Origin of the sequence: Rhizobium sp. N621, assembly GCF_001664325.1 — a bacterium.
GTDB lineage: Bacteria > Pseudomonadota > Alphaproteobacteria > Rhizobiales > Rhizobiaceae > Rhizobium > Rhizobium esperanzae.
Genome location: NZ_CP013499.1, coordinates 1 through 56,042, shown reverse-complemented (window position 1 = coordinate 56,042; position 56,042 = coordinate 1). Strand labels below are relative to the sequence as shown.

Here is a 56,042-nt window from a genome sequence, read left to right as displayed (position 1 = left end):
GGAATATGCGGATAGTTGACGGGCGTGCGCCGGCAGCGATGTAACGGGGCGACGTCTTGGCGCCCGCTACCGAAAAGAGAATGCTCAGTCCGTCGTCATTCAACTGAACCGCCACCGTCGCGTCGGGATGTTCGAACGCGAGATGGAAGGCATTGCCCGCTTCCTTGAGCGTGAGGAGGATCTCGACAGAGCCGTTGGCAAGATCGACCGGATGGCCGTCCAGAAGGCCCTGAGCATCCAATGAGCGCTGCCGCAGACTTTCGACATCGGCGATCGGTGGCGTGGTCAGCGCGCCGCCGCGCAATGCCAGCCGCCGCGGCAGTGTCATCGCCGTCGGCATGTCGACTTCCTTTGAAACATCCGTCCAGTTCGCGAGCCATGCGATGCCAACCGGGCCGGTCTCGTCGACGAAGGCCTGGAACGCGTAGGCATCGGTGCCGAAGTCCAGCTCCTGCTCGAACTCCACAGAGAAGCTGTGACCATCGAAGCGGCCGATGGTGGCAAGAGTGATATTGCGCCGGCCCGTTGCCGGGTCGCGGCTGGTGAGAAGACCGAAGATCAGGGCCCATCGCGTCGACGGATCGTTCGCGGGATCATCGAGAGGCACCAGGCAAGGGCACTCCGCCGCCGTCATCCCGAAGCGGTTCTCGCGGTGAAGCATGCCGAGGAAGGTCCATCCCGTCGCCGCGCCCGGATCGTCCGTTTCGTAAAGCAGGATGATGCCGCCCTCGCGGTCCCGCGTGCCGAGCAGCATCTTCCATTTGTCGTCGGGGCCCATAAAGACATAGGGATCGCGGAAGTCAGTCGTCAGGCCGAGCCCCTCAGGACGCGCGGGCAGGATCAGGTTTGGCGGTTCGACGTTGACGAGATCGCCACTGGTGGCGGTGAACTGAATTTGCTCCTCCGGCTGCCGGTCCTTCATATGCTCGGTGAAAAAGATGCGAATTCCGGCGCAATCGAGGGGGATCGCCGAGCCGGAAAATGCGCCACCGCGCCCATCGGCCCGCGCGGCGAGGGCATCCGAAGGCGGAAGAAAGATCGGAAGATGCGTCCAGCGGAGGTAATCGTCCGAGACCGCATGCCCCCAATGCATGTTGTTCCACCGAAGCTCATGCGGATAGTGCTGATAGAACAGGTGCACCCTGCCGCCGAATCTTCCAAACCCGTTGGGATCGTTCATCCAGCCGAAAGGCGGGCGGAAATGATAGCCGCCGGGAATCTCGGGCACGGCATTGGACGGCCTGACATGCAGCAGCCGGACGCCCTCTTCGAGAACGCAGGGCTGACGGAAGGCATAGAGGACCGAGACGTCGGTCGTAGCGGGATCGTAGGAGAAGGCGGTTTCTCCGCCGCGCTCCAGCGTCAGCAGGCGAAACTCGAATTCATGTGGATTTGATGTTTCGACGGCACCGGCCTGATCGCCGTCGACATGTGCGGTCAGCCTTCCCGGGGCGGCGGCGCCATGCGAAGCCTTTATCCAGGCATGGATCGTGCTCCCTGCCGGCAGGACGGCGCTGATCGTCTCCAGCCCGCCTTCATCGGACGGAGACATCGCTTGGCTTGTCATCAATTCAACCTTTCACGGCAGAGCCGATAAAGGAACTCACGAACCAGCGCTGGAAAACGAGGTAGAGCCCCAGGATCGGGATCATCATCAAAACGGAGGCGGCCATTGCGCGATCCCAATAGATGCTGTCCTGCCCGAAGAAAGTGGCAATGGCGACGGCGATCGGCCGGGCATAATCCGTCTGCGTCACCAGGATCGGCCAGAGATACTGGTTCCAGGTCTCGATGCCCATCAGGATCGATACGGTGGCAAGGGCGGGTAGGCTGAGCGGCAGGAAAATGGAGCGGTAGGCCCGACAAAAGGAAGCGCCGTCCATCTCGGCGGCTTCCAGCAGTTCCTTCGGCAGCTGCGTGAAGAACTGGTAGAACAGGAAGATGTAGAGAGGGCTCGCGACCCAAGGCACGATTTGCACCGCGAAGGTGTCGGACATTCCCGCCCTGGAAACCATGATCACGAGGGGCATGATGATGCTTTCCTGCGGGATCACATAGAGCGCGATCACCACCGACAGGATGACCGCCCGGCCCCGGAGCGATCCCCAGGCCAGGACGAAGCCGGCCATCGAATTGACGATCAGGCCGGAGCAGACCGTGGTGACCAAAATGATCAGCGAGTTGACGAGGTAACGGCCGAAGGCGAGTTCGCCCGAGAGGTGGCCGACCTCCGCATAGTTGGAGAGCGTCGGGTTCGAAACCCAGAAGGCCCGGAAGCTGCCCATGTCGGCAAGGATCTGGAACCGGTCGTCCTTGAGGCTCGCCACGACCAGAAGCAGCAACGGGGAGACGATCACCAGGGCAATGATGAAGATGGAAACCGTCTGAACGACGCGTAAAACCCTTGCGGCGGAACGAGGCCGCGCCGCGCGGACTTTTGGGATCGAGAGAGCGATATCAGACATCGAAGCGCCTCAGGAGCTGGCGCTGGATCAGCGCGATGATGAGAACGATGACGAACAGGATGACGGACACGGCCGAGGCATAACCCATCTTCTGTTCCTCGAAGCCGGCGCGGACCATGTAATGCACAACCGTCTCGGTGCTGCTTTTCGGCCCGCCCTGCGTGAGGATGGCGACCTGGGTATAGAGCTTGAACGCCTGGATGGTGGTGATCACCAGGACGAAGACATGCGTCGGCCGAAGGCCCGGCATTGTCACATGCCAGAAGCGCCGGAAAGCATTCGCGCCGTCGATCTTGGCGGCATCGTAGAGTTCGTCGGGAATGCCCTGCAGACCCGCGAGATAGACGATCATCTGGAAACCATAGGCCTGCCAGGCCGAGAGCACGACGAGCGAGAACATCGCCCATTCGGGATCGCCGAGCCAATCGATCGGCTGGATCGCGCCACCGGAAATGAAGCCGAGGATCTGGTTGAACGGTCCCGTCGGATATTGGAACAGGGTGCCCCAGATGACGCAGACCACGACCATCGACGTGATCGCCGGTAGGAAGAACATGCCGCGCAGCAGATTGCGGAACGGCAGCTTCTGATGCAGCAGCAGGGCCGTTGCGAAAGCCAGGCCACACTGGGCTGGAATGATCCAGAAGGTGAAGCGCGAGACGTTCCAGAGGGCAGTCCAGAAAAGATCGTCCTGGAAGATGCGGATGAAATTGTTGAACCAGACGAACCGGACGGGCGTCGGCCGCGGCACCAGAGGCTGGTTGGTCATCGCCGTCCAGAAGGACAGGAAGAACGGCACGATCAGAAAGACAGTCAAAAGAATCACGGCCGGCGCGAGCATCGCCGCTTCCTGCATCAGTCGTCCCGTGTCATGCCGGCGCGCCGGAGACTTTCGCACTATTGTCGACGGCAATGTCGATTGTTGCATGACCATCGCATTCCTCCTCTCCAGGCCTCAAGTGCCGGTCCCGCCTTGCAACATGGCGACACGTCGCAAGGCTTCGACCGACCGGCGCCGTTGGCTGTTATTCCTGATCACCGAACGGCGGATATCCGTCGTTGTCCTCGATATCCTGGTCGATCTTCTTGGCGGCTGTTGTGAGCGCCTCCTTGGGATCGCCCCCATTGAAGGCCTCGTCGATAGCCTGCATGAAGGCCGACGTGATGGTGGGATAGGCTGGATGCGGCGGGCGGGCAACGGCCGTCTTCGACGCCTGCTCGAAGGCGATCGCCATAGGGCCGCCGTTTGCATAGAGCGGAGATTCGGCCGCGAAGCTCTTCAAGCCGGGATAGCCGGACTGGCTTGCGACATAGGCCCGATACTCCTTGTTCTTCAGCAGGAAGCTGATGAACTTGGCCGCGATATCGGGATGCTTTGAGGTCTTGGTGATCGCCCAGATCCAGGTGCCGTTCGGGCTCGCGCCCTTTGCGCCGAACTTGGGAAGCGGCAGGACGACGATGTTGTCCTTCATGGTGGCCGCAGCCTCCGCATAGACCCAGTGTCCGCCGAGCGCCAGTGCGGCCGGATTGCCTTCGGCGAAGAACTGGTTGGTGCCGGCCGACTGCGGCACGACCCAGCCGTTCTTGACCCATTTCTGCATCATGGCGAGGGCATCGACGCAGGCGTCGCTGTCGAGCGTTCCCTCGGATTTCCAGACTTTGCGGTCGATCAGGTCGCAGCCTGCCGATTGGAGGATCGGGCCATAGGCATAGGTGATCCATTCGGTCTTGATGCCGTAGCCGCGAAAGGTGTCGATCGGCCACTTCACGCCGTCGAGCTTCGAAAGCTTCTCGAGGTAGCTTTCGAACTCCTCTCGCGTCCAGGCATCGTCGACGGATTTCGGGATGCGGGCGCCGATCGCTTCGAGATATTTCTTGTTGCCGTAAAGAACGACGGAAGAGTCCGTCAGGCCGATCGCATAGAGATCCTTGTCGATCGGGTATGTGCCTTGAGCGATGTTGGACTCCGTCATGTCGTCGAGGAGATCTTTGTCGATCAGCGGCTTGATCGGCTGCAGATAACCCGACCAGACATAATTGGCGAGGAACGGCGCATCGAGCTCCATGACGTCGGGCAGTTGCTTGGCCATGACGGCCGCGCTGAACTTCTCGTTATAGGCATCGTGCGGCGCATAGATGAACTGGACATCGACATCGGGATTGGCGGCCTCGAAGCGCTCGGCCACCTTGCCATAGGCGGCGACAAAACCGGGATCGCCCTGATGCATGACCTGAATGGCAGTCTTTTCGGCTGCATCAGCCCATGTGGCGGCCAGTGCCGACGACAAAACAAAAGACCAAAGTAAACGTTTACCCATTAGAATTCCTCCTCAATTGAATGGGCCTTCCTCAATTTACACGGATGCCCGCTCCACCAACCGGAACGGCAGTTTCTGCACCCCGGCTGGGGATCGGTGGTCGGCAAGCAGGATTTGCGCGGCCTGGCGGCCCATGGCGCGGTGCGGCAGTGCCATGGTTGTCAGCGGCGGATCGAGGCGGGAGGCGATCTCGATCTGATTGTCGAAGCTCGCGACCGCGACGTCATCGGGAATGGTCGCCCCGCATCGGCGCAGCGCGGCGTAGACTTCCATGGCCACACGATCGTTGCCGCACAGAATGGCATCGGGACGCCGCGGGCTGTTGATGAGATCATGTATATGTGTGGGCACGAGGCTATGCGCCCGATCGCTATAGATCGCCTTGCTGACAGCGGGAAGTACGACAGCCCCTGCCCCGTCAATGCCGGCGTGATCGAGCGCCTGCCGGAAACCCAGTTCACGCAGTTCGCCGGCGAGCAGTCCCGACAGGTTGATGAATGCGATATTGCGGCGCCCTGCGTCGAGCAGGTAGCTGGTAATCTCGATCGCCGCACCGATTTCATCCGGCACGAGAGACGTCACTCGATCATTGGCGTCCCGGCAGTTGATCATCACCCCGACGGTATCGGCAAACTCGGGCGGCAGGTCGACGCTCTTATGATACATGGCAGCATAGGCGATCGCGCGCGGGCGAAAGCGTCGCATCTCATCGAGGATCGATCCCACGCTGCGATGGCCGCCGAGCGTCATGGCGAAGACGGCCATGTCGGAAGCACGCACGGCCCCGTCGAGCCCCCTGATGATCTCCGTCGCGAAAGGCGAGGTGATCAGGTCATCGGCGACGAGGCCGACAAGCGGCATCCAGCCCTGCCGCATGCTGCGAGCCGCAAAGTTGGTGACATAGCCGAGTTCCTCGGCGATCTCCTTGATCCGCCGGCGCGTTTCCTCAGACATGCGCGCCGAACCGCCATGCAGAGCGCCTGACACGGTCTTGACGGAAACGCCTGCACGGGCGGCTATGTCGTTAAGTGAAGCAGTCACGGGTTCGCTTTGGGTTATCGATTACCCACATCGGTATCAATCCCTTTCCGATGAGTCAAGCGATGACAGTTCCCTGCCCCGCTCAATCGATCTCTTCAGGGATGAAGCCGCCGGTCTGGCGCCTCCAGAGCCGGGCAAACAGCCCATCCCGTTCGACCAGTTCTTCCGGCCGGCCTTCTTCCACGATGCGTCCGTGATCGAGCACGACGATCCTGTCCATCTTGGCGATCGTCGAGAGGCGGTGGGCGATGGCGATCACCGTCTTTCCCTCCATGACGAGGTTCAGCCTTTCCTGGATGGCGGCTTCGGATTCGCTGTCGAGCGCGGAGGTCGCCTCGTCGAGGACCAGGATCGGCGCGTCCTTCAACAGCACGCGGGCGATCGCGACACGCTGGCGCTGGCCGCCTGACAGTTTGATGCCGCGATCGCCGACGAAGGCCGCGTAACCCTTTCGACCTTCGCTGTCTGTGAGATCGGCGATGAAGGCATCGGCGCTTGCCATCTTCGTCACCTTTTCGATCTCTTCCTGCGTCGCCACCGGCCGGCCGTAGCGGATATTGTCGCCGACCGAACGGTGCAGCAGCGCGACATCCTGGGCGATGACGCCGATCGCGCGGCGAAGGCTTGCCTGCGTCACCGCGCGGATATCCTGCCCGTCGATCAGGATTGCGCCCTCCTTGATGTCGTAGAAGCGCAGGAGCAGGTTTGCGAGCGTCGTCTTGCCGGCGCCGGAGAGGCCGACCAGACCTACCTTCTCGCCGGGCTGCACCGTCAGCGACAGGTTGTCGATGATTGCTTTGCCGGACTTGTAGGCGAAACGCACCTTTTCGAAACGGATCTCGCCCTGTTGCACCGTGAGTTCGGCCGCATCCGGCCGGTCGGTGATGGTGGGCGGCGTCGTCATGACGGGCATGGCGTCCTTGATCGTGCCGATCGCCTGGAAGATCTGCTGGCCCATTTGCATGAAGACGAAGATCTGCGTCGACAGCCGATTGAGGATATAGACTGCGCCGACGAATTCTCCGACCGTGAGGAAGCCTTTGACGAGGCCGGAAAATCCGATCGCCAGCATGGTCAGCCACAACAGCGTATTGAGGATGACGACGGTCACTTCCGACGAGCGGTAGATGCGCTGCTCGGCGTGCTGCGTCTGCACGGCCTTTCCGATGATGCGGCGGATCGCGCCTGCTTCGCTGTCTTCAGCCGCGAACTGCTTGATCATCTGCATGTTGGTGTAGAGATCGGTGATGGCGCCGGCGACCAGGCTGCGCTGCTTGGCGGTGCGGCGCGAGCGCTCGACGAAGATCGGCACGATCCTCGCGGTGAAGGCGACGTTGAGCACGATCCAGACGACGACGGGCAAAGCAAGCTGCCAGGCGAGTGCGCTGAGCAAAATCACCGAGCCCATCAGTTGCATCAGGAAGCGCGGAATGGACTGGAAGCCGGCGAGAATTTGCTGCTGGACGGCGGAGGAGACCTGCTGCAGCCGCGAGGAAACCTGGCCGGCATAGAGATCATGGAAAAAGGCAAGATCCTGCCGCTCCACCGCCTTGTGCCCCTGCCACTGAATGGCGGCCGGCATGGCGATGCCCAATGTATGCGAGTTCAGCGTATTGAGCACGAAGGATACGATCGGCATCACCGGAAAGATAAGAAAGCCGAGAACGCTCAGCAGCAGCCATTCGCTGCGCAGGAAGACGGCAGCACCCTGCTGCGTCACGCCGTCGACGATGACCGAAAGCCCCCAGACGATCGTCAGGTTGATCACCTCGAACACCATGGAGCAAAGCGCCAGTGCAATCAGCACGCCGCGAAACATCGAGATGAAATGCAACAGCACCGTCACCGGCCCCTTCGACGGCAGCGGCCGATAAGGAATGTCGAGCGGCCGGATCAGGGTCTCGAAGGGACGATAGATCGCATCTGAAATCGACATGGGCCGCTCGGTCAAATGTTGGAATAAGGGCGAGGGACTCAAGGCTACGCAGGCGGAGGATAGGATCATCTTGCGGCTGCAATCTCAACTAGAATTTTGGTGAATGTTTGGGAGCGGGAGGCTGTATAAAGGTGGGGCTGAAATCGAGGGTGCCCGAACCCCCTGGGAAAAAGGTCGGCTCCTTACATCATCCTAAACGCCGATGCGGCAGAGGCTCCTTCCGGGCACCTCAGCAACCGTGTTGTTGGGGTTCGCTCCATGGGGTTCGTCTTTTGATAATCGTGTTGATCATGACGATGAATTTCCGCATGGCAGCGACGAGGGCGACCTTGGGTGGTTTGCCGGCATCGCGCAGTCTTTTGTGGAAGGCCTTGATGGTCGGGCTGCAACGGATGGCCGAGAGCGTTGCCATGTAGAGAGCGCATCGGACGGTGGCGCGGCCGCCGGCGATGTGGCGCTGGCCACGCCAGGTGCCGCTGTCGTGGGCGACCGGGGCGACGCCGACGAGGGCTGCGAGCTTCTTGTCGTCGATGGCGCCGAGTTCGGGCAGCTCGGCGATGAGCACGGCGGCGCCGACCTCGCCGATGCCTGGCACGGTCAGCAGCAGGTCGCGGCGTGCGGCCATGTCGGGCTCGGCCTCGATGGCAAGCGCGATGGCGGCATCGACGCGGGCGAGCTGGCTCTTGAGGGCGGCGAGGGTCTCGCCAATCAGCGCGGCGACGGCTTGCGGGGCATGTTCGAGGCGGTTCTTCTCGGCGACCGCCATGTCGATGAGCTGCCGGCGGCGGGCGACGAGGGCAGCAAGCGCGATGCGGCCGTCGTCGATATGGGGGATCTGTGCCGGCCGCATCGCTCTGGCGAAGTGGAGAATGACGCGGGCGTCGACCTGATCGGTCTTGGCCAGCCGCCCGCTGGCCCTGGCGAAATCGCGCACCTGGCGGGGATTGACGACGGCGATGGGAATACCGGCGGCCATCAGCGCCCTGACGATCGCCATCTCGTAACCGCCGGTGGCCTCGACGACGACCAGCTCGGCGCCGGCTATCGCCGTCGCCAGCGCGGTCCGGCCCGGCGCGTCGTTGTCAAAGCGGCCAACGGCGCTTTTGCCCTCGACGGCCACGTCGAAATGGGCTTTCGAGACATCGATGCCGACCATGAAAGCTTGCGGGATACGCATGGGTGCTCCTCCTTGCAACGCGGGCTCAAGGCCCAATCAACCGTTCGAGCGAAGACATGGCGACGGAGATGCTCGCTGAGGCACGAGTTCAAAACCCAGGGATGACACGCATCCCCGTCGCGCAACCCCACTATACAGCAACGGCAACGTACAAGGATGAGGCTCTCCCGAAGCCGAACCCCGCCGAAGCGGGGTTCCTGGTGCGTGGCAAGCCGGTCAGTTGTTATGCGCTGCGCAGGCTTCGTCCATCGGCGTGGCGTTGCTCGTGCCGCCCTGCGTCTGGAGATTGGCGGAGTTATTGACCGGATTCGGGCACTTGGTCTTGTCCATCTTCATCGTACCGCTGGTGGTTGAGCCGGTCGTGGTGGTATCAGTGGCCATCGGCTTCTTGGCTTTCATGTCGCCGCTCGCACCGCCGCCCTGATCGGCCTGGTTCTTGTCGATCGTGGCGCCGGCCGGGGCCGGGTTGGACTGGGCGAAAGCGGATGTCGCCATGCCGAGCGCGAAGAGCGAAGCTGCTACGAGTTTCATACGCATCCTGAGATCCTCCTTGGGATGTTGCGTGATTAGCTCATCCACAACCTCGTCAGGACATCATTGTTCCGCAGCTGCTGACGACAAATTACGCCGCTGATCACCGTCTGGTGCGGGCTACTTGGTATAAAGCGCCCGCGACCTTTCGAGATGCTTCAGGAGCGCCATCTCCGAGCCGTCGACATCGTTGGCCTCGAGGCGGTCGACGATTTCGTCGTGTTCGGCAAGCGTGAACTTTTCTTTGCCGGTCCAGATCAGCATTTCGGTGTGATATTCCTTCAGCCAGGCGAGCATCGCCTCGCTGACGGCGACATAGATCGGGTTGCCTGAAATCTGGGCGATGCGGGTGTGGAATTCCATATCGGCGTCGATGAACTCTTCGGCCCGCCCGAGCGAGGCGCGCTGGCGCTCGATGATATCCCTGAGGTCGCTGATGTCGGTTGCCGACGCGCGCTGAGCGGCCTCGCGGGCCATGCCGCGCTCGAAGAAGATGCGGGCGCTCTTCAGATGTTCGAGCGAGTCGGCCGATTGCGACAGCATGATCTTGGCGGTGAGATCGACCTGGCGGAAGATCGATTTTGCCGTCAGCCGCAGCACCTTCGCGCGCTCGCCGTGCGAGATGCTGACGAGACCCTTGTTGGCGAGCGATTGCATCGCTTCTCGGATCGCCGGCCGGCCGACGCCGAAGCGCTCCATCAGCACCCGCTCGGAGGGCATCTCATCGCCGGGCTGAAGCTCGCCTGAGGTGATCATCCGCTCGAGTCGATCAAACACTTCGTCGGAGAGTTTCCGGCGGACGATTTGTTCGATGGGTTGGGTCATGAGATCTCGCTGGCTCAAAATGCTTCCTCCTAACAGTTTTCCGCGCCGAGAACAAAGCTCGCGGCTGAAAATTCGCGCCGCCGAAGATTCCGCTTTTCAACAGTTGGAATACTCATTATACCAGATCACGAGTTGACGCCATGACAATCTCCATGGCGAGAGGAGCAGCCGGCCGTTTCATGATGATAACCCTGACCTACCGCATCGAAACGCCCGGCAGCGTCGAGACGATGGCGGACAAGATCGCCAGCGACCAGTCGACCGGAACCTTCGTGCCGGTTCCCGGCGAGACGGAAGAGCTGAAATCACGCGTCGCCGCCCGGGTTTTGGCGATCCGCCCGCTCGAGGATGCGCGCCATCCGACCTGGCCCGAGGCCGCGCCCGGCACGCTGCTTCACCGCGCCGATGTCGACATCGCCTTCCCGCTGGAGGCGATCGGCACCGATCTCTCCGCCCTGATGACCATCGCGATCGGCGGCGTCTATTCGATCAAGGGCATGACCGGCATCCGCATCGTCGACATGAAGCTGCCCGAAGCTTTCCGGAGCGCCCATCCCGGGCCGCAGTTCGGCATAGCGGGCAGCCGCCGCCTCACCGGCGTCGAAGGCCGACCGATCATCGGCACGATCGTCAAGCCGGCGCTGGGGCTGAGGCCGCACGAGACGGCGGAACTCGTCGGCGAACTGATCGAGTCGGGCGTCGACTTCATCAAGGACGACGAGAAGCTGATGAGCCCGGCCTATTCTCCGCTCAAGGAGCGCGTCGCCGCGATCATGCCGCGCATTCTCGATCACGAGCAGAAGACCGGCAAGAAGGTCATGTATGCCTTCGGCATCTCGCATGCCGATCCTGACGAGATGATGCGCAACCACGATATCGTCGCTGCGGCCGGCGGCAATTGCGCCGTCGTCAACATCAATTCGATCGGCTTTGGCGGCATGAGCTTCCTGCGCAAGCGCTCCAGCCTGGTGCTGCATGCGCATCGCAACGGCTGGGATGTGCTGACGCGCGATCCGGGCGCCGGCATGGATTTTAAGGTTTATCAGCAGTTCTGGCGGCTGCTCGGCGTCGACCAGTTCCAGATCAACGGCATCCGGGTCAAATATTGGGAGCCGGACGAGAGCTTCGTCTCTTCCTTCAAGGCCGTGAGCACGCCGCTCTTCGATGCCGCCGATTGCCCGCTTCCAGTCGCGGGCTCCGGCCAGTGGGGCGGGCAGGCGCCGGAGACCTACGAGCGCACCGGCCGCACCGTCGATCTTCTCTATCTCTGCGGCGGCGGCATCGTCAGCCATCCCGGCGCACCTGCGGCCGGCGTGCGCGCCGTGCAGCAGGCCTGGCAGGCGGCGGTTGCCGACATTCCGCTGGAGGTCTATGCCAAGGATCATCCGGAGCTTGCCGCCTCGATTGCCAAATTCGGCGACGGCAAGGGCGCGTGACGGCGATGGATGGAGTTCTCGTCAGCTATTACGGGGATGATTTCACCGGCTCCACCGATGTCATGGAGGCGCTCGCCTCGAACGGCGTCGAGACCGTGCTGTTCCTCGACATTCCCAGGCCGGAGCTGCTTGCCCGTTTCAGCCATTGCCGCGCGATCGGCATTGCCGGAACCAGCCGCAGCGAGACGCCGGCATGGATGGAGGAGCACCTGGCGCCGGCTTTCGACTGGCTGAAATCGCTCGGCGCCGCCATCTGTCATTACAAGGTCTGCTCGACCTTCGATTCCAGCCCCGGCATCGGCAATATCGGCAAGGCGATCGAGATCGGCCGCACGCGTTTCGGGCAATCCATCGTGCCCGTCATCGTCGGCGCGCCGCAATTGAAGCGCTACACGGCTTTCGGCAATCTCTTCGCCGCCTATCAGGGCCGCGTCTTCCGCATCGACCGCCATCCGGTGATGAGCCGCCATCCCGTCACGCCGATGGATGAGGCGGATCTTGCGCTGCACCTGTCGAAGCAGACCTCGCTTCCCGTGCTGCTTGCCGATCTCGTCGCGATCACCGCGGCCGATGCCGACCGGCGGATCGACGAGCTGGCGTCGCATCCGGACGGCATTCTGCTTCTCGACGTCGATTCCGAGGCGACACAGGCGGCAGCCGGCCGCCAGATGCTGCGTGTCGCCAACCGCTCGGGAAGCTTCGTCGCAGGGTCTTCGGGCGTGGAATATGCCCTGCTCAGTGCCTGGCGGCAGGCCGGCGTAATTGGTCAAAGCAGCGCCGAATTCTCCGATATCGGCCCCGTCGAGCGCCTCGCGGTCGTCTCCGGCAGCGTCTCGCCGACGACCAAGCGCCAGATCCGCACGGCCGTCGAAAACGGTTTCGAGAGCATCGCGCTCGATCCGCTCGCGCTGGTCTCGAATGGCGAGGCTGCAGCAGATGCGGCGGTGCAGGCCGGCATCCGGACGCTCAAGCAAGGCCGGAGCGTCATCCTCTACACGGCGCTCGGCCCATCCGCTGACCGCGGCGCCGATATCGACCGGCTTCCCGGCGCCCGCCACCGGTTGGGCGGCGCCCTCGGCACGATCCTGCGCCGGCTGATCGAGCAGGAAGCACTGCCGCGCGCGGTCGTCGCCGGCGGCGATACGTCGAGTCACGCGCTGCGGCAATTGAAGATCGACGCGCTGACGACACTGCTGCCGCTGCCCCAGACGCCGGGCTCGCCGCTCTGCCTCGCGCATGGCGACTATGCGCCGACCAACGGCCTGCAGATCGCGCTGAAAGGTGGGCAAGTCGGCACGGACGGCTATTTCGCGCAGATCCGTGACGGAAGGAAGAACTGAGATGGTCGTCTGGGTCGGCACCAGCTTCAAGATGAACAAGACGCTTGAGGAAGCGCTCGCCTTCGCGCGCCGCCTCGCCGATGCGGATCTTGAACGCGATCCCCGCGTACAGCGCTTCCTCATCCCCTCCTTCACGGCGGTGCGCGAGGTCAAGCGCGTGCTTTCCGAGACCTCGGTGAAGGTCGGCGCCCAGAACATGCATTGGGAGGATGCCGGCGCCTGGACCGGCGAAGTTTCGCCCCTGATGCTGAAGGATTGCCGGCTCGATCTCGTCGAGCTCGGCCACTCCGAACGGCGCGAACATTTCGGCGAGACCGACGAGACCGTCGGCCTCAAGGTTGCCGCCGCGATCCGCCACGGCCTGACGCCGCTGGTCTGCATCGGTGAGACCCTGCAGGAGCGTAACGAAGGCCGGGCCGATGCCGTGTTGCGGCGGCAGGTCGAGGCTGCCCTGAGGGGCGTCGACACCGAGGCCGGCGAGGCTCCGATCCTGCTTGCCTACGAGCCGGTCTGGGCGATCGGCGTCAACGGCATTCCGGCGACGGCCGATTATGCCTCCGAGCGGCACGGCAAGATCGCCGAGGTGGCGAAATCCATTCTCGGCCGCCCGGTGCCTGTTCTCTACGGCGGCAGCGTCAATCCCGGCAATTGCGAGGAGCTGATCGGCGAGCCCCATATCGACGGCCTGTTCATCGGCCGCTCCGCCTGGTCCGTCGAAGGCTATCTCGACATTCTCGCCCGCGTCAGCGCGGCGATCGACCGCTCATCTCCACGCCAGACGGCGAGTGAAAGGAAACTGCCATGAAGATCGCAATTGGCGCCGACAGCGCCGGCAAACCGCTCCTGGATGTCATTGCCGCCCATCTCGCCGGCAAGGCGGATCTCGAAGTGCACGATCTCAGCCAATCCGGCTTCTATGCCGATCTCTCCCAGCGCCTGGCGCAGACGATCGTCGACGGCGAGCATGAGCGCGGCATCCTGTTCTGCGGCACCGGCATCGGCGTGTGCATCTCCGCCAACAAGGTGCCGGGCATTCGCGCCGCCCTCACCCACGACACCTATTCGGCCGAACGCGCGGTGAAATCGAACAACGCCCAAATCATCACCATGGGCGCGCGCGTCATCGGGCCGGAACTGGCGAAATCGATCGTCGACGTCTGGCTCGCCTCCGAATTCGATCCCGATGGCCCGTCGGCCGGCAACGTGCAGGCGATCGACCGGCTCGATGCGGAAAAACATGGGGCCTAAGCGCCTAAGTAATGATATGGTGATTGACTCATCATACCAGTATATGATCCTATCCAGAACTGAAAAGGTGAGGAAAACATGACCAAGATTGCTCTCTTCGGCGCCGGCGGCAAAATGGGATACCGGCTTGCCAAAAATCTCAAAGGCTCGCGCTTCGAAGTGCGCCATGTCGAGGTGAGCGATGCCGGCAAGGCCCGCCTGAAGAACGATCTTGGCCTCGATTGCGTGCCTATCGATGCCGCGCTCGACGGCGCCGACGTCGTCATCCTCGCCGTGCCGGATACGGCGATCGGCAAGGTCGCGGCCGGCATCGTCGACAAGCTCGCGCCCGGCACCATGGTGGTGGCGCTCGATGCTGCGGCGCCCTTCGCCGGCCATCTGCCGAAGCGCGACGACCTCACCTATTTTGTCACCCATCCCTGCCATCCGCCGATCTTCAACGACGAGACGGATATGCAGGCCAAGAAGGACCATTTCGGCGGCCTTTTCGCCAAACAGCACATCGTCTCGGCGCTGATGCAGGGTCCCGAAAGCGCCTATGCACTCGGCGAGGAAATCGCCAAGGTCATCTGGGCGCCGGTCATGCGTTCGCACCGGGTCACGGTCGATCAGCTCGCCATGCTCGAACCCGGCCTTTCCGAAACCGTCTGCGCCTCGCTGCTCGTCATCATGCGCCAGGCCATGGACGAATGCGTCGCCCGCGGTGTGCCGGCCGAAGCGGCCCGCGATTTCCTGCTCGGCCATATGAACGTGCTCGGCGCGGTCATCTTCAAGGAAGTCGACGGCGTCTTCTCGGATGCCTGCAACAAGGCGATCGAGTTCGGCATCCCGGCGCTGATGCGCGACGACTGGAAGAAAGTTTTCGAACCGCAGGAGATCGCCGAAAGCATCCGGCGCATCACCTGAACCGGCCCGGGGGAGGCAAGCCCTCCCCCTGCTACCGCTCCGGGGAGACGGAGCACCGCTCCGAACGGGGCGTCATTCACAACAGGGAGGAAAGAATGAAACTGACACGTAGACTGACACTCGCAGCCTTCGCCAGCGCGCTGGCGCTCGGAACGGCCATGCCGGCCTTCGCGGCCGATCTCATCGCCATCATCACCCCGGCGCATGACAATCCGTTCTTCAAGGCCGAAGCCGTCGGCGCCGAAGCCAAGGCGAAGGAGCTCGGCTATGAGACGCTCGTCATGACCCATGACGACGACGCCAACAAGCAGTCGGAAATGATCGATACGGCGATCGGGCGCGGCGCCAAGGCGATCATCCTCGACAATGCGGGCGCGGACGCTTCCGTCGCCGCCGTCAAGAAGGCCAAGGATGCCGGCATCCCGTCCTTCCTGATCGACCGCGAAATCAACGCCACCGGCGTCGCCGTCGCCCAGATCGTCTCGAACAACTATCAGGGCGCGCAGCTCGGGGCGCAGGAATTCGTCAAGCTGATGGGCGAGAAGGGCAACTATGTCGAGCTGGTCGGCAAGGAATCCGATACCAATGCTGGCATCCGCTCGCAGGGCTATCACGACGTCATCGACGATTATCCCGAGCTGAAGTCGGTCGCCAAGCAATCGGCCAACTGGAGCCAGACGGAGGCCTATTCGAAGATGGAGACCATCCTTCAGGCCAATCCCGATATCAAGGGCGTCATTTCCGGTAATGACACGATGGCGATGGGCGCGATCGCAGCGCTGCAGGCCGCCGGCCGCAAGGATGTGATCGTCGTCGGCTTCGACGGTTCCAACGACGTGCGCGACTCCATCAAGTCGGGCGGCATCAAGGCGACCGTGCTGCAGCCCGCCTATGCGCAGGCGCAGCTCGCGGTGGAGCAGGCCGACGCCTACATCAAGAACAAGACGACGCCGAAGGAAGAGAAGCAGCTGATGGACTGCGTTCTCATCAATGCCGACAATGCCGGCAAGCTCGAAACCTTCGCCCTGACGAACTGATCAGCCCCAATTGCGGAGGGTGCGATGTTGCGCCCTCGGCAATGCATTTTGCGAGACCCCGAGGTTCACCCGCATGTTGAGAATGAAGGGCGCATTGCTGGCTGCCGTCGTGGCGGCGGCCTTGCCCGGTTGCAAGATCATCAAGACGCCGACCGCGGAGGAGAAGGCGGCGGCAGCGGCCAAGACCGCTTTCGATCCGAATGCCAAGGTCGAGGCGATCTGGCAGCCTCAGGTCGTGCCCTATTTCGAAAAGCGCGCCGGCGAGCTGAAGGACGTCATGCAACTCGTTTCCACGAGCCCGGATGCCGCGGGCGAAAAATACGGCAATCCGCGCAAGCAGAGCAGCTCGCCCTGGACCTATGCGGTGAAGATCACCGGCACGGTCGTCGCGGCCGACACCGCCTCGCGCGCGGCGACGCTCGACGTCGATGCCGATGGCGACGGCAAGGCCGATGCGAAGGTGCAGATCGGCCCGGCGCTGCGCGGCACCGCGCTGCGCGACACGCTCGATTTCGTCAATTTCAACGAGTTCAAGAACCAGATCGAATGGGCCCAGTTCGGCAAGGCGTTCAACGAGAAGGCCAATGCCGCCTTCCTCTCCGCCGTCCCGCGCGATGGTCTCACCGGCAAGACCGTGACGGTGATCGGCGCCTTCCCGCTGCCGAGAAGCGGCGAGCTGCCGCTCGTCACACCTTCGGAACTGAAGGTGGGATCATGACGGCGACAGACGCACATCAGGACGATATCATCCTCCGTCTCGACGACGTGTCGAAGGTCTATTCCGGGATCGTCGCCGTCAAGCGCGCCGATCTGGAGCTGCGCCGCGGCGCGGTGAATGTTCTCGTCGGCGAAAACGGCGCCGGCAAATCGACGCTGATGAAGATCATCGCCGGCGTCGAGCGCCCGACGCTCGGCCGCATCATCCTGGACGGTAAGCCCGTCTCCTTCGACAGTCCGGCCGACGCGCAGGCGAACGGCATCGGCATGATCTTCCAGGAGCTCAATCTCTTCGCCAACATGTCGGTTGCCGAAAACATCTTCACCCGGCGCGAGATCACCCGCGGCCTGCTCGGCATCGACCACAAGGCGCAGGTCGAGAAGGCCAATGAATTCCTGCGGCGCCTCGATGCCGGCATCGAGGCCGACACGATGGTCGAGGATCTGCCGATCGGCCAGCAGCAGCTGGTCGAGATCGCCAAGGCGATGTCGCTTAATGCCCGCATCCTGATCATGGACGAGCCGACCTCGGCGCTGTCGGCGCCCGAGGTCGAGATCCTGTTCAAGGTGATCGCCGAGCTGAAGGCGCAGGGCGTGGCGATCGTCTATATCTCGCACCGGCTGGAAGAGCTGATGCGGATCGGCGATTACATCACCGTGCTGCGCGACGGCCAGATCACCGGCCATGCCATGGTGCGCGACATCGACACGCGCTGGATCGTGCGCTCGATGATCGGCTCGGACGCCAAGGATTTCGCCAAATCCGTCACCCATTCGGTCGGCGAGGAAGTCTTCCGCGCCGAAAACATCAGCCTTCCCCGGCCGACCGGCGGGCTTGCGGTCAACGACGTTTCCCTGTCGGTCAAGGCAGGTGAGATCCTCGGCATTTACGGCCTGATGGGCGCTGGGCGCAGCGAATTCTTCGAATGCGTGATCGGGCGCCACACGCATTCGACCGGCAAGATCTTCATCGACGGCAGGCAAGTGCGCGCCCGCGACACCACGCGGCGCATCCGCCGCGGCCTGGCGCTGATCCCGGAAGACCGGCAGCGCGAGGGGCTGGTGCAGGTGCTCTCCATCGCCTCCAATCTGACGCTCGCAAGCCTTTCCCGCTTCACCCGGCTTTTTCATATCGACAGCGGCGCGGAGAAGAACGCCATTCAGGAGGCGATCCGCGATCTCTCCATCAAGGCGCCGAACCCGGATTTCGAGGTCACCTCCATGTCCGGCGGCAACCAGCAGAAGGTCGTCATCGGTAAGGCGCTGATGACCAATCCGAAGGTGCTGCTGATGGACGAGCCGAGCCGCGGCATCGATGTCGGCGCCAAGGCCGACGTCTTCCGCACCATGCGGCGGCTGGCGGCAAACGGGCTCGCCATTCTGTTTTCGACCTCCGACCTCGAAGAGGTCATGGCGCTATCCGATCGCATCGCGGTCTTGAGCAACGGCCAGCTCGTCGCCGTCTTCGACAGGGACGAAGCGACGGAAGACGCCATTATCGCGGCTTCGGCCAAGGGACACGGACATCAAGGGAAACTCGCGTCATGATGGCGGCTACCTCAACTCTTGCGCCGAAGGGCGCCAACGGCTCTGCGCTTCTGACGCTGATGAAGCTCAGGACGTTCATCGCGCTTTTCGCCGTCATCATCTTCTTTGCGATCTTCGCGCCGAACTTCACCTCGACGGCGAACATGATCCTGATGTCGAAGCATGTGGCGCTGAACGCATTCCTGGCGATGGGCATGACCTTCGTCATCATCACCGGCGGTATCGACCTTTCGGTCGGCTCGATCGTCGGGCTCTGCGGCATGGTCGCCGGCGGGCTGATCCTCTACGGCATCGAGCTGCCGATCGGCTACACGATCTACTTCAACCTTTTCGAGATCGTGCTGATGACGCTGTCGATCGGCCTTGTCATCGGCCTCATCAACGGTCTGCTGATCACCAAGCTCAACGTCGCGCCCTTCATCGCCACGCTCGGCACGCTCTACATCGCCCGCGGCCTGGCGCTGCTGTCGTCTGATGGGCAGACCTTTCCAAACCTCGTCGGCCGGCCGGAATATGCCACCACCGGCTTCGACTTCTTCGGCGCGGGCCGCATTCTCGGCCTGCCGGTGTCGATCTGGATCCTGATCGTGCTGGCGCTCGCGGCTGCCTATGTCGCGCGTTCGACGCCGATCGGCCGCCACATCTTCGCCGTCGGCGGCAATGAGCGGGCGGCGCGCATGTCCGGCATCCGCGTCGATGTCGTGAAAATCTTCGTCTACATGTTCTCCGGGCTTTGTGCGGCGATCGTCGGCGTCGTCATCTCCTCCGAGCTGATGGCCGCCCATCCGGCGACCGGCGAAAGCTTCGAGCTCAATGCGATCGCCGCAGCGGTGCTCGGCGGCACCTCGATGTCGGGCGGGCGCGGCACGATCGGCGGCACGATCATCGGCGCCTTCGTCATCGGCATCCTTTCCGACGGGCTTGTCATGATGGGCGTTTCCTCCTTCTGGCAGATGGTCATCAAGGGCCTCGTCATCATCATCGCCGTGGTCGTCGACCAGGCGCAGCGCCGCCTGCAGCAGCGCGTCACCCTGATGCAGATGGCGAAGGCAGGTTGACATGACCGGATTGAAAGGCGCGTTGATCGGCTGCGGCTTCTTTGCGATCAACCAGATGCATGGCTGGAACGATGTCGAAGGTGCGGAGATCGTCGCCATCTGCGACCGTGATCCCGAGCGGCTGAAGCTCGTCGGTGATCAGTTCGGCATCGAGCGGCGCTACAGCAATGCCGAGGCGATGTTTGCCGATGGCGGCTTCGATTTCGTCGATATTGCCACGACGGTTCAGAGCCACCGTGCGCTGGTAGAAATGGCGGCCCGAAACAAGGTGCCGGCCATTTGCCAGAAGCCTTTCGCTAAGACGCTTTCGGATGCCAAGGCGATGGTCGAGGCCTGCCGGGCCGCCGGCGTAGCGCTGATGGTGCATGAGAATTTCCGTTGGCAGACGCCGATCCAGGCGGTGCGCAAGGCGCTCGATGCCGGCGCCATCGGCACGCCCTTCTGGGGCCGCTTCTCCTTCCGCTCGGGCTACGACGTCTTTTCCGGCCAGCCCTATCTCGCCGAAGGCGAGCGCTTCATCATCGAAGATCTCGGCATCCATACGCTCGATATCGCCCGCTATATCCTTGGCGACGTCAGCTCGCTGACGGCCCGCACGAAGCGGGTCAACCCCAGGATCAAGGGTGAGGATGTCGCGACCATCCTGCTCGATCATGAGAACGGCGCGACATCCGTCGTCGACGTCAGCTACGCCACGAAGCTGTCGAAGGAGCCCTTCCCCGAGACACTGATCGAGCTCGACGGCTCCGAAGGCACGATCCGGCTGACCCAGGGCTACGGCCTCGAGATCACCAACGGCAAGGGCACGACCGTCATGGATGTCTCGCCGAAGCTGCTGTCCTGGGCCTCGCGGCCCTGGCACAACATCCAGGAGAGCGTCTTTGCGATAGAGCAGCATTGGGTCGAGCAGCTCAAGCGCGGCGCGGAGCACTCGACCTCGGGCGCCGACAATCTGAAGACCTTCGCCCTTGTCGAGGCCGCCTATGACAGCGCCGCGCGCGGCCAGACGATCGATGTCCGGGCTCTGCTGCGATGACCGCCGATGCGTTCCAGCTTTACGGCACCCGCACTGCGGAAAGGCCGCCGGTCCGCCTGACGGCGGGAAAGCTGACGGCCGATCTCGCCGACGGCAATCTCCGCACGATCCGTTACGACGGTGTCGAGGTGCTGCGGGCGATTTCCTACCTCGTCCGCGACCGGGACTGGGGCACCTACAGCCCTGACATCACCGACCTCAGGATCGAGCAAGGCGAGCATCGTTTCGAGGTCGCCTATCTCGCCCGCTGCGAGGGGCCGGATGCGACGACGCTCTCCATAGAGGTCCGCATCACCGGATATCGCGACCGGCTCGATTTCGAGGCCGAAGCCATCTCGGGGACCGGCTTCGAAACCAATCGCTGCGGCTTCTGCATCCTGCATCCGATCGTCGGCGTGGCCGGTTCGCCGGCGGCGGTCGAGCATGTCGACGGCCAGATCGCGGCGACGCGTTTTCCCAATGTCATCGAGCCGTGGCAACCCTTCAAGGATATGCGCGCCATCACCCATCAGATCATGCCAGGCGTTACCGCGGAATGCCGGATGGAGGGCGACACGTTCGAGATGGAGGATCAGCGGAACTGGTCGGACGCCTCCTACAAGACATATGTCAGGCCGCTCGCTTTGCCCTGGCCTTACCAGATACCGGCGAACCAGCCTGTCCGGCAGAAGACGTCGCTGATCATCCGGGATATCAGCCGCTCCGTTGCGTCGTCAGCCGCGACGCAGAGCAGCGTCATAAGGCTCGAGCTCGGTACGCGAACCGGCACCATGCCCGATATCGGCGTGATCGTGACCCCCGATGAGGCCGAGGCGACACTGGCGGCCGGATCCCCCCTGGCGGAGATCGCGCCTCGCGAGCTGCTCTTCCATTTCGATCCCGACGCCGGGCATGGCCCCGACGCATTGAAAAACTTCGCCGCGATCGCGGCTCTCCATCACGGCCGCTCGACGCTGGAGATCGCGCTTCCCTGCAAATCGTCGCCGGCAGGCGAGGCGGCCGAGATCGCGCGGCAGATGCAGATCGCAGGCCTTCGTCCGGATGCGATCCTGATCTCGCCTTCCGTCGACCGGCAATCGACGCCACCCGGCAGCAAATGGCCGGACTGCCCTCCCCTCGAAGAGGTCTATGCCGCGGCCCGCGCCGCCTTCCCCGGCATTCGCATCGGCGGCGGCATGCTGAGCTATTTCACCGAGCTCAATCGCAAGCCCGTGCCGGCAGGCGAGATTGATTTCGTCAGCCATTGCACCAACCCGATCGTGCATGCGGCCGACGATCTCAGCGTCATGCAGACATTGGAGGCGCTGCCCTTCATCACGCGCTCCGTGCGCGCGATCTACGGCGACAAGCCGTATCGCATCGGCCCGTCGACGATCCCGATGCGGCAGAACCCCTATGGCAGCCGCACGATGGACAATCCGGCCGGCGGGCGCATTCCGATGGCCAACCGCGACCCCCGCCACAATGGCCGCTTCGCCGAGGCCTTCGCGCTCGGCTATGCGATCCGGGTGCTGGAGGCCGGTCTCGAATGCCTGACGCTTTCGGCGCTGACCGGTCCTTTCGGCCTGATCGCCGGTCCCGATGAACCGGCCGAGCAAGGCGGAAGGCGGCCACTCTTCAACACGGTGCGGACCTTGTCGGCCTTGGCGGGTGCGTCCTGGCAGGAATGCCTCTCGTCTTCGCCCTCCGAAGTGCTGTCTTTCCTGGCGCGGGACGCCGCTGGCGCCAGGCTCTACGTGGTCAATCTCACAGGCGAAGAGCAAAGGGTGGATGGCGGCGCACTGGCTAAAGAGCTGCGGCTCGCGCCCTTCGCGACGGCCGCCTTGCCGCTGGCGGATTGACCTCTGGCCCGCCCGCCGCATCTATGCAGTCGGAGCTCGTTCTGGGAGGATCGGCGTGAAGACGAAGAAGCTTATCAATGCAGGCGCGGATGCCGTCGATGAGATGCTGCAAGGGGTTCTCGCGGCGCATCCTGAGCACCTCTACGCCGTGGACAGCATGCCGCGCGCCATCATTGCCAGAAACGGCCCGCGCAAGGGCAAGGTCGGGCTGGTGATCGGCGGCGGCTCCGGGCACGAGCCGACCTTCCTCGGCTATGTCGGCAAGGGGCTTGCCGATGCCGCCGCGATCGGCAATGTCTTCGCCTCGCCGCCGCCCGATCCGATTATGGCCTGCGCCATGGCCGTCGACGGCGGCGTCGGCGTGCTCTTCATGTACGGCAATTATGCCGGCGACGTCATGAACTTCGATATGGCCGCAGAAATGCTGGCGCTCGACAACATCGCGGTGCGCACCGTTCTGACCACTGACGATGTCGCCTCCGCCCCAGCCGACCAGAGGGAGAAGCGGCGCGGCGTGGCCGGCAATGTCTTCATCTTCAAGGCCGCCGGCGCTGCCTGCGATCTTCTCTATTCCTTCGATGAGGCCGAGCGCGCCGCCCGCCATGCCAATGCGCGCACCTATACGATGGGCGTGGCGCTCTCGCCCTGCTCGCTGCCCCAGACCTTGAAGCCGAACTTCCAGATCGGCGAGGAGGAGATGGAGATCGGCATGGGCATCCATGGCGAGCCCGGCGTGGCGCGCGGGCCGCTGAAGCCGGCCGATGCGGTGACCGACGAGCTGATGGACAATCTTCTCCAGGAGATGAAGGCCGAGCGCGGCGACCGCGTCGCCGTACTCGTCAATTCGCTCGGCTCGACGCCAATGATGGAGCTCTATATCATGATGCGGCGCGTCAAGGCGCGGCTCGACGGGGCCGGGCTTGTCATGCACACATCGCTCGTCGGCAATTACTGCACCTCGCTCGAAATGGCCGGCGCCTCCATCACGCTCATGCATCTCGACGACGAGCTTCAGCGGCTGATCGACCATCCCTGCGATTGCGCCATGTTCAGGAGGTGATCGATTGTGATCACGACCAAAGACCTGCAGCATCTCTTTGCCCTGATCGCCGCCGATATCGCGGCGCATCGCGACCATCTCTGCGAGCTGGACGGGGCGATCGGCGACGGCGATCACGGCCTTGCCATGGATGCCGGCTGTGAGGCCTCGGTCAAGGCGGTCGCAGCACTCGACCCCGCGCAGGCTACGCCGGCGGCCGCTTTCAACACGGCGGCAAAGGCATTCCTGAACGCGGTCGGCGCATCATCGGGCCCGCTCTATGCGACGGCCTTCATGCGCGCCGGCGCCGCGGTCAAGGACAGGCCGGACTTGAGCGACGAGGAATTCCTGCGCGCTTTCGCGGCGATGGCTGCGGGCATTCAAGAGCGCGGTAAGGCCGAGCCCGGCGAAAAGACCATGGTCGATGCCTGGAAGCCCGCGGCCGATGCGGCGCTCGATGCCTGGGCATCGGGAGCCTCCCTTCTCGAATGTTTCGACCTGGCCGAGCGGGCGGCGCGCCAGGGATGCGAAGCGACCCGGGATATGACGGCCGCCAAGGGGCGGGCATCGCGGCTGGGGGAGCGGGTGATCGGCCATATCGATCCCGGCGCGGCATCGGCTGCGATTATCATCGCGTCGATCGCAAAATTCGTGGAGCAACATGATAGTTGTCGCATTGATATGTAATGATTACCGGCAAAAAGGGCCCGCTTGCCGGGACAGCCTGTGGCAGCGATCACACCATGGGGCTACCACCCGTCTCGCACCGATCTGTTCAAGCCTCTGCGTGTTGCGGGCCGCCAGGCGCGGGCGTATGATCAAGCTGAATTTCGGATTGGACCAAGAGCGATGCGGGAGCATCGCGAACGGAGGTCCTGATGAACACCTCACCTTCAGACGGCCGCGACACAAAAGCGTTGCCACCCGCGGCGATCTTGGCCCGGCGGGTCCACGAGTTGACCCGTCACGCTGACGTCATCGCCTTGCTGCCCGACGCGGCAACTGCTTGGATCTGCCTCGATATCGCGGAAGACGCCGCTCGAGCCATTAATGGCAGCATGGCAGCCGCCCATGTCGGTGCGGACCCGGAACGGATGGTGGCTGCGCCCGAAGAAATCGACTTGCAGATGCTGCGAGACATGGACGAGGGTTCGCCACAGCAGCGCCTTGAGCGGGTGATAAGCGTCTTCGAGGACTGGAAAGAGGCCAATCCGAGCCGAAGCGACCTGCTGCTTGATGACTGTCGCGGTGATCTCGGCCGCTGCGTCACATCCGAATGCCACGAGAGTGCACTCGTCGTCACCCCATGCCACGGCAACATGGATGCCCGCGATGCGTTCCACGACCTGCTTTTCAACGAACACAAGCTCGTGCTCGTGCCGCCTGCAGGCCGATATTCCGGCCATCTCCTGCAGCATGTCGTGATCGGTTGGAAGCCGCACGGGAATGCACAAGCCGCCATCGTCGCGGCAAGACGTTGGCTGGCGGTGGCGGAGCGCGTCACCGTTTTGTGCGTCAACGACAAGCCCGACGGCAGCTATCAGTTTACCGCCAGGGAACTGATTACGCAGCTCGGCTTGAAAGGGGACATCGTCGCGATCCGCTCCGAGGATCGTCCGGTTGCCGAGGCCATTCTCGATTTCGCGGGTTCCGTCGGCGCAACCTGCCTGCTGATCGGCGCTTTCAAGCATGCCTATTTCCTCGAACTGCTTCTCGGCCGCGTCACTCGCCACCTGCTGTCGCACGCGAGACTTCCCTTGATGATGAAGCATTAGAGAGGCGCGATTTTCGATCCCGCCGTGGATGGCGATTTTCACGCGTGCCTTTCGAAGAAACCGCGGCGAGCACTCCCCCGCTGCTCTGTGGCCCGATGATTCTGAGCCGCGAAGTGCTTATGCCTAGCGACGGTCGCGAAGCTGCGCAGGTTCAGAATCTCGCATGGGACTATTGCGACCGCTTTGACCGCGTCTCCCGACGCGCTTCCCTTCGAGCCAGGAGAAAGATCGGAAGGGATGCAAGCTGCGCCGCTGCGACGAACGCGGCAAGCGCAAGCGTCGAGCGATCATAGAGCAATCCCATTGCGACGCTGCCCAGCAGCCAACCTCCACCATAGGCCGAATAGAACATGCCGAACCCCAGACCCCGACGCCCTTCCGGGAGCAACCCGGCGATGATCGCCTTCATCAGCGTGTCCTGCACCGCGTAACCGATGCCCCACAATGGCATTGCGATGACAGCCATCGCGAAGCCGCCCTGGAGTAGAACCGGCGCGAAGCAAGCAGACAGCACGATCCCCACAGTGAGCGCCACCTTATCCGACCAGTCGTAAAGCCTGCCGAGGATCAGGTTGGCAGCCACCCTGATCCGGTGGAGAAGGCAAGCAACACCGGGATCCATTCAGGCGGGACGGTCCGAGTGCGCTCCAGATGGTATGCTCCGAGCTCGTAACTGAGCAACCCGGCCGCAAAGAGCGCGCCGGCGCCCATGTAGAGCCAGTACGGCAGGCCTAGCGTTTTCGCCGTGGCGGTGCGGCCCTGCTCCAATCGCTCGGGAACGGGGAACGTCAGCCGCGCAGCGATGAGTGCCATGATTGCAAGCACAACAGAAATGGTTAGCAGGGCGTAGGCGGTTCGATAGTCGCCACGCAGGAATAAAATGAGAGCGGCAATCAATGGCCCCAGCGTCGCCCCCGCCTCGTCGAGGGCGGTATTGAGGCCGAAGGCCCAGCCTCGCCCGAGTTCGCCGGTGGTATAAGAAATCATTGTCTCGACCGTCGGCTTGCGCATGGCACGGCCAACCCGTTCGGCAATGATCAGGGCCGCCGCAAGCTCCCAGCTCCCGGCCAGTGCCATTGCGGGTACGGCGCAGAGATTGATCGCGTAGCCGGCAAAGGTAACCGCCCAATAGGCGCGGCTCCGGTCGGCGATCCAGCCGGCGACGGGCCGCAGCGCATATCCAAGGAATTCCCCTGTGCCGGCAATGATGCTGATCGCAGCGGCACTCGCCCCCAGCATTCCAAGGAACTGACCGTTGATCGCCGCGCCACCTTCATAGGTGAGGTCGCCGAAAAGATTGACGACTCCCATGATCAGCACGAAGCGCAGAGCGGACGAACCGCCACCATCGAGCCCTCTCATATGCGACTCCTTCTACGGCATCTATTACGCGGACGTTGCTCGTCTCTTCGACCGGCAGACGCAGCAGCGTCTTAACGCCTGATCCCTCAGGATGCAGAGATCAAATTCTGCGGTCGAAGAGCACCAGCGACCGGGTGTCCTTCAAGCGGAAGACCTGGGCGGGCCGATTGCTGGCCCGGCGCATCTCGCCTTCGACGGGCTCCAGGAAATCGGCTTCCGCCATGCGCTTTCGAAAGGCCGATTTGTCGAGCTTACGGCCGAGAAGGCTCTCATAGACCGATTGCAGCTCGCTCAATGTGAAACGGACCGGCAGCAGATGGCCGGGCAGGCTCGAATATTCGACCTTGCTCCGGATGCGGCCGAGCGCCTCCTTGAGGAGGGACGCATGGTCGAAAGCAAGGGACAAGCCGACGCCCGCGCCTTCGATCGGTCGCCATTCGGCCTCCTCGGCCAGCGCATCCTGCCGCTCTGCGACATCATCGGCCGAAAGCAGCGCGATGTAAACGATGCTGATGCTCCAGCCTCTTGGGTCTCGATCGCGGCTTCCCGTCGTTTGCAGCTGTTCGAGATAGGGTGTTTCGACGCCGGTCTTTTCCTTCAGCACCCGGCGCGCCGCAGCCTCCAGATCCGCATCTTCATCAATATGGATCCAGCCGCCGGGCAAAGCCCAGTCGCCGGCAAAGGGGACGCTTGTCCTGCGCACGAGCAGCACGGAGAGGCCAGCCGGCGCCAGGGAAAAAATGGCGAGATCGACGGTCGCGATCGGTTTGAAGGCGTCATTGTCGTGTGTTGTCATGGTGGGAAGATAACATGCCCCGGCCTTAGTGTAAATCTCCAACTAAGTTAGTTGACATTTGTCACTAAGTTATGTTTTCTGTATTTCGACACGAGCGAGGGGCTCGCGCCAGGAAACGGGAAAACGGATATGTTCGGACTGCGCTTTATCAAGACGGAACCCACGCAATACGTCATCCAATATCAGAACGGCAAGGCCGTTCGCGAGGGCGCCGGCCTTGCCTTCTGGCATTTTTCGCCTTCGAGCTCCCTCGTGCTCGTGCCGACGGCCAGCGTCAACGATCCTTTCATCTTTCCTCTGGTGACATCAGACTTCCAGGAGGTGACGGTGCAGGGGCAGATCACCTACCGCATCGCCGAGCCGCGCCGCACGGCGGCACTTTTGAATTTCACGCTCGACCGCCGGGGCCACTATGTCTCGGAGGACCCGCAGAAGCTTTCGACCCGCGTGATCGACCGCGTTCAGGTGGCGATGCGCGCCGAAGTGCAGACGCTGTCGCTCAAAGAGGTTCTTGCTTCGGGCGAGGCGCTCGTCGCCGGCGTGGCCGACGCGCTCAAGGTGCATCCGACGATCGAGGCGCTTGGCTTGGAGATTCTGGGCCTGTCGCTGCTTGCCGTCATGCCGAAGGCCGAGACATCAAAGGCGCTGGAAGCACATGCCCGTGAAGCCCTGCTGCGGCAGGCCGACGAAGCCATCTATAGCAGGCGCAACGCCGCGATCGAGCAGGAGCGGACGATCAAGGAAAACGAGATCGCCACCGAGATCACGCTGGAGAACAAGAGACGGCAGGTGCGCGAAGCCCAGATGGAGGCCGAACGCGCCGTGCAGGAACGGCAGCTGCGGATCCGCCGGGAAGAAATGGCCGGCAAGATCGCGCTCGAAGAGCAGAACCGTGACCTGGTGACGCTGGCGGCGACCAATGCGCGGGCCGAGGCCGACGCCCAGGCCTATGCGCTGACGGCGATGATGAAATCCTTCGAACAGGCCGATCCGAAAGTGTTGCAGGCGCTCGCCTCGGTCGGCATGCAGCCGGGCCAGCTGATGGCGCTCGCCTTCCGCGACCTTGCAGACAATGCGACGAAGATCGGCCAGCTGAACGTCTCGCCCGATCTTCTCAGGGAGATCTTGCAGCCGCAGGAGGGCAAGGACCGTGCCGGTCTCTGACGAACGCAAGATCATCCTGGTCGTCAGGCCGACCCGGCTCGACGAACTCATCGCCCGGTTCAACACCGTGCAGCAGGCGCAGTTCTATGTCGAGCATCTCGGCGCCGACTTCAGCGATTATCTCGCCGAGAAGAAACAATACGAAACGGCCATCGACGAGGTGGAAGCAAGCCTGCGTGCCGTCGCCCGAGTCCAGCGTCTCGACCGCCGGTACCTCTCGAGCTTCATCTTCGCTCCCGACGATGTCGTCGTCGTGCTCGGCCAGGACGGATTGGTCGCCAACACGCTCAAATATCTCGACGGGCAGCCGGTCCTCGGCGTCAACCCCGACCCCAAGCGCTGGGACGGCCCGCTGCTGCCCTTCAACCCGAAGAGCCTTCCGAGAGTGATCGGCGAGGCGCTGAAAAATAAGCGGCCGATCAAACATGTCAGCATGGCCAAGGCGACGCTCAACACCGGCGCCGTCATCCACGCGGTCAATGATCTCTTCATCGGCCCGCAAAGCCATGTCTCGGCGCGTTATATCCTGCAGGCCGAGGAGCGCTGGGAACACCAATCCTCGAGCGGCATCATCGTCTCGACAGGCATGGGCTCCACCGGCTGGCTGAAGAGCCTCTATTCAGGTTGGCTCGGAGCAGCGAGCGCGCTGGGTTTCGAGCCAGCCGACCGGACGATCGACATGTCCTTCGCCTGGGATGCGGATTACCTGCGCTACTTCGTCCGCGAACCCTTCCCCAGCCGCACCACCGGCACCACCATTGTCGCAGGCATCGTCTCTAAGGACCAGCCGCTCACCATCGTCTCCGAAATGCCGGAGCACGGGGTGATCTTCAGCGACGGCATCGAGGCGGATTTTCTGGAGTTCAATGCCGGGACGCGGGCGGAGGTGACGTTGGCTGAGCGGCAGGGGATGTTGGTGGTGTGAGGGATGTTGAGGATTGGTGGTTATGGCGGGGCAACGACACCGCTGCCCTGGAGCGAACCGAGATCGGTGGTTGTCATCCTTAAGATATGGGCGTGAATGGCTGCTGCACTTGCTTCCGCCGTCTTTGAGGTGACATCCAAATTCAGCGTAAACGGGTGTTGGGGAGCGAGGACCTGGGCTCTTCTGCTTTTCTCCCTCGATGCCTGTGCATCAATCGACTTCAACCGATCGCGACGCGCCGGTGTGGCAACGCGACGTGCCAACTCCTCCTCGTCGCAGAGCAACCTCACGGGGACCAGCAGCGCCTCGCATTCTCGGGCCGCGCAGGCAATCTGCTGGAACGTGCGATTGCTGCGCTCATCATCTTCTATGCCGGCATGCGTGAAAATGAAATTCGCCGAAGGAGGACCATAGGCGACGATCGCATCCAGGACGGCTTGGCGAACTCTTCCGGTATATTCCCATATTCCATTCGGGAGAGGCGTGGTTCCGTCATCGTCAAGCAGACGCAGTATCGGGTTGTTGAACCAATGATTATCAATAAACCTTTGCAGTCAGGAGCGGACTTAGTTCTCTCGCGATCGTCAGCTTTCCGACGCCGGGAAAGCCCAAGAGGAGAATGAATAGCTTCATCGGGCTGTCTTCCCTTTTCACAGCTGACTTCTCGAACCTCGCAGTCACTGCAGTGGACGATTAAGAGGCGGTGCCGTTTTGGTCGGTGTCACAAGATCATAAAGAGTAGCGCGGTTTCGAAAAGCCGTCGCTTCTTTGGTTGTCTCAAAGGATCGTCAAACGTTGCCATGTTGGTAACCGCCTTGCCGCCGGCATCGTCTCCCAGGATCAGCCGCTGACCAGCGTTTTCCGAAATGCCTGAACACGGCGTCATCTTCAGAGATGGCATCGAAGCGGATTTTCTTGAGTTTAATGCGGGGAGACGGGGGCGGTGATGCCGGCTGAGCGGCAAGAGGCTTCCGCTGGTATTGAGGACTAACACCTTGATTTGTTCAGCTTTGATATCGAAATGGAAGTAATGTTACGGTTTAGTTCCTTTACTTCTCCGCCCTCTCACGACATGCAGTTATTGTCACTTTTGTGTGGGGCGACGAGGAACTCTCCCATGGACTGAGATGAGCGGCGGCTGCTGTAAAAAATCATCGGGCATATCGACTGTTACTCAGGAGAGCAGCGAGGGCGCCGGCGTTGATTGAACGCAAGGAGCGGCGCTTCGGCGTGTCCTTCGAGGCGTCGGCCTTCGGCGGGGGATGCCGCGCCTTGGAGGGCTTGGTAGGGCCGTAGCCGATGGCGGGCGCCCGATGATTTTGTGCGGAGCCCGGCACCGTAGAGAGTCTCTCCCTGAGGCGCCTCGAAGGGCTGGGCGGGTGCGCAGGTGTCAGATGACAAGGAGCGGTGTTGCCGCACGCTCCGCACGGACTGCCGAGGAGGAACTGCCCGCGTTGCGCACGGCCACCAAGGCCGCTAGCCGCTGCCCTGCTCCTTGTCCGCAGCCGCTGCCGAAACCAGCCCGCGTTGCGCGTGCTTCATCCCATCGGGCAGCTGAAGCCAATCATGCCTGGACTCCTCGTAGACGGAAACCAGTGGCGGTGGAAATGCCGGGTCGGCGAAGGCGCCGACGGCGACGACGCAGAGGTCGGGATTGAAATCGCCCTCCCAATACACGGACGTGCCGCAGTTCGGGCAGAAGTGGAAACGCACCTTGCGCCCTTGCGCAGCGTCCCGCTCGAAGATCCTGCGATCTCCCTCGATCATCACTTCGGCCTTCGCGAAGATCGCACCGCTTCCGGCCACGGCGCCCGTTCTGCGCTGACAATCGCGGCAGTGGCAGATGCTCACCGTGAGCGGATCGCCTGATGTCTCTGCGCGGAGTGATCCGCAATGGCATTGCGCAAGCCTGTTCATTCGTCACCTCGGTTGCTTTTTGCTCATCTTGTTCGTTGTCGGTTAGGGCGCTGCGTCTCATGAGAAGTGTAGGAGGCTATCGCGCCGGCGCTCAAGCGTCCTCAAAGGGGGCGTAGGGTGGGTGTCGCGTCGAGTAGATGCAAGGAGCGGCGTTGCGGCGTGTGCTTCGAGGCTCCGCCCTGCGGGCTGCGCACCTCAGCATGATGGATGGTGGAGGATGCCGCGGTCGACGAGAGGCATTGGAGTGTGTCGCGGCGCCCACGAGAGCCTCACCCTGATGCGCCCCGGCGAGGCCTCGAAGGGCTGATGGGTACGATATCCATCTGGCAGAAGCCCGGCACGGGAGAGTGCGCCGGGCTTCGATAGTGACCGACAGCATGGGAGGAGGAGTGCTGTCCATCGGACCAAAGCAGCTAGGAGGGGCAGCGCTTCGGCTCGTCACGAGGTAGTGCCGCAATGCGGCGAATTCAAGCCGAAGGGAGCGCCAACATCGCACAGGTGATGTTGCGGACGGGAGAGTGGTGCGGCGCAGCTCCCTGTCTGCTTGGGCGCGGCGTTGTCCGCGGACAACGTAGCGACATATGCTTCTTGGGGAGTGCTCCAATTTGAATGGCGTCGTGCGAAGGAGGTCCGCATGCGGGCTTAGGTGATGAACCCGTCAGACGAGTTATTCGCTTCGGCTCTCGACCTGCTGGCTCCGGCTTGGTCGAGTGCCTGCAGAACTCAGAAGGCGTCGGGAGGAGCGGCGGCGAATGGATTGCTTCGGACAGCTCCGCGGTTGAGTCATGCCGTTCATCCTCCGGACCGAACCAAAATCGAAACCATTTGGAGAGATCCTCATATGGCAGTTGCTCGAGGTTATGCCTGATCAATGCTCCCTTCCGTCGCAGATGTTCCTTTCGGCGCAGTCGCTAGCTGCCTCTGAGCTAAACTTCGAAACTGAGCGACATCGTAATTGCCTATGCGGAAGACGAGGGCGGCGGGACCGCGCATTGAAAGTGCCGCCATGTTGGCTCGCTCTGAGGCAGAGTCTTAATTCGGACACGGCATGAGCTGGCACAATCCAGGCCCGATCGGCTGGTTGTCCGCGGACAACGGACGGCGATATGCCAGTTCGCGAAGCCATGCAGCCGCCGCCAATGGCAACGCGATCCACAGGTCGATCCATGTCTTGAGCAAGAAGCGTCCGCAGGTTAATGTCTCGGCTAGGAAGCCCATCCGAACCTGCTGCCGGGTTGAAGGGCGTGCAGAGTTTCTCGACGACCATGTTCACCAAGGTCGAAGTGTAATCGGCAGACTTCGGCCGGAACATTGGATCGTCATATGCTGAACCCATCTGTCAGGTTCTCGCCTTCGAACGTCGCCACTTTCAAGAAAGCCTTGCGGGGTCAATATCCCAATATCAAGTCATCCCATCTTGATGAGGCGATCGCCGCGTCTTTCGGCTTCAAATCCTATGCGGCGATGCGTCCCGTGTTGTATCAGCTCGGCGCCTACGCCAGGCTAATCGTCGTTGTCGACCACTTGTTGCTTCTGCTTCGTCTGGAGGAGCTTGGGTATAGCGGCATCTCTCCTGAGTCGCTGCGCCGTCTCGTCTGGAGCGTCGAGTTCCCGCATGATCGATATGATGACGATGTCGGGCAGATGATACGAATGCGCAGGAGGCCTACGGCTGCCAATGCTGATTAGCCGGTCTGTCCGCCGCTGAACTTACGGGGAAAGCCGGCGATACGCCTCGCGGCATCTGCCGCATGCAGTGAATGGTGGTCCGAGCCATCAGTGGCGGTCGGGAGTGTCGGCAGCAAATCGGCGCCGCGTCCTGATCGCCGGTCTCCAGAGGCGGTGCCCATTTCTCCCTTCGCAGCGTTGCATCCGGGTGTGTGGATGGAGCGGGAAGGCGGACTGGCGCCCGGGTACGGACGCTGCGCGATCGTAGAGCGTTCTGAATGAGAAAGCCGGGCCATACCGACCGGGGCCAATCTTTGCCGTGGACAACGGGGGTGGCTATTGTCGGCCATTGCCGTCGGCGCTAGGGGTGAGACAGGGCAAATGCATCGGCAGGTTTGTCGTTCAGGCGGTTCCGCGAATGCTTCTGCCGGTCTCCAGGAAGCGCCAGTGCGAAGACGGCAGGCGAATTCGGGGTCCGAAATCGCTCTCGATGGGGCGTCTGGCGGCCGAATCTGCCGCTTCCGGCGCCGCGAAGTCGCCATGCCCGCGACAGTCCCAAAATAGCCCTGTGCTGCAGTAGCGAAACCAAAAGCCGGTTTTGCTTCCGTAGGCTGATTAAAATTTAATAAAATCATCTGTTTATAATGTCGGGAGTTGGAGCCAGGCATCGCCGTCGCGGCGCTCTTGGCCGCAGCGGGCCCCCTCCCCTCACCGGAAATCTCCGCAAGAAAGCAACAGCTTGCATCCTTTAGCGGCACCCGGCGTTATCCCCGAAGCAAATCGGAGGATAGGGTAATGGCTGATGTGCTCCGCCTCAAGGGATATCCGCTCGCTGCGGCGATGATGGCGGCTGCTGTGGGCGCGTTTGTGTTGCTGCAGGCAAGGCAGCGCAATTCGCAGGCGCCTTCTGCCGCGGTCGCCTTGTCGGGTGACGATCATGGGCGCAGTGCGGCGACGCCCGAGGCCATTCCGATGAGCGGCCTTCGCGATGTGTTCTGGCGCGTCTTCCATGAGGTCCTCGACGACCGGGTCACCCTCATTGCCGCAGGCGTAACTTTCTATCTGCTCCTGGCGCTGTTCCCGGCCCTGACGGCCTTGGTCTCGCTGTATGGCCTGGTGGCCGATCCGATCACCATTTCCGAACATCTTCGCGAGCTCGCCATCCTCCTGCCGCCCGGGGCCTTCGATCTTCTTGCCGATCAGCTCAAGGCGCTTGTGGAGAAACGCGACAGCACGCTCGGCATCACCTTCTTCGTCGGTCTCGGCATTGCGCTGTGGAGCACCCATAGCGGCACCCTGGCGATCTTCGATGCGATGAACGTCGCCTATGAGGAGAGGGAGAAACGCAGCCTGGTGCGGCTGAACCTGATCGGCCTCTGCTTCACCCTCTGCGCCGTGGTCTTCGCGGTCGTCGTGGTAGCGCTCATGGGCGTGATGCCTGTCGTACTCTCCTATCTCTGGCTTGATCAGTTCAAGGAACATATGGCGCTTCTCTTGAGATGGCCGCTGCTTCTGCTTGTCATCGTCGTGGCCGTAACCTTGGTCTACCGCTTCGGTCCGAGCCGCGAGCCCGCGCGAGTCCGTTGGATGACCTGGGGTGCGGTTCTGACCGCGCTCGCCTGCGCCGGCATGTCGCTCGGCTTCTCCTTCTATCTCGAGCATTTCGCCAATTACGACGCGACCTACGGTACGCTCGGCGCGCTGATCGGTTTCCTCATCTGGATCTGGCTTTCCGTGGTTATTCTCATCGTCGGAGCGGAGCTCAATGCCGAGCTGGAGCATCAGACGGCGCGTGACACGACGACGGGCCACCCGCTGCCGATGGGTGCGCGCGGCGCCTATGTCGCCGATACCTTAGGCGAGATCGTGAGTTGAGCGTCTGAGCACGAGGCCGAAAAGTGTGAGCGGTTCTTGGTACGACATTATGCTCCACTCTTAATTGAGCAGTCTCGATGACTGCTCCTCGATTTGATGTATCCTGTCCTTCGGCAGGTTCGACAGAGGAGACGATCATGACCGCCCCGCATCCTTCCAAAACCCATATCGGCAATCATGCGCTGCATCCCGAAACGCAGATGCTGAACTACGGCTACGATCCCGAGCTTTCGGAAGGGGCGGTCAAGCCGCCGGTGTTCCTGACCTCCACCTTCGTCTTCAACTCCGCCGAGGATGGCAAGGATTTCTTCGATTATGTCTCCGGCCGCCGCGACCCGCCGGCGGGCAAAGGCGCCGGTCTCGTCTATTCGCGCTTCAATCATCCGAATAGCGAGATCGTCGAAGACAGGCTCGCTGTTTATGAGCGGACGGAAAGCGGTGCGCTGTTTTCCTCAGGCATGGCGGCGATCGCCACGACCCTGTTCGCCTTCGTCCGGCCGGGAGATGCGATCCTGCATTCGCAGCCGCTTTATGGCGGCACGGAAACCTTGCTGGCAAAGACTTTCCACAATTTCGGCGTCGCCGCGGTCGGTTTTGCCGATGGCGTAAGCGAGGCATCGGTGCAGAAGGCGGCGGATGAGGCGGTCGGCAAGGGCCGCGTTTCCGTCATCCTCATCGAGACGCCCGCCAATCCGACCAACGGTCTCGTCGACGTCGCGATGATCCGGCGGGTGGCCGATGCGATCGGCGCAAGGCAGGGGCACGTGCCGGTGGTCGTCTGCGACAATACGCTGCTCGGGCCGGTCTTCCAGCGGCCGATCGAGCATGGCGCCGATATCTCGCTTTATTCGCTGACCAAATATGTCGGCGGCCATTCCGATCTGATCGCCGGCGCTGTCCTCGGGCGCAAGGCTGTCATCAAGCAGGTCAAGGCGCTGCGCGGCGCGATCGGTACGCAGCTTGATCCGCATTCCTGCTGGATGCTCGGCCGGTCGCTCGAAACACTGCAGCTCCGCATGGAGCGGGCGAACAGCAATGCGCGGGCGGTGGCCGATTTCCTGCGTGATCATCCGAAGGTCGAGCAGGTCCATTATCTTCCCTATCACGACCCGGACTCGCCCTCCGGTCGCACCTTCGCCGCCCAATGCACCGGCGCCGGCTCGACCTTCTCCTTCGATATCCGCGGCGGCCAGCCGGCCTCCTTCAAATTCCTGAACGCGCTGCAGGTCTTCAAGCTCGCCGTCAGCCTCGGTGGCACGGAGTCGCTCGCAAGCCACCCCGCCGCCATGACGCATTCCGGCGTGCCGGCCAATGTCAGGGAGCGCATTGGCGTGCTGGAATCGACAATCCGGCTATCGATCGGCATCGAGCATCCGGATGATCTGATCGCCGATCTGGAGCTGGCGCTGCAGGCTGTTTGACGCGGCGCACGGAATCGATGCCCGGCGGCGCCGGGCATCGAGGACGAGGTTACTAGTCGTCGGTCGTCAGTTCCGTCTCGTCGGTATTGAGCACGAAAACCGCAAGCAGGCGCGCCGGTTTTGTCTTGCTGGCGTTCTTGCTGACGGCGTGATGATCGCCGGGAAATTCGGGAAAGCTCTCGCCGGCCTTGTAGATCTTCTCCGGCCCGTCATTCACCTTGCTGGTGATCGCCCCTTCGAGAACGGTGGCGTAGATGAAGGCCGACTTCGGGTGCGTATGGCCGGGCGACTGGCCCCCCGGCTCATATTCCACCAGCACGGCCTTCATGCTCTTGCCGGGAACATTGGGCAGCTTCTGGTCAAAGACGACGGTCACCTTGGCTTTGCCGCCAGCGGCGTCAGCCTGAGTGCCGGCGGCAAGGACAAGCGCAAAGGCCGCCGCCGAGATGATTTTCCTGAGCATGTCTGGTCTCCTCGGTTGCTAGGGTAATTCCAGGAAAGTGCGAGCGGTCTCGTCTGGAATTTCTGAAATCAATTGCTGAGGGCGGCTCTCCGCTGCGTGAAAGCTGAGCCGCTCCAGGAGTGGGTGGACAAGCGCCGGGTCGATATCACGCGCTCTTTTTCTGGGGCGGCTGCTGGCGCAGCCAGTCGTCGAAGCGGATCTTGCCGAGCCGGGCATCGGGACCGGTCACCAGCGAAGTGTCGTCGAGCTCGACGCCGAAATAGCGGGCGTGCGGATCCGTCATCACCTGGCGCGGATCGTTCGTCGCCTTGAAGAGGCGCGTGACGATATCGGTCAGGCGGATTTTTTCGGGGCCGCCGATTTCGATCGTGCCGTTAACCGGTGCTGCGAGCGCCACGTCCGCCATGACATCGGCGACATCGTCCGAGGCAATCGGCTGAAGATATGCCGGCGACAGATGCACGGTCTGGCCGACCGTGTTCGACTGGGCGATGCCGGCCATGAATTCATGGAACTGGGTGGAGTGCACGATGGTATAGGGAATGCCGGAGCTCTTGATCAGCTGTTCCTGGGCCATCTTGGCGCGCATGTAACCGCTGCCCTGCAGCCGCTCCATGCCGACGATCGACAGCGCGATGTGGTGCTTCACGCCGGCCGCAGCCCCCGCCTTGAGCAGGTTGCGGCCCGAAGTCTGGAAGAATTCGAGCACGGCCTGATCTTCGAACGAAGGCGAGTTGGCGAGGTCGAGTACCACCTGCGCCCCGGCAAGCGCTTCGGCGACGCCTTTGCCGGTGATCGTGTCGACGCCGGAATTGGGCGAGGCCGCCAAAACGTCGTGTCCCTTCCTGCGCAACCTTTCCACCGTCTTCGAGCCGATGAGGCCGGTCCCGCCGATAACGACGATCTTCATGGTAATCTCCCTTGTCCTTTGCGAGGAATGTCCTCTGTTGATTTTAAGATGGTCGCAAACCGCCTCTTCAGCAGGGCAGGCGACTAATCGACATGAGGACAATCGCCACGCGGATTTCCGGCGCGGCCGACCACAGCCGACGGCCAAGAGAATGCGCCGGATCGGGAGCTCGAACCATTCTCTCTCGGTCGCTGTCGTCCTATGCCAAGGCAGTAGCGCAACTCATCTGCGGTCGAGGTGTGCCGCCGGAGTGGAGAAGGCTGATGTCATCCGGCATCGGCCGGACGTGCCGTGGGCGGAGATAACCGAAGCCGACGATGTCATCACGATCGCGAAAGCCTGCCGCCTTCGCCACGGAACAGAGGCGTTCAAGCTGGTTGCGGGGTGGGAGAGGCGATCGGCGCACTGTGCAATCGTTGATGCAGAGTGCCGTTTGTCAGGACGCCCGGGCGGCGTCCCAATCCGGCGGCCCGCGAAATTCGATACCATAGCGTTCCGCAAGCTGGAGCAACTGATCCATATGCTCCGGTAGGCGCGGAGCCTGCACAGCGGCCTCGGCGAAGAATTCTTCCATGCCGCCCGGCGTCAGGATGGTGAGGTTGCGTCCTGGAGACGCGCTTGCCACCCGAAATGTGTGCGGCACGCCACGCGGTAGGAAAATTGATCTGCCCGCAGGAACCCGAACGATCTCGCCGTTCAGCCAGAACTCGTAATCGCCTTCGATCACATGGATCACCTCGTCCTCATTGTGGTGGATGTGGACGGGCGGCCCGCCGCCGGCAGGCACGGTGCCTTCAAAAACGCCGACAATTCCGCCGCTCTCAAATCGCCCCACATGTATGGTGTAGGCCGTGTCCATCCAGCTTACGGTCCGCCCGATGCCCCCAGCGATGTTCATCGCAATTTCCTTCCGAGGTTGAATGGAATAGAGTTTTATACTGCTGTCCAAAACTATAGCCGGAAGCAGATGCCCGGAAATTGAATGATCATATAAGGGATATTGAGTTCGTGAATTTCTCAGCCCTCGATCTCAATCTGCTGCGTGTATTCGACGCCATGATGGCGGAGCTCTCGACAGTGCGGGCCGGCGAGCGTGTCGGCCTTTCCCAGCCGGCCGTTAGCTCGGCGTTGGGGAGACTGCGTGCGCTGCTGGATGACGAATTGTTTGTCCGGGAAGGCAATCAGATGATGCCGACCGCGCGGGCGCTTGAGCTGCGTGAACCGATAAGACAAGCATTGGCCGGCATGGAAGAGGCGTTGGCGACGAATGCTGCCTTCGACCCCGCTACCTCAACCCGATCCTTCATGCTGATCGGATCGGACTACTTCTCCTCGCTGTTGATGCCGCCGCTTGCTGCACGCGTGGCCAAAGCGGCGCCCTCCATCACCCTGCAGATGATCGATCATGCTTCGTCGGAAGTCTTCGAGATGCTGCGTGACGGCCGCGCTGATATCGTTATTGATCGCTCGCTCGAACCGCCTGAATGGATTATCAGCCGTAAGCTGTTCCAATCATGGCTGGTATGCATTGCCAAGCGAGGACATCCGCTCCTTGCCAGCCACGGCGTTTCTCCAGGAGACACCATACCGGCGGACGTCTTCTGCGCTGTTCCCCACGTCCTGCGCTCGGCCGATGGCAGCAGGATGGGGACGATCGATCCCGCCCTCGCACGCCTGGGTCTTGCCAGGCGTGTCATGGTCACGGTGCCGCATTTTCACGCGGTCGCTCTTGCCGTTGAAGCGAGCGAGATGCTCGGAAGCATTCCGGTTCATTTCGCCCGCATGTTGACCGGCCAGCTGATGCTCGACGTGTTCATGCCCCCGATGGAATCGCCGAAAATGGATGTCACCATGTATTGGCTTCGTCGTTTCGATCGTGACCCCGGGAGTGTGTGGCTTCGGGATCAGATCGCGGGCGCCCTCGCCGCGCCGAAGCCGATATCGACCGAGCCAGCTCACAAGAGGATTGAATCCGGCTGCGCACGTGCCTGAACGGCCTCTTCTCAGAAAAGGCGGACGGCCTCGAAAAGCGCCGTGAGCCCGATGCCGCCACCGATGCCGATCATGGCGAGGCCGGTGGCGGCGGGCCTCCGGCCATCCCTGCGGATGAGCTGGCTGTAGAGCCGGGTGACCAGGATCGCGCCGGAGGCGCCGAAGGGATGGCCGAGCGCCATGGCGCCGCCCTCCTTGTTGACCGCGTCGGCTGATATATCCAGCTGATCGAGCGACGCCAGAACCTGCGCCGCGAAAGCCTCATTGAATTCGATGGCGTCGATCTTCGAGAGCAAGAGGTGGGGCTGGCGCTGCAGAAGCTTACCCGTCGAGGCGACCGGACCGATGCCGAGCAGGTTGGGATCGACGCCAGCGGCGGCGCTGTCGATGAAGGCGAGGCCTTTTTCGATGCCGAGGCTTCTGGCCATGCCGCGGCTCATGACGAGCACCAGGCAGGCGCCGTCATTCACAGGGCAAGCATTGCCTGCTGTCACGGAGCCATCGGCGAGGAAGACCGGCTTCAGGTTTGCGAGGGCCTCAAGCGAGGTAGTCGGGCGCGGACATTCGTCCCGCTCCACCAAACCGCCGGCGGTGGCGATCTCGACGATCTCCGGCCGGAAGAGGCCGGCCTCGGCCGTCTTGACGGCCAGTCGGTGGCTACGCAGGGCGAATTCATCCTGCCGCTGGCGCGAGATGCCGAATTGACGAGCGACATTTTCGGCGGCGACGCCCATCTCGGGATCGCCGATCGTTTCGGGGGAGAAGCGCGCGCGTCCGTAAAAGCGCGGCAGGGCGCCATTGGCTTTCGGCCTTTCGACGCGCCATGGGGCGGTGCTGACGCTTTCGACGCCGCCGGCGAGGAAACAGGCACCCGCCTTCGCCTGAATCAGCCGGGCGGCCAGGATGATCGCTTCTAGGCCGGAACCGCATTGCCGATCGATGGCGACACCGGGGACGGCCATCGGCAGGCCGGCGTTGAGCGCCGCCAGCCGGCCGACATTGCCGCCGCCGCCGGCGGCATTGCCGACCAACACGTCGTCGATGGCATCGGGCGCAACGCCAGTTTCCGCGACGATCCGGCGAATGATCGGGGCAAGCAGATCTTCGGCCGCAACCGTCGAAAGAGAGCCGAAGGCCCGGCCGATCGGCGTGCGGTAGGCGGCGACCACGACCGGCTGCCAATCCTCGTCAGGCTGATAGGCGTAGGACAAGACCATCTCCCGAAATTACCGATGCTTCCACCTGCCCGCGCGCGATCTTGCCGCTGCTCGTCATCGGCCAGGCGTCGATATGGTGGAACTGCCTGGGGATCTTGAACCTTGCAAGCCTGCCTGCGCAATGCTCGGCGAGCATTTTCGCATCCGTCGCCTCGCCCGAGACGACGGCGACGATCCTTTGGCCGTAATAGGCGTCCGGCAGCCCGAAGACGACGGCATCTTCGACGCCGGGGCAGGCTTTCAACGCACTCTCGACCTCGGCGGGATAGACGTTGTTGCCGCCCGTGATCATCATGCCGCCTGCCCGGCCGATCACCCGCAGCATGCCGTTTTCATCGATCTCGCCGAGATCGCCGACCGTCGCGCCAGCCAGGGTAACGCGGAACGCCTGACCGTCGTCGCCCCAGAGATAGCCATTCGCAATCAGGTCGCTGTTGACGAAGATGGTGCCGGGCACATCGGCGCCGACGTCGTTTTCCTCAGGATCGCGGATGGAGATTTCGACGCCGGGATAGGCCTGCCCGACTCGGTCGATCGGAAAATCCGTCGCGCCGCCGGCAAGCGTCGAGACGGTCATGAAGCCGATCTCAGAGGCGCCGTAATATTCCCGGATGCGTGCCTTTGGGAAAAGGCGGCGCATGGATTCGACCTCGTTGAGATTGAGCTTGGCGCCGGCGGTCAGCACGTCGCGCAAGGACTCCATCGGCGCGCCCGTCCATGCCCGGGCGATGCCTGCTATATGGGTGGGCACGGCGACCAGCCGTTCGATCCCGGAAGAGAGAATGCGCGCGACCGCGCCGGCATCCCATTTGCCCACCGAATGAAAGGTTGCCCCGGCATCGAGTGCCTCGACGAGTGCGTAAAGCGCGAGCCCATGCGCGAGCGCTCCCGGGCACAGGGTCGAGGGCGCATCCTGGAGTTCGAAAACGAGACGTCCCCGGTCGAGGCTCCGGCGCCACTGCTCGCACGAGCGGTGATAGGCCTTCGGCTCGGCTGTCGTGCCCGAGGTAAAGCCGATCAGGAAGATGCCCTCGGCATCGGCCGGAAGGCCGCCTCCCGTCGCGGCGAGGCCAAAGGGCTCCGCGCCGGCGACGATCACAGGAATACCGAGACTGCGGCCGATCTCGGCGCTCGGGCTCGCGGCATCGTCGACGACGAGCAGGTCAGGCGCCAGCCGCTCGACGATGCGCTCGATCCTTTCGGCCGGCATCATCGGATCGATGACAGCGCAGGCATTCGCCAGCGCGGTGGCGGCGACGAAATATTCGGCAAAGCCGATGTGATTGCCGAGGCTGACCGCCACAAGCTTCTCGACGCCGGGCAGATCGAATGAACGGTGGTTCGAGCGCGGAAGCGCTTGGATAAACCGGTAGATCGCGCCCGCGCGGGTATAGAGTCCGCCATAGCTCAGGGAGCGGCCGTCGATCACGACCGCCGGCTTTTCCGGTCTCTTCGTGGCGTGCCGAAGAAGTTCTCTATGGATCGGCATGGTCAGCCCTGCGACAAGGCGGCCCTGGTCGCCTCCGGGATCGGCGTCGGGCGGCTGTCGGAGAGGCCGACGCAGACCCAGACGAGGCCGGCCGAGGCGCAATGGGCGCCGTCGCGCTGGCGATAGAGCTCGATCGTAAAGGAGAGGCTCGACCGCCCGATCTTCTCGACCTTGACCTTCGCCTCGACGATATCGTCGACATCGATCGGGCTGTGAAAGGTGATCTCCGCCTTCTTGACGTGATAAGCCACACCAGAGGTGGTGTGGCGGAAGTGGCTGAGGATCTCACGGTGGCGCAGCAACTCGACGACCGCATCCTCGCAATAATCGAGATAAACCGAGTTGTGGACATGACCATAAATGTCGATGTCTCGCATCGAGACCCGGAACGATGCTAAAGGCCTGTCGTCAACGCTCATTCGATCACCGAAATTTCGACGGCGTGTTCTAACCGACTGTGTGGGGGATGCAAATGCAATATCAGGCGGTCGTGCGAAAATTCGGGCCGGCCGAGGAGGTCGTCGGGATCGAACGGGCCGAACTGGCGCCGCTCTCGCGCGATCAGGTTCGCGTGCGCCTGCTGGCGCGCTCGATCAATCCCTCCGATATCATCACCATCTCAGGCGCCTATGCCGGTCGTACGACCTTGCCCTTCATCCCCGGCTTCGAAGCCTTCGGGGTGGTCGAGGCGTGCGGCGAGGAAGTGCACGGACTTGTGCCGGGAACGCGCGTGCTGCCGGTGCGCAGCGCCGGCGGGTGGCAGGAATTCAAGGATACCGATCCGAGCTGGTGCCTTCGCGTACCCGATGCGCTTTCCGACTTCCAGGCCGCGACCAGCTACGTCAACCCGATGACTGGCTGGCTGATGCTGCATAAGAAGATCGGGCTGAGACCCGGCATGCGCATCGCCATCAACGCCGCCGCCTCTTCGATCGGATCGATCCTGATCGGCATGGCGAATGCGGTTGGCGTGGAGCCGATCGCAATCGTCCGCAGCGAAGAATCTCTCGCGCGTCTGCGTGGCCGGCCCGAGGCCATCATCGTCGACAGAGCGGACGGCGATCTCGTCACCGGCCTCGCTGGCCGGCATGGGCTCGACGCGGTGCTCGATTGCGTCGGCGGCGCCCGCGCCTCGATCCTTGCCGATGCGCTGAGGCCCGGCGGGCATTTCCTGCATTACGGCCTGCTTTCGGGAGAGAGCATCCCGCCGTCATTCTGGGCCTCCCATCCCGACATTGCCTTTTCCTTCTGCCACCTCAGGGAGTGGGTCCATTCCGAGACGATGGGCGACGTCCAGCGCGCCTATGCAGAGGTGGCGGCGATGATCGCCTCCAAGGTGATCGCGACCGAAGTGCGGGAGGTCTTTCCTCTGGAAAAGATCGGCGAGGCGCTGCGCGCCGCCCTGCCCTTCAGGAGGGGTGGCAAGGTGTTGCTGGCGTGACGGGCAAGTGCGGCTCTCCAACGCTCCTCGGAGGGCGGCCGGCATGCAACGCGGGTTGAGATGATCGAGGCGCTGGAGGGCTAGCGCCCTGCTTTCATGCGGCGCTTCAGGAAAGCGACAACTGGGTCGCGCACCAGTCCCAGACCGCATCGACGGCCTTTCGCGGCGATGAGGAGCGTTTGCGCACGAGGAAGTAATCTGGTCCGATGGTCGCGGTCGCATCCGTCACCCGCACCAGCCGTCCTGCTTCGAGATCGGCCATGACGAAGGCGCGGCAGGCGAGCACGACGCCCTGGCCGGCGAGCGCGGCGTCGAGCGCCAGGGTCGTATGGTTGAAGGCCGCGCCGGGCAGCTTCTCGCGCGTGCGCAGGAATACCGGCCAATGATCGTGCGAGTCGTGCAGAAGCGGCAGTTTGCGAAGTTCTTCGACGGTCAAGGGCAAGGTCAGGCCTTTAACCAGATGCGGGCTTGCGACCGCGATCAGCTCCTGGCGGAACAACATCTGGGCCTGCAGGTTTGCCGGAAAAGGCGGGCGGGTGAGGCGCACTGCGATATCAACCTGGTCGCGGTCGAAATCGGCGAGCGTCTCGGTCGCGACCGTCCTCAGATCGATGTCGGGAAGAGCGGCATAGAGCTCCGCGAGCCGCGGGATCAACAGCCTGGTGGCGACCGTGGGAGTGGCGCTGATCGTCACCATTTCAGGCCGGTCGAGAAGCCGCCCCGTCGCATCGGCAAGCATGTCGAAGGCGCGGGTCACATCCGCCAGATAGGCCGTGCCATAGGCAGTGAGCGTGAGGCCGCGGGCAAGGCGTTGAAACAGTCTGAGGCCGAGCTGGTCTTCCAGCGCGCGAACCTGCTGCGCGACCGCCCCTTGCGTGACGCCGAGCTCCTCGGCGGCGGCGCGGAAATTCAGCCTGCGGCCCGAGACCTCGAAGGCGCGCAGGGCATTCAGAGGCGGCAGCGTGCGGCGGGATTGGGTCATCGGCATATCCAGTAGATTTTCTACAGTCTGGCAGCTTTCTTTCTCGCGCGAAAGTCCCGCCGGCATCTGTCATAATGCTGCGCAAAATCAGCTGTCGGAGGTCTCAATGTCTGAAGTAAAAGTCGCTCTCATCACCGCAGGCGGGTCCGGCATGGGCGCTGCAGCCGCAAGGAAGCTTGCAGCCGACGGCTATCGCGTCGCCGTTCTCTCCTCCTCCGGCAAGGGAGAGGCGCTGGCCAACGAACTCGGCGGCGTCGGCGTCACCGGCTCGAACCAGTCGAACGACGATGTGAAGCGGCTCGTCAACCAGGCGATGGAGCGATGGGGGCGGATCGACGCGCTGGTCAATTCGGCCGGCCACGGCCCGCGTGCACCGATCCTCGAAATCTCCGACGAGGACTGGCACAAGGGCATGGAGGTCTATTTCCTCAGCGCCGTGCGGCCGACCCGACTTGTGACGCCGATCATGGAGGCCCAAGGCGGCGGCGCGATCGTCAACATTTCGACGGCATGGGCCTTCGAGCCTTCGCCGATGTTCCCGACCTCTGCGGTCGCCCGGGCGGGACTGGCGAGCTTCACCAAGATCTTCGCCGACAGCTATGCGGCCAAGAACATCCGCATGAACAACGTCCTGCCCGGCTGGATCGACAGCCTGCCCGCGACCGACGAGCGGCGCGACAGCGTTCCGATGCGCCGTTACGGCACGAGCGAGGAAATCGCCGCCACCATCGCCTTTCTCCTGTCGGAGGGTGCGGGCTACATCACCGGCCAGAACATCCGCGTTGACGGCGGCATCGCCCGTTCCGTCTGAGCGAGGCCTGCCGGTGGATCTCCATGACATCAACGCCTCGGCATGGGCGGAACTCGAAGCGGCTGCGGCAGGTCCGCAATCGGGTTTCCGTTATGTGAACCTCTGCTCGGTTGATGCCGAAAACAGGCCGCAGGCGCGCATGGTGGTATTGCGGGCGGCCGACAGAGCGACGCGCAGCCTTGAATTTCACACCGATACGCGAAGCCCGAAATGGCTGGAGCTTTCGGCAAATCCTCATGTCACCGTCCTCGGCTTCTGCCCACAGGCCCGGCTGCAGTTACGGCTTCAAGGCACGGTCGAACGCCATGGCCCCGGAAGCGAAGGCGCCGACGCGGCTTGGGAAAAGCTGCCCAACCGGACGCGGATGACCTATACCGGCGGGCCGCCGGGAGATGAATGCGCCTTCGAAACCGTGGGCGAATTGCCGGAGCCTCGCGGCGAAGTGGAGGGGAAGGCGCGCTTTGGCGTGCTGAGTTTTCGCGCCCGGACGCTGGACTGGTTTCAATTGCGCCAGCAGGACAACCGAAGAGCTCTGTTCAGCTATGATGAAACCGGCGCCCTCACCCATCGGCGATGGGTCAATGCGTGAGCCAGACATGACGGTGCGAATCCATGTTAAGTGCATGACATGAAAGGCTGGCAACTTGTTCTCGGCGGCGAGAGGCTGTCGAAGCCGTTCGCAACCGTCGTCCAGCTCTTCAATCCCGATGCGATCGTCGTCGTCGGTTTTTTCTCGTGCGAAATATTGCAGCGGCTGGGCGCGGGTCGATCTCAGCGCCCCTCGACGTCGCCGGCCGGCGGTCGTTGACCAGGCCGACACTCGCGGTGACGCGTCTCTCGGGTCCCGCCGGGCTTGCGGGGGGGCCTCGCTTCTGCCGATCGCCGCCGATCTGCTCGGTCAGCATTCGCCGACGGCCAATACGCATAGGGAGCTCGGCTGATGGACGGGCGAGCGGGATCGGGAGTAGCATCCGTGCGGCAGTGGCAGGCGGTCCGCGACCGGCCCGGGGAGATGCGATGATGAAGCTGAGACCTTTTTTCCTGACGTTTGCGATGCTGGCATTCGGTTTCGCATGGCCGGTTTCCGACACCTTGGCTGCAGCGCAGCCCATTTTCTGGAGTGCTTTGCGGCCGGCCGATCAGGCCAAGGCGACAATGCCGCTATCGGGCAAGACGGTCAGCGGCCCGCAGGGTGAAACGCTCGCCTGGCATGACGAGGGCCAGCCGGTCGAATTGACGGGGTTCGTGCTGCCGGTCGACCAGGACGACGATCTCGTTTACGAATTCATGCTGGTCCCCTGGGCCGGAGCCTGCAGCCATATGCCTTCCCCTCCGCCCAACCAGCTGGTGCGCGTCGTTCCGCAGGAGCCTCTGCATCTCGAAAGAATGTATGAAACAGTCACTGTGACGGCAACGCTGCGGCCCGGCCTGGACCAGGCCCAGTTCTTCATGATCGACGGTGTGCGCGTCCTTGCCTACGGCTACAGCATGAGCCACGCCGAGGTGGCGAAAGCGACGGAGACTGATGATCCCGATCTGCTGACGCTCTCGCCTTTCGGCATTCTGCCTCGTTAGTGGAACGGCTTCTTGCATGAGTGGCGCCAGCCGCGTATATACATACGTATATATACAAGCTGTGGAGCGTTCTCTATGCCGCAATATGCGCGCGTGTTTCAATCCGGCAATTCGCAGGCCGTCCGGCTGCCGAAGGAGTTTCGCTTCGACGTGGATCAGGTGGAAGTGACACGGGAAGGCGATGCGATCATTCTCCGGCCGCGGACCGATCATGGCGTGCGGTGGGCCTCGTTGCGCAGCGCCCTGGAGCGCGGCCTCAGCGACGATTTCATGGCACAAGGAAGAGAGCAACCCGAGGATCAGGAGAGGCCTGGTCTTCAGGACCTGTTCAAGTGATTACGCATCTGATCGACACCAATGCCGTGATTGCCTTGATCGGCCGCAAGTCCGACATGCTGCTCGCTCGACTGATGGAGAGTGACGAGGGATCGATCGGCCTCTCCACCGTCGTCATGCACGAACTCTATTACGGGGCCCACAAGAGCGCTAAAATTTCCTACAATCTCGAAACCCTGCGCCTGTTCATGGCGGATTTCCCAGCCGTCGGTTTCGAGCGCGAGGATGCGCGGGCAGCCGGGGAGATCCGCGCCGCATTGGCGGCCAAGGGAAAGCCGATCGGTCCCTACGATGTGCTGATCGCCGCGCAAGCCAGGAGCCGCGATCTGGTTCTCGTCACCAACAATGTCGGGGAATTCCAGCGCGTCGAAGGCTTGCGCGTCGAGGATTGGACGGTCGGGTGGTAGTCCAAGAGAGCTTCAGCCTATTCAGAATAAAGTGGATGAGCGTGCCACACGGCACATCAATACCACGTCCTCCCCCATGCGGAAGGAGTCCGCCCTGCCTTCCGCTCACATCAAATGTCGAAGGAGCTCGGCAGAATTACCATGTCGCGGATCGTCACGTTGCGCGGCCGGGTCAGCATGAAGAGCACGGCTTCGGCAACGTCTCGCGGTTCGATCAAGGCGCCTGCCTCCCTTGCTTTGCGCAGGTTCTCCTCCGGCCAGTCCTTCAGCAAGGCGCTGACGACCGGGCCTGGCGAGACGGACCCCACGCGGATGCCGTTCTTGAAGAGTTGCCGCCGCATAGTCTGGACGAAGCAGTGCATCGCCCACTTCGACGGGGAGTAGACCGGCTCCCATGGAACCGGGGCGTGGCCCGCGACCGAGCTGGTCACGATGATATCTCCCGTACCTCTTTCGATCATGTGGGGTATGACTGTGCGGACGTTCTTTATGACGACGTTCACATTCAGATTGAGCATGCGGTCGATCGCATCCAGACCGGCGTCCGCCAGATCTCCGCCGATATAGGTGCCCGCGTTCGCATGGAAGATGTCCAACTGGCCGGCTTTCGACAGAATGCCATCGAGCAGGCTTGCGCACTCCTCGGGATCAAGAAGGTCGAGCCGCAACGCGATCGCCTTCTCTCCTAGCCTGCCGCAGGCCTCGTTTAGAGCAGCTTCATCCCGATCGATCATCACGACCGAACCGCCTGCCGCGATGATCGCTTCCGTCGATGCCAGCCCAATTCCGGAGGCAGCTCCGGTGATGGCGGCGACCTTACCCTGCAAAGCGTCCATATCAACTCCTCCCGTGTGTCGATCATTTATCGCATGGGAGATCGGTGATGGCTAGGAGCGGGTAGTCCAAGAGTGCCTCACCCTCTGGTGCACCGTTGACGATCGCAAGACGCAAGCGTTGCGGCGTGTCCTTCGAGGATTCGGCCTTTGGGATGCGCGCCTCAGCAACCGTGTTGTTGGGAGTTCGCTCCATGGGGTTCGTCTTTTGATAATCGTGTTGATCATGACGATGAATTTCCGCATGGCAGCGACGAGGGCGACCTTGGGTGGTTTGCCGGCATCGCGCAGTCTTTTGTGGAAGGCCTTGATGGTCGGGCTGCAACGGATGGCCGAGAGCGTTGCCATGTAGAGAGCGCATCGGACGGTGGCGCGGCCGCCGGCGATGTGGCGCTGGCCACGCCAGGTGCCGCTGTCGTGGGCGACCGGGGCGACGCCGACGAGGGCTGCGAGCTTCTTGTCGTCGATGGCGCCGAGTTCGGGCAGCTCGGCGATGAGCACGGCGGCGCCGACCTCGCCGATGCCTGGCACGGTCAGCAGCAGGTCGCGGCGTGCGGCCATGTCGGGCTCGGCCTCGATGGCAAGCGCGATGGCGGCATCGACGCGGGCGAGCTGGCTCTTGAGGGCGGCGAGGGTCTCGCCAATCAGCGCGGCGACGGCTTGCGGGGCATGTTCGAGGCGGTTCTTCTCGGCGACCGCCATGTCGATGAGCTGCCGGCGGCGGGCGACGAGGGCAGCAAGCGCGATGCGGCCGTCGTCGATATGGGGGATCTGTGCCGGCCGCATCGCTCTGGCGAAGTGGAGAATGACGCGGGCGTCGACCTGATCGGTCTTGGCCAGCCGCCCGCTGGCCCTGGCGAAATCGCGCACCTGGCGGGGATTGACGACGGCGATGGGAATACCGGCGGCCATCAGCGCCCTGACGATCGCCATCTCGTAACCGCCGGTGGCCTCGACGACGACCAGCTCGGCGCCGGCTATCGCCGTCGCCAGCGCGGTCCGGCCCGGCGCGTCGTTGTCAAAGCGGCCAACGGCGCTTTTGCCCTCGACGGCCACGTCGAAATGGGCTTTCGAGACATCGATGCCGACCATGAAAGCTTGCGGGATACGCATGGGTGCTCCTCCTTGCAACGCGGGCTCAAGGCCCAATCAACCGTTCGAGCGAAGACATGGCGACGGAGATGCTCGCTGAGGCACGAGTTCAAAACCCAGGGATGACACGCATCCCCGTCGCGCAACCCCACTATACAGCAACGGCAACGTACAAGGATGAGGGTTGGAGTTGCCGCGTCAGCTATCTCACTGCCGAGGATGCGCTCGGGAGAGACCCGTACTGCGCTGGCGGCGAAGGGAACTGGGCACGCTTCCATCCTAAGGCACTCAAAAAAACCGGGCACGGCCGAACCGCGCCCGGGCTAAGATGGCTGCCCTTATCGGACGAGGTCGAAGCGGTCGGCGTTCATGACCTTGTTCCAGGCGGCGACGAAGTCCTTGACGAACTTCTGCTTGGCGTCGGCCTGGCCGTAGACTTCGGCGAAGGCGCGCAGCTGCGAGTGCGAGCCGAAGATCAGGTCGACGCGGGTGCCGGTCCATTTGGCAGCACCCGTTTTGCGGTCGCGGCCTTCGTAGACGCCGTCCTTGCCGGCGGCTGGAACCCACTGCGTCGCCATGTCGAGCAGGTTGACGAAGAAGTCGTTCGTCAGTGTCTCGGGGCGCGAGGTGAAGACGCCGTGCTCGGGGTTGCCTGCCTTCAGCACGCGCAGGCCGCCGACGAGGACCGTCATCTCAGGCCCGGTCAGCGTCAAGAGCTGGGCGCGGTCGACGAGCGCTTCTTCCGGCTTCATGAACTGCAGACGCTTGTCGTTCACATAGTTGCGGAAGCCGTCGATGCGCGGCTCGAGTGCGGCGAAGGAATGCGCGTCGGTCTGAGCGTCCGACGCATCCATGCGGCCGGGCGTGAAAGGCACGCTGATGGCGTTGCCGCCGGCCGCTGCCGCCTTCTCGACACCGGCCGCACCGGCGAGCACGATCAAGTCAGCAAGCGAGATCTTCTTACCGTCGGTCTGGGCGGCGTTGAAGTCCTTCTGGATGCCTTCGAGAACACCGAGCACCTTGGCGAGCTGGGCCGGCTGGTTGGCTTCCCAGTCCTTCTGCGGAGCAAGGCGGATGCGCGCGCCGTTGGCGCCGCCGCGCTTGTCGGAGCCGCGGAAGGTCGAGGCGGACGCCCAGGCGGTCGAGACCAGTTCCTGGACGGAAAGGCCTGTGGCGAGAACCTTCGCCTTGAGGTCGGCAATGTCCTTATCGTCGACGAGGGGATGGTCGACGGCCGGGATCACGTCCTGCCAGATCAAGTCTTCGGCCGGAACCTCCGGCCCGAGGTAGCGCACCTTCGGTCCCATGTCGCGGTGGGTCAGCTTGAACCAGGCGCGGGCGAAAGCGTCGGCGAACTCACCGGGATTTTCGAGGAACCGGCGCGAGATCTTCTCATAGATCGGGTCGAAACGCAGCGAGAGATCGGTGGTCAGCATGGTCGGCACATGCTTCTTCCCCGGCTCATAAGCATCCGGAATGGAGGCTTCGGCGTTCTTCGCCCGCCACTGATGCGCGCCGGCCGGGCTCTTCGTCAGCTCCCACTCGTGGGCGAAAAGGTTTTCGAAGAAATGGTTGCTCCACCTGGTTGGCGTCTGCGACCAGGTGACTTCGAGGCCGGCGGTGATCGCGTCCTTGCCGACGCCGGTGCCGAACGAGCTCTTCCAGCCAAGGCCTTGGTCCTCGATCGCGCCGCCTTCCGGCTCGGGGCCGATAAAGGACGGATCGCCCGCACCATGGGTCTTGCCGAAGGTGTGGCCGCCGGCGATCAACGCCACGGTTTCCTCGTCGTTCATTGCCATGCGCGCGAAGGTTTCACGGATGTCGCGCGCCGCAGCGACCGGGTCGGGATTGCCGTTCGGGCCTTCCGGGTTGACGTAGATGAGGCCCATCTGGACGGCGCCGAGCGGTTCTGACAGCTGACGTTCGCCGCTGTAGCGCTCATCGCCGAGCCAGGTGCCCTCGGGGCCCCAGTAGAGCTCTTCCGGCTCCCAGACGTCGGCGCGGCCGCCGGCGAAGCCGAAGGTCTTGAAGCCCATGGATTCGAGTGCGACGTTGCCGGTGAGGATCAGGAGGTCGGCCCAGGAGATGCGGTTGCCATATTTCTGCTTGATCGGCCACAGCAGGCGGCGAGCCTTGTCGAGGTTGGCGTTGTCAGGCCAGGAGTTGAGCGGCGCAAAACGCTGCTGGCCCTGGCCGGCGCCGCCGCGGCCGTCGGTGATGCGGTAGGTGCCGGCGCTGTGCCAGGCCATACGGATGAAGAGGCCGCCGTAATGGCCGAAGTCGGCCGGCCACCAGTCCTGCGAATCCGTCATCAGGGCATGCAGATCCTTCTTCAGCGCGTCGAGATCGAGCTTTTTGAACTCCTCGGCATAGTCGAAGTCCTTGCCCATCGGGTCGGCGCGGCCGGAATTGTGATGAAGAATCTGCACGTTCAGCTGGTTCGGCCACCAGTCACGGTTGGACCGGCCGCGCGGCGTATTGCCATGTGCCACCGGGCATTTGCCTGTGCTGTCAGTGGGGTTGTCCATGATCGTCTCCTTCATTGGTTGATCTGTCTGCGGTTCAAAAAGATGAGCCGAGCTGACGCCCCACTCTCCCTGGCGGTCTTCATATCGGAAGCGTTCAATAATTTTAAGTTGGATTTACTGATTGCCGCGATAAGCTGAAGTTATGAAGAATCTCACCCTGAAACAACTGCGTTATTTTGAAGCCTTGGCGCGGGATGGCCGCTTCCGCCGAGCCGCCGAGGCCTGCGCCATCTCCCAGCCGGCGCTCTCCATGCAGATCAAAGAACTTGAGCAAGAGTTGGGCAGCGAGCTCTTCGAGCGAAGCGCCCGGGAGGTCAAGCTTACCCCGTTCGGCCAGAGCTTTGCCCTAAGGGTCCGCGAAATCCTGCGCGCCGTCGATGAGCTTGGCGAATTCGCCCGCGCCTCGCGCGAATCCTTCCTCACGCGCTTGCGCATCGGCATCATTCCGACGATCGCGCCCTATCTGCTGCCGGCAATTATAAACGATCTCAACGAAACCTTCGCCGGAATTCAGATCGAGGTGCGCGAGACGCAGACAGGCAAGCTGGTTCATGAACTGACGCAGGGTCAGCTCGACATGGCGATCGTCGCGCTGCCGGTGTCGGAACCGTCGCTCACCGAACTCGAGCTTTTCAGGGAAGAATTCGTGCTGGTCAGGCGGCAGGAGGATGGAGACAAGCCGGTGCCAGAGCGCGAAGCTTTACGCGAAATGCGGCTGCTGCTGCTCGAAGAGGGCCACTGTTTTCGTGATCAGGCGCTGTCCTTCTGCAAGGTCGGCCCGGCCCGCCCGCGGGAAATCATGGAAGGCAGCTCGCTCTCCACCCTCGTCCAGATGGTCGGCGCCGGCATTGGCATCACACTGATTCCGGAAATGGCCGTTCCGGTCGAAACACGCTCGGCCCATGTCTCGATCTCCCGCTTCCCCTCGCCGCAGCCGTCGCGAACGGTCGGCATGGTCTGGCGCAATTCGACGCCGATGGCCAGGCAACTGCAGGAGGTCGCAGAGGCGGTGCGCCGCTCGGTGGAGACGATGCGCGCGCAGCATGCGGGTTGGTGACCGACGGCGGCCGCCAGCTTATTGCCAAGGACCCGTGGCCCTCGCCTCAGCTGCGGCGCTTGAACGTATGTTCGGCTGCCGGAAATTTGCGCGCGCGCACTTCCTCGGCGTAGGAGGCGGCGGCGTCCGCGACCCTCTTGCCGAGTTCGTCGTAGCGCTTGACGAAACGCGGCTTGAAATCGTTGAAGAGGCCGAGAATGTCGTCTGAGACGAGGATCTGACCGTCGCAGGCGGAAGAGGCGCCGATGCCGATTGTCGGTATGTGGATCGAGGCCGTTATCTCGCGGGCGAGCGGCTCCACCGTGCCCTCCACAACAACGGCGAACGCGCCGGAGCCACCGATCGCATGCGCGTCGCGGCGGATCTTCGAGGTCTCATGTTCGGAATGGCCGACGGAGCGATAGCCGCCGGCGGTATGGACGAGCTGCGGCATCAGGCCGATATGGCCGAGCACGGGAATGCCCCGCTTCGTCAGGAAGGCTATGGTTTCGGCCATCTCCTCGCCGCCTTCGAGCTTGACGGCGTCGCAGCCGGTTTCCTGCATGATGCGCACGGCGTTGCGGAAGGCTGTCTCCTTCGATTCCTGATAGCTGCCGAAGGGCATGTCGACGACGACGCAGGCATTGGCGACGCCGCGCATCACGGCCTTGCCATGGGCGATCATCATGTCGAGCGTCACGCCGATCGTGGTCTCCATGCCGTAGAGCACCATGCCGAGCGAATCCCCGACCAGCAGCAGGTCGCAATGCTCGTCGAGGAGGCGCGCCATCGGCGTCGTATAAGCAGTGAGGCAGACGATCGGCTTCCCGCCCTTCATGGCTGCGATCTGCGTCGGCGTCAGGCGCTTCTGAGACCCGGTGGCGCTCATTTCGTCACTCCCTTTCCCGGCGGGCCGCTCATTAGGCTGTCCCGGCTCATTCTACTGTTCGGGCTGCTGTTGCCTCCCACAACTCTGTTGCCTCCCACAACTCTGTTGTCGAGAAGCCGCGTCGTGCCGATCCGCACGAAGAGTGCCACGACGATGGGGTCTTCGAGCGAAGCGACAGGCGCCAGCGTTTCCGCATCCCTGACGGCGACGACTTCGGGTTTTGCCAGAGGTTCGCGACCGATGAAGGCGGTAAGCTTCGCCTCGAGTTCTTGCGCATCCGTGATGCCTTCGGCGATGAGCCGCTCGGCCTCGTCGAGCGCCTGCGGAACGATCACTGCCGCGCGCCGCTCATCGGGGCTGAGATAGACATTGCGCGACGACAAGGCCAGGCCGTCGCTGTCGCGCACAGTCGGCACAGAGATCACCCGCACCGGCGCGGCGAGATCCTCCACCATGCGCTTGATGATGACGACCTGCTGGTAGTCCTTCTCCCCGAAATAGGCAGTCTGCGGCTGGACGATGTTGAAAAGCTTGGTGACGACGGTGGCGACGCCGGCAAAATGGCCGGGCCTGACCGCGCCTTCGAGTTCGCCGCCAAGATCGGGAACGTCGACCACCGTCTTCATCGGGCGGGGATACATATCCTCGACACCGGGCGCGAAGAGGAAATTCACGCCGGCCTGCTTGAGCATGTCGCCATCGCGTTGGAGATCGCGCGGATATTTGCCGAGGTCTTCGGCGGGGCCGAATTGCAGCGGATTGACGAAGATCGAGACGACGACGATGTCGTTCTCGGCCCGGGCGCGCGTGACGAGCTTCAGATGTCCGGCGTGGAGATAGCCCATGGTCGGAACGAGGCCGACGGTGCGCCCCTGCCGCTTCAGCGCATCCAGCGTGTGGCGCAGCTCTTCAATGTTCGAGAAAACCCGCATAAATCCTCCCCGCGGCCGGTCACTCATCTTGGGCGCGGATATGAAGTGTAATCGAAGCGGGAGGTCAATGCACTTCCGTGACAAAAAACGATTAGATGCCTGGAAGGCCGATAAACCCGACTCGGAAATCGTGCCCCGCATCCAGCTTGTCGCAGGGCTAGCAATGTGCGACCTGCGCCTCTATCTACCCTCTCCGTCAAGATACCATCACAGTCGGCCGTTATGGAGAATGCATGGACAAACCCTGGAAGATCAGCCGCGGCCCGATTGCGGCGACCGAGCTCGACGTGGAAAAGGCGAACGCGATCAACACGCTGTTGGTCCGGCCGATAGGCGTGCTTCCGGCCAAGCCCGGAGATCCGGTCCTTCCCTTCGCCGTAGGCTTGTTCAACGAGCTGCGCCCGCTTCTGAAGCCCGATGCCGGCGTGACGACGCTGAGGCGCGCGACCGCTGCCTATGTCCATTGCCGGCGCTATTATTTCGCCAGCGCCCAGCCCGATTCCATGCGTCATAGCATCGACGGCGAACCGGTCGAGCCGCTGTCGGAGGAAGACCGATTGGTCGCGCAGAAGCGTTTCCTGAGCCTCAAGCAGAGCGCCGCGAAGGCCGAGGAACCCGAGCCGAAACCTGTCGTGGTTCCCGCTCCTGTGCTCAGCAAGAACGACCAGATCCGCGCCGCACTTCTGCGCGGCAGGAAGAACGCCTGA

General features: G+C 62.9%; 54 protein-coding genes and 2 pseudogenes (1 of these 56 running past the window's edge). 29 read left to right on the top strand and 27 right to left on the bottom strand.

The annotated features are described in order from the left end of the window. The 9 genes from AMK00_RS27290 to AMK00_RS27250 form a co-directional block, all read right to left on the bottom strand. Window positions 1-1,567, bottom strand: partial view of a GH32 C-terminal domain-containing protein gene (locus AMK00_RS27290; protein WP_064813160.1) — the 5' portion only. 149 nt of this gene lie to the left of the window's left edge; the window shows 1,567 of its 1,716 coding nt (coding positions 1-1,567); its start codon is at window positions 1,565-1,567; the stop codon falls past the left edge of the window. 4 nt (window positions 1,568-1,571) lie between these two features. Then, window positions 1,572-2,465: a carbohydrate ABC transporter permease gene (locus tag AMK00_RS27285; protein ID WP_064812378.1), complete on the bottom strand. Its 894-nt coding sequence runs from the start codon at window positions 2,463-2,465 to the stop codon at window positions 1,572-1,574. Then, on the bottom strand, window positions 2,458-3,399 hold the full coding sequence (locus AMK00_RS27280) for a carbohydrate ABC transporter permease (protein WP_064812377.1): 942 nt from the start codon (window positions 3,397-3,399) through the stop codon (window positions 2,458-2,460). The genes AMK00_RS27285 and AMK00_RS27280 overlap by 8 nt, the downstream gene beginning before the upstream one ends. Window positions 3,400-3,490: 91 nt before the next feature. Further along, window positions 3,491-4,783 carry an ABC transporter substrate-binding protein gene (locus AMK00_RS27275; RefSeq protein WP_064812376.1) on the bottom strand — a complete coding sequence of 431 codons (1,293 nt, stop codon included), beginning with the start codon at window positions 4,781-4,783 and terminating at the stop codon, window positions 3,491-3,493. A gap of 36 nt (window positions 4,784-4,819) precedes the next feature. Then, window positions 4,820-5,824 carry a LacI family DNA-binding transcriptional regulator gene (locus tag AMK00_RS27270; protein WP_064812375.1) on the bottom strand — a complete coding sequence of 335 codons (1,005 nt, stop codon included), beginning with the start codon at window positions 5,822-5,824 and terminating at the stop codon, window positions 4,820-4,822. A gap of 82 nt (window positions 5,825-5,906) precedes the next feature. Beyond that, window positions 5,907-7,760 (bottom strand): ABC transporter ATP-binding protein, encoded by a 1,854-nt coding sequence (locus AMK00_RS27265; RefSeq protein ID WP_064812374.1) that lies wholly within the window; start codon window positions 7,758-7,760, stop codon window positions 5,907-5,909. Between the two features lie 229 nt (window positions 7,761-7,989). Further along, the gene (locus AMK00_RS27260; protein ID WP_064812373.1) at window positions 7,990-8,937 is read right to left on the bottom strand and encodes an IS110 family transposase; all 948 of its coding nucleotides are present in this window, start codon (window positions 8,935-8,937) and stop codon (window positions 7,990-7,992) included. 216 nt (window positions 8,938-9,153) lie between these two features. Further along, window positions 9,154-9,474: a hypothetical protein gene (locus AMK00_RS27255; protein ID WP_064807299.1), complete on the bottom strand. Its 321-nt coding sequence runs from the start codon at window positions 9,472-9,474 to the stop codon at window positions 9,154-9,156. Window positions 9,475-9,588: 114 nt separating this feature from the next. After that, entirely contained in the window at window positions 9,589-10,293 is a 705-nt protein-coding gene (locus AMK00_RS27250) for a transcriptional regulator NanR (protein WP_011428354.1), read from the bottom strand. A 140-nt stretch (window positions 10,294-10,433) separates the two neighbouring features. Here AMK00_RS27250 and oiaX point away from each other — a divergent pair, with 140 nt between their 5' ends. From oiaX to AMK00_RS27180, 14 genes are all read left to right on the top strand, one after another. Next, on the top strand, window positions 10,434-11,729 hold the full coding sequence (gene oiaX, locus AMK00_RS27245) for a 3-oxo-isoapionate-4-phosphate decarboxylase OiaX (RefSeq protein ID WP_189637653.1): 1,296 nt from the start codon (window positions 10,434-10,436) through the stop codon (window positions 11,727-11,729). A gap of 5 nt (window positions 11,730-11,734) precedes the next feature. Continuing rightward, window positions 11,735-13,069: a four-carbon acid sugar kinase family protein gene (locus AMK00_RS27240; protein WP_064813158.1), complete on the top strand. Its 1,335-nt coding sequence runs from the start codon at window positions 11,735-11,737 to the stop codon at window positions 13,067-13,069. Window position 13,070: 1 nt separating this feature from the next. Further along, window positions 13,071-13,874, top strand: coding sequence for a triose-phosphate isomerase (locus tag AMK00_RS27235; RefSeq protein WP_064812372.1), 804 nt, complete (start codon window positions 13,071-13,073; stop codon window positions 13,872-13,874). Next, a complete protein-coding gene (gene derI / locus AMK00_RS27230) occupies window positions 13,871-14,317 on the top strand; it encodes a D-erythrulose-4-phosphate isomerase (RefSeq protein ID WP_004678734.1) in 447 nt (148 codons plus the stop codon). The genes AMK00_RS27235 and derI overlap by 4 nt, the downstream gene beginning before the upstream one ends. A 78-nt stretch (window positions 14,318-14,395) precedes the next feature. After that, window positions 14,396-15,223 (top strand): phosphogluconate dehydrogenase C-terminal domain-containing protein, encoded by an 828-nt coding sequence (locus AMK00_RS27225; RefSeq protein WP_064812371.1) that lies wholly within the window; start codon window positions 14,396-14,398, stop codon window positions 15,221-15,223. Between the two features lie 95 nt (window positions 15,224-15,318). Next, the gene (locus AMK00_RS27220) at window positions 15,319-16,260 is read left to right on the top strand and encodes a D-ribose ABC transporter substrate-binding protein (RefSeq protein ID WP_004678737.1); all 942 of its coding nucleotides are present in this window, start codon (window positions 15,319-15,321) and stop codon (window positions 16,258-16,260) included. A 73-nt stretch (window positions 16,261-16,333) separates the two neighbouring features. Beyond that, on the top strand, window positions 16,334-16,978 hold the full coding sequence (locus tag AMK00_RS27215) for a DUF2291 family protein (RefSeq protein WP_064807291.1): 645 nt from the start codon (window positions 16,334-16,336) through the stop codon (window positions 16,976-16,978). After that, window positions 16,975-18,525 carry a sugar ABC transporter ATP-binding protein gene (locus AMK00_RS27210; RefSeq protein WP_064812370.1) on the top strand — a complete coding sequence of 517 codons (1,551 nt, stop codon included), beginning with the start codon at window positions 16,975-16,977 and terminating at the stop codon, window positions 18,523-18,525. The genes AMK00_RS27215 and AMK00_RS27210 overlap by 4 nt, the downstream gene beginning before the upstream one ends. After that, window positions 18,522-19,583, top strand: a complete 1,062-nt coding sequence (locus AMK00_RS27205) for an ABC transporter permease (protein WP_064812369.1) — start codon at window positions 18,522-18,524, stop codon at window positions 19,581-19,583. The genes AMK00_RS27210 and AMK00_RS27205 overlap by 4 nt, the downstream gene beginning before the upstream one ends. 1 nt (window position 19,584) lies before the next feature. Beyond that, window positions 19,585-20,619, top strand: coding sequence for a Gfo/Idh/MocA family protein (locus AMK00_RS27200; protein WP_064812368.1), 1,035 nt, complete (start codon window positions 19,585-19,587; stop codon window positions 20,617-20,619). Next, complete coding sequence (gene apnL, locus AMK00_RS27195; RefSeq protein WP_064812367.1) at window positions 20,616-22,460, top strand: D-apionate lactonase; 1,845 nt, start codon at window positions 20,616-20,618, stop codon at window positions 22,458-22,460. Before AMK00_RS27200 ends, apnL begins: the two co-directional genes overlap by 4 nt. Before the next feature lie 55 nt (window positions 22,461-22,515). After that, the gene (locus AMK00_RS27190) at window positions 22,516-23,520 is read left to right on the top strand and encodes a dihydroxyacetone kinase subunit DhaK (RefSeq protein ID WP_064812366.1); all 1,005 of its coding nucleotides are present in this window, start codon (window positions 22,516-22,518) and stop codon (window positions 23,518-23,520) included. Between the two features lie 3 nt (window positions 23,521-23,523). After that, window positions 23,524-24,186 carry a dihydroxyacetone kinase subunit DhaL gene (dhaL, locus tag AMK00_RS27185; protein ID WP_064812365.1) on the top strand — a complete coding sequence of 221 codons (663 nt, stop codon included), beginning with the start codon at window positions 23,524-23,526 and terminating at the stop codon, window positions 24,184-24,186. Window positions 24,187-24,377: 191 nt separating this feature from the next. Further along, complete coding sequence (locus AMK00_RS27180; RefSeq protein WP_064812364.1) at window positions 24,378-25,274, top strand: universal stress protein; 897 nt, start codon at window positions 24,378-24,380, stop codon at window positions 25,272-25,274. A gap of 169 nt (window positions 25,275-25,443) precedes the next feature. On the opposite strand, the gene AMK00_RS33345 is transcribed toward AMK00_RS27180, so the two are convergent. The 3 genes from AMK00_RS33345 to AMK00_RS27170 all read right to left on the bottom strand — a co-directional run bounded on the left by AMK00_RS33345 (window position 25,444) and on the right by AMK00_RS27170 (window position 27,432). Beyond that, window positions 25,444-25,857: an MFS transporter gene (locus AMK00_RS33345; RefSeq protein WP_237350537.1), complete on the bottom strand. Its 414-nt coding sequence runs from the start codon at window positions 25,855-25,857 to the stop codon at window positions 25,444-25,446. Further along, complete coding sequence (locus AMK00_RS27175; RefSeq protein WP_237350536.1) at window positions 25,842-26,636, bottom strand: MFS transporter; 795 nt, start codon at window positions 26,634-26,636, stop codon at window positions 25,842-25,844. The genes AMK00_RS33345 and AMK00_RS27175 overlap by 16 nt, the downstream gene beginning before the upstream one ends. 100 nt (window positions 26,637-26,736) lie before the next feature. Beyond that, window positions 26,737-27,432, bottom strand: coding sequence for an NUDIX hydrolase (locus AMK00_RS27170; protein ID WP_064812363.1), 696 nt, complete (start codon window positions 27,430-27,432; stop codon window positions 26,737-26,739). A 129-nt stretch (window positions 27,433-27,561) separates the two neighbouring features. Here AMK00_RS27170 and AMK00_RS27165 point away from each other — a divergent pair, with 129 nt between their 5' ends. Both AMK00_RS27165 and AMK00_RS27160 read left to right on the top strand, forming a co-directional pair. Continuing rightward, a complete protein-coding gene (locus tag AMK00_RS27165; protein WP_064812362.1) occupies window positions 27,562-28,596 on the top strand; it encodes an SPFH domain-containing protein in 1,035 nt (344 codons plus the stop codon). After that, window positions 28,583-29,521 (top strand): hypothetical protein, encoded by a 939-nt coding sequence (locus tag AMK00_RS27160; RefSeq protein WP_064812361.1) that lies wholly within the window; start codon window positions 28,583-28,585, stop codon window positions 29,519-29,521. The genes AMK00_RS27165 and AMK00_RS27160 overlap by 14 nt, the downstream gene beginning before the upstream one ends. Before the next feature lie 20 nt (window positions 29,522-29,541). Here AMK00_RS27160 and AMK00_RS33340 read toward each other — a convergent pair. From AMK00_RS33340 to AMK00_RS27145, 3 genes and pseudogenes are all read right to left on the bottom strand, one after another. Then, window positions 29,542-30,154, bottom strand: a pseudogene (locus tag AMK00_RS33340) (phosphotransferase-like protein). An 88-nt stretch (window positions 30,155-30,242) separates the two neighbouring features. After that, on the bottom strand, window positions 30,243-30,422 hold the full coding sequence (locus tag AMK00_RS27150; protein ID WP_064812360.1) for a hypothetical protein: 180 nt from the start codon (window positions 30,420-30,422) through the stop codon (window positions 30,243-30,245). A gap of 575 nt (window positions 30,423-30,997) precedes the next feature. After that, entirely contained in the window at window positions 30,998-31,438 is a 441-nt protein-coding gene (locus AMK00_RS27145; protein ID WP_064807264.1) for a GFA family protein, read from the bottom strand. Window positions 31,439-32,761: 1,323 nt separating this feature from the next. Between AMK00_RS27145 and AMK00_RS27140 the strand changes: the two genes are divergently transcribed. The 3 genes from AMK00_RS27140 (at window position 32,762) to AMK00_RS27130 (ending at window position 36,402) form a co-directional block, all read left to right on the top strand. Further along, window positions 32,762-33,127 carry a hypothetical protein gene (locus AMK00_RS27140; RefSeq protein WP_064812359.1) on the top strand — a complete coding sequence of 122 codons (366 nt, stop codon included), beginning with the start codon at window positions 32,762-32,764 and terminating at the stop codon, window positions 33,125-33,127. Between the two features lie 774 nt (window positions 33,128-33,901). After that, complete coding sequence (locus AMK00_RS27135) at window positions 33,902-34,981, top strand: YihY/virulence factor BrkB family protein (RefSeq protein WP_064812358.1); 1,080 nt, start codon at window positions 33,902-33,904, stop codon at window positions 34,979-34,981. 137 nt (window positions 34,982-35,118) lie between these two features. Then, window positions 35,119-36,402: a cystathionine gamma-synthase family protein gene (locus tag AMK00_RS27130; protein WP_064812357.1), complete on the top strand. Its 1,284-nt coding sequence runs from the start codon at window positions 35,119-35,121 to the stop codon at window positions 36,400-36,402. Window positions 36,403-36,454: 52 nt separating this feature from the next. Here AMK00_RS27130 and AMK00_RS27125 read toward each other — a convergent pair whose 3' ends face one another. The 3 genes from AMK00_RS27125 to AMK00_RS27115 all read right to left on the bottom strand — a co-directional run bounded on the left by AMK00_RS27125 (window position 36,455) and on the right by AMK00_RS27115 (window position 38,673). Beyond that, on the bottom strand, window positions 36,455-36,865 hold the full coding sequence (locus AMK00_RS27125; protein ID WP_064812356.1) for a cupin domain-containing protein: 411 nt from the start codon (window positions 36,863-36,865) through the stop codon (window positions 36,455-36,457). A gap of 145 nt (window positions 36,866-37,010) precedes the next feature. After that, on the bottom strand, window positions 37,011-37,775 hold the full coding sequence (locus tag AMK00_RS27120) for an SDR family oxidoreductase (RefSeq protein ID WP_064807254.1): 765 nt from the start codon (window positions 37,773-37,775) through the stop codon (window positions 37,011-37,013). Window positions 37,776-38,211: 436 nt separating this feature from the next. Further along, window positions 38,212-38,673: a cupin domain-containing protein gene (locus AMK00_RS27115; protein WP_064812355.1), complete on the bottom strand. Its 462-nt coding sequence runs from the start codon at window positions 38,671-38,673 to the stop codon at window positions 38,212-38,214. 110 nt (window positions 38,674-38,783) lie between these two features. Here AMK00_RS27115 and AMK00_RS27110 point away from each other — a divergent pair, with 110 nt between their 5' ends. Beyond that, complete coding sequence (locus tag AMK00_RS27110; protein WP_064812354.1) at window positions 38,784-39,767, top strand: LysR family transcriptional regulator; 984 nt, start codon at window positions 38,784-38,786, stop codon at window positions 39,765-39,767. Between the two features lie 11 nt (window positions 39,768-39,778). Here the strand turns inward: AMK00_RS27110 and AMK00_RS27105 are convergent, their stop codons facing one another. From AMK00_RS27105 to AMK00_RS27095, 3 genes are read right to left on the bottom strand one after another with little or no spacing between them, the layout of a single operon-like run. Then, window positions 39,779-40,978 carry a thiolase family protein gene (locus AMK00_RS27105; RefSeq protein ID WP_064812353.1) on the bottom strand — a complete coding sequence of 400 codons (1,200 nt, stop codon included), beginning with the start codon at window positions 40,976-40,978 and terminating at the stop codon, window positions 39,779-39,781. After that, window positions 40,956-42,473: a class I adenylate-forming enzyme family protein gene (locus AMK00_RS27100; RefSeq protein WP_064812352.1), complete on the bottom strand. Its 1,518-nt coding sequence runs from the start codon at window positions 42,471-42,473 to the stop codon at window positions 40,956-40,958. The genes AMK00_RS27105 and AMK00_RS27100 overlap by 23 nt, the downstream gene beginning before the upstream one ends. A 2-nt stretch (window positions 42,474-42,475) precedes the next feature. Then, window positions 42,476-42,892, bottom strand: coding sequence for an acyl-CoA thioesterase (locus tag AMK00_RS27095; RefSeq protein ID WP_064812351.1), 417 nt, complete (start codon window positions 42,890-42,892; stop codon window positions 42,476-42,478). Between the two features lie 53 nt (window positions 42,893-42,945). Between AMK00_RS27095 and AMK00_RS27090 the strand changes: the two genes are divergently transcribed. Beyond that, window positions 42,946-43,914 carry a zinc-dependent alcohol dehydrogenase family protein gene (locus AMK00_RS27090; protein WP_064813155.1) on the top strand — a complete coding sequence of 323 codons (969 nt, stop codon included), beginning with the start codon at window positions 42,946-42,948 and terminating at the stop codon, window positions 43,912-43,914. 106 nt (window positions 43,915-44,020) lie between these two features. Here the strand turns inward: AMK00_RS27090 and AMK00_RS27085 are convergent, their stop codons facing one another. Next, on the bottom strand, window positions 44,021-44,896 hold the full coding sequence (locus tag AMK00_RS27085; RefSeq protein ID WP_064813153.1) for a LysR substrate-binding domain-containing protein: 876 nt from the start codon (window positions 44,894-44,896) through the stop codon (window positions 44,021-44,023). Between the two features lie 106 nt (window positions 44,897-45,002). On the opposite strand from AMK00_RS27085, the gene AMK00_RS27080 reads away from it, so the two are divergent. From AMK00_RS27080 to AMK00_RS27055, 6 genes are all read left to right on the top strand, one after another. Beyond that, entirely contained in the window at window positions 45,003-45,707 is a 705-nt protein-coding gene (locus AMK00_RS27080) for an SDR family oxidoreductase (protein WP_064812350.1), read from the top strand. 13 nt (window positions 45,708-45,720) lie between these two features. Then, window positions 45,721-46,296: a pyridoxamine 5'-phosphate oxidase family protein gene (locus AMK00_RS27075; protein ID WP_064812349.1), complete on the top strand. Its 576-nt coding sequence runs from the start codon at window positions 45,721-45,723 to the stop codon at window positions 46,294-46,296. A gap of 39 nt (window positions 46,297-46,335) precedes the next feature. Further along, entirely contained in the window at window positions 46,336-46,515 is a 180-nt protein-coding gene (locus AMK00_RS27070) for a hypothetical protein (RefSeq protein ID WP_064812348.1), read from the top strand. A gap of 209 nt (window positions 46,516-46,724) precedes the next feature. Beyond that, the gene (locus tag AMK00_RS27065; RefSeq protein WP_064812347.1) at window positions 46,725-47,282 is read left to right on the top strand and encodes a DUF3299 domain-containing protein; all 558 of its coding nucleotides are present in this window, start codon (window positions 46,725-46,727) and stop codon (window positions 47,280-47,282) included. 75 nt (window positions 47,283-47,357) lie between these two features. Continuing rightward, window positions 47,358-47,618 (top strand): AbrB/MazE/SpoVT family DNA-binding domain-containing protein, encoded by a 261-nt coding sequence (locus tag AMK00_RS27060; RefSeq protein ID WP_064812346.1) that lies wholly within the window; start codon window positions 47,358-47,360, stop codon window positions 47,616-47,618. Beyond that, window positions 47,615-48,025: a type II toxin-antitoxin system VapC family toxin gene (locus AMK00_RS27055; RefSeq protein WP_064812345.1), complete on the top strand. Its 411-nt coding sequence runs from the start codon at window positions 47,615-47,617 to the stop codon at window positions 48,023-48,025. Before AMK00_RS27060 ends, AMK00_RS27055 begins: the two co-directional genes overlap by 4 nt. A gap of 110 nt (window positions 48,026-48,135) precedes the next feature. On the opposite strand, the gene AMK00_RS27050 is transcribed toward AMK00_RS27055, so the two are convergent. From AMK00_RS27050 to katG, 3 genes and pseudogenes are all read right to left on the bottom strand, one after another. Continuing rightward, complete coding sequence (locus AMK00_RS27050) at window positions 48,136-48,861, bottom strand: SDR family oxidoreductase (RefSeq protein ID WP_064812344.1); 726 nt, start codon at window positions 48,859-48,861, stop codon at window positions 48,136-48,138. 161 nt (window positions 48,862-49,022) lie between these two features. Further along, window positions 49,023-49,971: pseudogene (locus AMK00_RS27045) on the bottom strand (IS110 family transposase). Window positions 49,972-50,288: 317 nt separating this feature from the next. Next, a complete protein-coding gene (gene katG, locus AMK00_RS27040) occupies window positions 50,289-52,478 on the bottom strand; it encodes a catalase/peroxidase HPI (protein ID WP_064813151.1) in 2,190 nt (729 codons plus the stop codon). A 142-nt stretch (window positions 52,479-52,620) separates the two neighbouring features. On the opposite strand from katG, the gene AMK00_RS27035 reads away from it, so the two are divergent. Next, window positions 52,621-53,535 carry a hydrogen peroxide-inducible genes activator gene (locus AMK00_RS27035; protein ID WP_064812343.1) on the top strand — a complete coding sequence of 305 codons (915 nt, stop codon included), beginning with the start codon at window positions 52,621-52,623 and terminating at the stop codon, window positions 53,533-53,535. 46 nt (window positions 53,536-53,581) lie between these two features. Here AMK00_RS27035 and panB read toward each other — a convergent pair whose 3' ends face one another. After that, window positions 53,582-54,403 carry a 3-methyl-2-oxobutanoate hydroxymethyltransferase gene (gene panB / locus AMK00_RS27030; protein WP_064812342.1) on the bottom strand — a complete coding sequence of 274 codons (822 nt, stop codon included), beginning with the start codon at window positions 54,401-54,403 and terminating at the stop codon, window positions 53,582-53,584. Then, on the bottom strand, window positions 54,400-55,335 hold the full coding sequence (gene panC / locus AMK00_RS27025; RefSeq protein ID WP_064812341.1) for a pantoate--beta-alanine ligase: 936 nt from the start codon (window positions 55,333-55,335) through the stop codon (window positions 54,400-54,402). Before panC ends, panB begins: the two co-directional genes overlap by 4 nt. A 233-nt stretch (window positions 55,336-55,568) precedes the next feature. On the opposite strand from panC, the gene AMK00_RS27020 reads away from it, so the two are divergent. Beyond that, the gene (locus tag AMK00_RS27020; protein ID WP_064812340.1) at window positions 55,569-56,042 is read left to right on the top strand and encodes a ProQ/FINO family protein; all 474 of its coding nucleotides are present in this window, start codon (window positions 55,569-55,571) and stop codon (window positions 56,040-56,042) included.

What these genes read in the sequence shown, in the direction of transcription:
- AMK00_RS27255 (WP_064807299.1), bottom strand. Translation starts at nt 9,474, where the DNA reads ATGCGTATGAAACTCGTAGCAGCTTCGCTCTTCGCGCTCGGCATGGCG.
- AMK00_RS27280 (WP_064812377.1), bottom strand. Translation starts at nt 3,399, where the DNA reads ATGGTCATGCAACAATCGACATTGCCGTCGACAATAGTGCGAAAGTCT.
- AMK00_RS27250 (WP_011428354.1), bottom strand. Translation starts at nt 10,293, where the DNA reads ATGACCCAACCCATCGAACAAATCGTCCGCCGGAAACTCTCCGACGAA.
- AMK00_RS27205 (WP_064812369.1), top strand. Translation starts at nt 18,522, where the DNA reads ATGATGGCGGCTACCTCAACTCTTGCGCCGAAGGGCGCCAACGGCTCT.
- AMK00_RS27170 (WP_064812363.1), bottom strand. Translation starts at nt 27,432, where the DNA reads ATGACAACACACGACAATGACGCCTTCAAACCGATCGCGACCGTCGAT.
- AMK00_RS27210 (WP_064812370.1), top strand. Translation starts at nt 16,975, where the DNA reads ATGACGGCGACAGACGCACATCAGGACGATATCATCCTCCGTCTCGAC.
- AMK00_RS27035 (WP_064812343.1), top strand. Translation starts at nt 52,621, where the DNA reads ATGAAGAATCTCACCCTGAAACAACTGCGTTATTTTGAAGCCTTGGCG.
- AMK00_RS27135 (WP_064812358.1), top strand. Translation starts at nt 33,902, where the DNA reads ATGGCTGATGTGCTCCGCCTCAAGGGATATCCGCTCGCTGCGGCGATG.
- AMK00_RS27240 (WP_064813158.1), top strand. Translation starts at nt 11,735, where the DNA reads ATGGATGGAGTTCTCGTCAGCTATTACGGGGATGATTTCACCGGCTCC.
- AMK00_RS27285 (WP_064812378.1), bottom strand. Translation starts at nt 2,465, where the DNA reads ATGTCTGATATCGCTCTCTCGATCCCAAAAGTCCGCGCGGCGCGGCCT.
- AMK00_RS27120 (WP_064807254.1), bottom strand. Translation starts at nt 37,775, where the DNA reads ATGAAGATCGTCGTTATCGGCGGGACCGGCCTCATCGGCTCGAAGACG.
- AMK00_RS27275 (WP_064812376.1), bottom strand. Translation starts at nt 4,783, where the DNA reads ATGGGTAAACGTTTACTTTGGTCTTTTGTTTTGTCGTCGGCACTGGCC.
- AMK00_RS27095 (WP_064812351.1), bottom strand. Translation starts at nt 42,892, where the DNA reads ATGAGCGTTGACGACAGGCCTTTAGCATCGTTCCGGGTCTCGATGCGA.
- AMK00_RS27115 (WP_064812355.1), bottom strand. Translation starts at nt 38,673, where the DNA reads ATGAACATCGCTGGGGGCATCGGGCGGACCGTAAGCTGGATGGACACG.
- panB (WP_064812342.1), bottom strand. Translation starts at nt 54,403, where the DNA reads ATGAGCGCCACCGGGTCTCAGAAGCGCCTGACGCCGACGCAGATCGCA.
- AMK00_RS27265 (WP_064812374.1), bottom strand. Translation starts at nt 7,760, where the DNA reads ATGTCGATTTCAGATGCGATCTATCGTCCCTTCGAGACCCTGATCCGG.
- katG (WP_064813151.1), bottom strand. Translation starts at nt 52,478, where the DNA reads ATGGACAACCCCACTGACAGCACAGGCAAATGCCCGGTGGCACATGGC.
- AMK00_RS27145 (WP_064807264.1), bottom strand. Translation starts at nt 31,438, where the DNA reads ATGAACAGGCTTGCGCAATGCCATTGCGGATCACTCCGCGCAGAGACA.
- AMK00_RS27060 (WP_064812346.1), top strand. Translation starts at nt 47,358, where the DNA reads ATGCCGCAATATGCGCGCGTGTTTCAATCCGGCAATTCGCAGGCCGTC.
- AMK00_RS27260 (WP_064812373.1), bottom strand. Translation starts at nt 8,937, where the DNA reads ATGCGTATCCCGCAAGCTTTCATGGTCGGCATCGATGTCTCGAAAGCC.
- AMK00_RS27065 (WP_064812347.1), top strand. Translation starts at nt 46,725, where the DNA reads ATGATGAAGCTGAGACCTTTTTTCCTGACGTTTGCGATGCTGGCATTC.
- AMK00_RS27235 (WP_064812372.1), top strand. Translation starts at nt 13,071, where the DNA reads ATGGTCGTCTGGGTCGGCACCAGCTTCAAGATGAACAAGACGCTTGAG.
- AMK00_RS27175 (WP_237350536.1), bottom strand. Translation starts at nt 26,636, where the DNA reads ATGAGAGGGCTCGATGGTGGCGGTTCGTCCGCTCTGCGCTTCGTGCTG.
- AMK00_RS27080 (WP_064812350.1), top strand. Translation starts at nt 45,003, where the DNA reads ATGTCTGAAGTAAAAGTCGCTCTCATCACCGCAGGCGGGTCCGGCATG.
- AMK00_RS27020 (WP_064812340.1), top strand. Translation starts at nt 55,569, where the DNA reads ATGGACAAACCCTGGAAGATCAGCCGCGGCCCGATTGCGGCGACCGAG.
- AMK00_RS27130 (WP_064812357.1), top strand. Translation starts at nt 35,119, where the DNA reads ATGACCGCCCCGCATCCTTCCAAAACCCATATCGGCAATCATGCGCTG.
- AMK00_RS27165 (WP_064812362.1), top strand. Translation starts at nt 27,562, where the DNA reads ATGTTCGGACTGCGCTTTATCAAGACGGAACCCACGCAATACGTCATC.
- panC (WP_064812341.1), bottom strand. Translation starts at nt 55,335, where the DNA reads ATGCGGGTTTTCTCGAACATTGAAGAGCTGCGCCACACGCTGGATGCG.
- oiaX (WP_189637653.1), top strand. Translation starts at nt 10,434, where the DNA reads ATGACAATCTCCATGGCGAGAGGAGCAGCCGGCCGTTTCATGATGATA.
- derI (WP_004678734.1), top strand. Translation starts at nt 13,871, where the DNA reads ATGAAGATCGCAATTGGCGCCGACAGCGCCGGCAAACCGCTCCTGGAT.
- AMK00_RS27090 (WP_064813155.1), top strand. Translation starts at nt 42,946, where the DNA reads ATGCAATATCAGGCGGTCGTGCGAAAATTCGGGCCGGCCGAGGAGGTC.
- AMK00_RS27125 (WP_064812356.1), bottom strand. Translation starts at nt 36,865, where the DNA reads ATGCTCAGGAAAATCATCTCGGCGGCGGCCTTTGCGCTTGTCCTTGCC.
- AMK00_RS27050 (WP_064812344.1), bottom strand. Translation starts at nt 48,861, where the DNA reads ATGGACGCTTTGCAGGGTAAGGTCGCCGCCATCACCGGAGCTGCCTCC.
- AMK00_RS27100 (WP_064812352.1), bottom strand. Translation starts at nt 42,473, where the DNA reads ATGCCGATCCATAGAGAACTTCTTCGGCACGCCACGAAGAGACCGGAA.
- apnL (WP_064812367.1), top strand. Translation starts at nt 20,616, where the DNA reads ATGACCGCCGATGCGTTCCAGCTTTACGGCACCCGCACTGCGGAAAGG.
- AMK00_RS27140 (WP_064812359.1), top strand. Translation starts at nt 32,762, where the DNA reads ATGCTGAACCCATCTGTCAGGTTCTCGCCTTCGAACGTCGCCACTTTC.
- AMK00_RS27085 (WP_064813153.1), bottom strand. Translation starts at nt 44,896, where the DNA reads ATGACCCAATCCCGCCGCACGCTGCCGCCTCTGAATGCCCTGCGCGCC.
- AMK00_RS27180 (WP_064812364.1), top strand. Translation starts at nt 24,378, where the DNA reads ATGAACACCTCACCTTCAGACGGCCGCGACACAAAAGCGTTGCCACCC.
- AMK00_RS27070 (WP_064812348.1), top strand. Translation starts at nt 46,336, where the DNA reads ATGAAAGGCTGGCAACTTGTTCTCGGCGGCGAGAGGCTGTCGAAGCCG.
- AMK00_RS27220 (WP_004678737.1), top strand. Translation starts at nt 15,319, where the DNA reads ATGAAACTGACACGTAGACTGACACTCGCAGCCTTCGCCAGCGCGCTG.
- AMK00_RS27215 (WP_064807291.1), top strand. Translation starts at nt 16,334, where the DNA reads ATGTTGAGAATGAAGGGCGCATTGCTGGCTGCCGTCGTGGCGGCGGCC.
- AMK00_RS27200 (WP_064812368.1), top strand. Translation starts at nt 19,585, where the DNA reads ATGACCGGATTGAAAGGCGCGTTGATCGGCTGCGGCTTCTTTGCGATC.
- AMK00_RS27150 (WP_064812360.1), bottom strand. Translation starts at nt 30,422, where the DNA reads ATGCCATCTCTGAAGATGACGCCGTGTTCAGGCATTTCGGAAAACGCT.
- AMK00_RS27225 (WP_064812371.1), top strand. Translation starts at nt 14,396, where the DNA reads ATGACCAAGATTGCTCTCTTCGGCGCCGGCGGCAAAATGGGATACCGG.